This is a genomic window from Allobosea sp. 10L417 (genome assembly GCF_056395485.1).
Window position 1 is genome coordinate 166,977 of sequence record NZ_JBFTJP010000005.1, and the last position, 55,602, is coordinate 222,578.

At 64.9% G+C, this 55,602-nt stretch carries 52 protein-coding genes and 2 pseudogenes (1 of these 54 cut by a window edge); 22 read left to right on the forward strand and 32 right to left on the reverse strand.

Annotation, left to right across the window (positions count from 1 at the left end; all coding sequences use genetic code 11):
- The 4 genes from AC1DE3_RS14915 to AC1DE3_RS14930 form a co-directional block, all read right to left on the reverse strand.
- Positions 1 to 170, reverse strand: the beginning of a protein-coding gene (locus tag AC1DE3_RS14915) for an efflux RND transporter periplasmic adaptor subunit (protein WP_476852506.1). It extends 931 nt beyond the left edge of the window; only the first 170 of its 1,101 coding nucleotides appear in the window; its start codon is at positions 168 to 170; the stop codon falls past the left edge of the window.
- 235 nt (positions 171 to 405) lie between these two features.
- Positions 406 to 1,671, reverse strand: a complete 1,266-nt coding sequence (locus AC1DE3_RS14920; RefSeq protein WP_476778397.1) for an MFS transporter — start codon at positions 1,669 to 1,671, stop codon at positions 406 to 408.
- Between the two features lie 3 nt (positions 1,672 to 1,674).
- Entirely contained in the window at positions 1,675 to 2,559 is an 885-nt protein-coding gene (locus AC1DE3_RS14925; RefSeq protein ID WP_476778398.1) for a helix-turn-helix transcriptional regulator, read from the reverse strand.
- Positions 2,560 to 2,845: 286 nt separating this feature from the next.
- Positions 2,846 to 3,976 (reverse strand): alpha/beta hydrolase, encoded by a 1,131-nt coding sequence (locus AC1DE3_RS14930; protein WP_476778399.1) that lies wholly within the window; start codon positions 3,974 to 3,976, stop codon positions 2,846 to 2,848.
- Between the two features lie 384 nt (positions 3,977 to 4,360).
- Here AC1DE3_RS14930 and AC1DE3_RS14935 point away from each other — a divergent pair, with 384 nt between their 5' ends.
- From AC1DE3_RS14935 to AC1DE3_RS14955, 5 genes are all read left to right on the forward strand, one after another.
- Entirely contained in the window at positions 4,361 to 5,911 is a 1,551-nt protein-coding gene (locus AC1DE3_RS14935; RefSeq protein ID WP_476778400.1) for an AbgT family transporter, read from the forward strand.
- Between the two features lie 52 nt (positions 5,912 to 5,963).
- Positions 5,964 to 7,169, forward strand: coding sequence for a M20/M25/M40 family metallo-hydrolase (locus AC1DE3_RS14940; RefSeq protein WP_441513228.1), 1,206 nt, complete (start codon positions 5,964 to 5,966; stop codon positions 7,167 to 7,169).
- A 52-nt stretch (positions 7,170 to 7,221) separates the two neighbouring features.
- Entirely contained in the window at positions 7,222 to 9,051 is a 1,830-nt protein-coding gene (locus AC1DE3_RS14945; protein ID WP_476778401.1) for an SLC13 family permease, read from the forward strand.
- A gap of 12 nt (positions 9,052 to 9,063) precedes the next feature.
- On the forward strand, positions 9,064 to 9,330 hold the full coding sequence (locus AC1DE3_RS14950) for a YMGG-like glycine zipper-containing protein (protein WP_441513226.1): 267 nt from the start codon (positions 9,064 to 9,066) through the stop codon (positions 9,328 to 9,330).
- 125 nt (positions 9,331 to 9,455) lie between these two features.
- On the forward strand, positions 9,456 to 10,898 hold the full coding sequence (locus AC1DE3_RS14955; protein WP_476852507.1) for a metal-dependent hydrolase family protein: 1,443 nt from the start codon (positions 9,456 to 9,458) through the stop codon (positions 10,896 to 10,898).
- 128 nt (positions 10,899 to 11,026) lie between these two features.
- On the opposite strand, the gene AC1DE3_RS14960 is transcribed toward AC1DE3_RS14955, so the two are convergent.
- On the reverse strand, positions 11,027 to 11,236 hold the full coding sequence (locus AC1DE3_RS14960; RefSeq protein ID WP_476778403.1) for a hypothetical protein: 210 nt from the start codon (positions 11,234 to 11,236) through the stop codon (positions 11,027 to 11,029).
- 702 nt (positions 11,237 to 11,938) lie between these two features.
- Here AC1DE3_RS14960 and AC1DE3_RS14965 point away from each other — a divergent pair.
- The 3 genes and pseudogenes from AC1DE3_RS14965 to AC1DE3_RS14975 form a co-directional block, all read left to right on the forward strand.
- Entirely contained in the window at positions 11,939 to 12,085 is a 147-nt protein-coding gene (locus AC1DE3_RS14965) for a hypothetical protein (protein ID WP_476778404.1), read from the forward strand.
- Positions 12,086 to 12,148: 63 nt separating this feature from the next.
- Positions 12,149 to 12,607, forward strand: coding sequence for a DoxX family protein (locus tag AC1DE3_RS14970; RefSeq protein WP_476852508.1), 459 nt, complete (start codon positions 12,149 to 12,151; stop codon positions 12,605 to 12,607).
- Positions 12,608 to 12,782: 175 nt separating this feature from the next.
- Positions 12,783 to 12,893: pseudogene (locus AC1DE3_RS14975) on the forward strand (IS6 family transposase); the annotation flags it as partial.
- 14 nt (positions 12,894 to 12,907) lie between these two features.
- Here AC1DE3_RS14975 and AC1DE3_RS14980 read toward each other — a convergent pair.
- The 17 genes and pseudogenes from AC1DE3_RS14980 to AC1DE3_RS15060 form a co-directional block, all read right to left on the reverse strand.
- Complete coding sequence (locus AC1DE3_RS14980) at positions 12,908 to 13,630, reverse strand: trimeric intracellular cation channel family protein (RefSeq protein ID WP_476852509.1); 723 nt, start codon at positions 13,628 to 13,630, stop codon at positions 12,908 to 12,910.
- A gap of 40 nt (positions 13,631 to 13,670) precedes the next feature.
- Positions 13,671 to 14,903 (reverse strand): M20 family metallopeptidase, encoded by a 1,233-nt coding sequence (locus tag AC1DE3_RS14985; protein WP_476852510.1) that lies wholly within the window; start codon positions 14,901 to 14,903, stop codon positions 13,671 to 13,673.
- A 312-nt stretch (positions 14,904 to 15,215) separates the two neighbouring features.
- Entirely contained in the window at positions 15,216 to 16,625 is a 1,410-nt protein-coding gene (locus AC1DE3_RS14990; RefSeq protein ID WP_476778408.1) for a c-type cytochrome, read from the reverse strand.
- Positions 16,622 to 18,256: a GMC family oxidoreductase gene (locus tag AC1DE3_RS14995; RefSeq protein ID WP_476778409.1), complete on the reverse strand. Its 1,635-nt coding sequence runs from the start codon at positions 18,254 to 18,256 to the stop codon at positions 16,622 to 16,624. The genes AC1DE3_RS14990 and AC1DE3_RS14995 overlap by 4 nt, the downstream gene beginning before the upstream one ends.
- A 10-nt stretch (positions 18,257 to 18,266) precedes the next feature.
- Complete coding sequence (locus AC1DE3_RS15000; RefSeq protein WP_441513217.1) at positions 18,267 to 18,767, reverse strand: sugar dehydrogenase complex small subunit; 501 nt, start codon at positions 18,765 to 18,767, stop codon at positions 18,267 to 18,269.
- A gap of 75 nt (positions 18,768 to 18,842) precedes the next feature.
- Complete coding sequence (locus AC1DE3_RS15005; protein ID WP_476778410.1) at positions 18,843 to 19,415, reverse strand: NADPH-dependent FMN reductase; 573 nt, start codon at positions 19,413 to 19,415, stop codon at positions 18,843 to 18,845.
- Positions 19,416 to 19,457: 42 nt separating this feature from the next.
- Positions 19,458 to 19,672 (reverse strand): annotated as a pseudogene (locus AC1DE3_RS15010) (hydrolase); the annotation flags it as partial.
- Positions 19,673 to 19,716: 44 nt separating this feature from the next.
- Positions 19,717 to 20,160 carry a hypothetical protein gene (locus AC1DE3_RS15015; protein ID WP_476778411.1) on the reverse strand — a complete coding sequence of 148 codons (444 nt, stop codon included), beginning with the start codon at positions 20,158 to 20,160 and terminating at the stop codon, positions 19,717 to 19,719.
- A 325-nt stretch (positions 20,161 to 20,485) separates the two neighbouring features.
- Complete coding sequence (gene proX / locus AC1DE3_RS15020; protein WP_476852511.1) at positions 20,486 to 21,520, reverse strand: glycine betaine/L-proline ABC transporter substrate-binding protein ProX; 1,035 nt, start codon at positions 21,518 to 21,520, stop codon at positions 20,486 to 20,488.
- Positions 21,521 to 21,669: 149 nt separating this feature from the next.
- A complete protein-coding gene (locus AC1DE3_RS15025) occupies positions 21,670 to 22,623 on the reverse strand; it encodes an ABC transporter permease (protein WP_441513213.1) in 954 nt (317 codons plus the stop codon).
- Positions 22,616 to 23,803, reverse strand: coding sequence for a quaternary amine ABC transporter ATP-binding protein (locus AC1DE3_RS15030; RefSeq protein ID WP_476778412.1), 1,188 nt, complete (start codon positions 23,801 to 23,803; stop codon positions 22,616 to 22,618). The genes AC1DE3_RS15025 and AC1DE3_RS15030 overlap by 8 nt, the downstream gene beginning before the upstream one ends.
- Before the next feature lie 156 nt (positions 23,804 to 23,959).
- The gene (locus tag AC1DE3_RS15035) at positions 23,960 to 24,274 is read right to left on the reverse strand and encodes an NIPSNAP family protein (protein WP_476778413.1); all 315 of its coding nucleotides are present in this window, start codon (positions 24,272 to 24,274) and stop codon (positions 23,960 to 23,962) included.
- The gene (locus AC1DE3_RS15040) at positions 24,271 to 25,122 is read right to left on the reverse strand and encodes an alpha/beta fold hydrolase (RefSeq protein WP_476852512.1); all 852 of its coding nucleotides are present in this window, start codon (positions 25,120 to 25,122) and stop codon (positions 24,271 to 24,273) included. Before AC1DE3_RS15040 ends, AC1DE3_RS15035 begins: the two co-directional genes overlap by 4 nt.
- A gap of 4 nt (positions 25,123 to 25,126) precedes the next feature.
- Entirely contained in the window at positions 25,127 to 26,227 is a 1,101-nt protein-coding gene (locus AC1DE3_RS15045) for an LLM class flavin-dependent oxidoreductase (protein ID WP_476778414.1), read from the reverse strand.
- 38 nt (positions 26,228 to 26,265) lie between these two features.
- Positions 26,266 to 27,777 carry an aldehyde dehydrogenase gene (locus AC1DE3_RS15050; RefSeq protein WP_476778415.1) on the reverse strand — a complete coding sequence of 504 codons (1,512 nt, stop codon included), beginning with the start codon at positions 27,775 to 27,777 and terminating at the stop codon, positions 26,266 to 26,268.
- Positions 27,778 to 27,792: 15 nt separating this feature from the next.
- Positions 27,793 to 28,773: a flavin reductase gene (locus tag AC1DE3_RS15055; protein WP_476778416.1), complete on the reverse strand. Its 981-nt coding sequence runs from the start codon at positions 28,771 to 28,773 to the stop codon at positions 27,793 to 27,795.
- 126 nt (positions 28,774 to 28,899) lie between these two features.
- Complete coding sequence (locus AC1DE3_RS15060; protein WP_476778417.1) at positions 28,900 to 30,711, reverse strand: helix-turn-helix domain-containing protein; 1,812 nt, start codon at positions 30,709 to 30,711, stop codon at positions 28,900 to 28,902.
- 146 nt (positions 30,712 to 30,857) lie between these two features.
- Between AC1DE3_RS15060 and AC1DE3_RS15065 the strand changes: the two genes are divergently transcribed.
- Entirely contained in the window at positions 30,858 to 31,448 is a 591-nt protein-coding gene (locus AC1DE3_RS15065) for an amino acid synthesis family protein (protein WP_476778418.1), read from the forward strand.
- Positions 31,449 to 31,539: 91 nt separating this feature from the next.
- On the opposite strand, the gene AC1DE3_RS15070 is transcribed toward AC1DE3_RS15065, so the two are convergent.
- Both AC1DE3_RS15070 and AC1DE3_RS15075 read right to left on the reverse strand, forming a co-directional pair.
- Complete coding sequence (locus tag AC1DE3_RS15070; protein WP_476852513.1) at positions 31,540 to 32,946, reverse strand: aminotransferase; 1,407 nt, start codon at positions 32,944 to 32,946, stop codon at positions 31,540 to 31,542.
- A 16-nt stretch (positions 32,947 to 32,962) separates the two neighbouring features.
- Entirely contained in the window at positions 32,963 to 34,441 is a 1,479-nt protein-coding gene (locus AC1DE3_RS15075; RefSeq protein ID WP_476852514.1) for an NAD-dependent succinate-semialdehyde dehydrogenase, read from the reverse strand.
- Between the two features lie 126 nt (positions 34,442 to 34,567).
- Here AC1DE3_RS15075 and AC1DE3_RS15080 point away from each other — a divergent pair, with 126 nt between their 5' ends.
- Together AC1DE3_RS15080 and AC1DE3_RS15085 are read left to right on the forward strand one after the other, a co-directional pair.
- On the forward strand, positions 34,568 to 35,035 hold the full coding sequence (locus tag AC1DE3_RS15080; RefSeq protein WP_476778421.1) for an Lrp/AsnC family transcriptional regulator: 468 nt from the start codon (positions 34,568 to 34,570) through the stop codon (positions 35,033 to 35,035).
- Positions 35,036 to 35,404: 369 nt separating this feature from the next.
- Positions 35,405 to 35,659, forward strand: a complete 255-nt coding sequence (locus AC1DE3_RS15085; RefSeq protein WP_476778422.1) for a hypothetical protein — start codon at positions 35,405 to 35,407, stop codon at positions 35,657 to 35,659.
- Between the two features lie 62 nt (positions 35,660 to 35,721).
- Here AC1DE3_RS15085 and AC1DE3_RS15090 read toward each other — a convergent pair whose 3' ends face one another.
- The 6 genes from AC1DE3_RS15090 to speB form a co-directional block, all read right to left on the reverse strand.
- Positions 35,722 to 36,492: a creatininase gene (locus AC1DE3_RS15090; protein WP_476778423.1), complete on the reverse strand. Its 771-nt coding sequence runs from the start codon at positions 36,490 to 36,492 to the stop codon at positions 35,722 to 35,724.
- Positions 36,493 to 36,519: 27 nt separating this feature from the next.
- Positions 36,520 to 37,596 carry an ABC transporter ATP-binding protein gene (locus AC1DE3_RS15095; protein WP_476778424.1) on the reverse strand — a complete coding sequence of 359 codons (1,077 nt, stop codon included), beginning with the start codon at positions 37,594 to 37,596 and terminating at the stop codon, positions 36,520 to 36,522.
- Entirely contained in the window at positions 37,596 to 38,426 is an 831-nt protein-coding gene (locus AC1DE3_RS15100; RefSeq protein ID WP_476778425.1) for an ABC transporter permease, read from the reverse strand. Before AC1DE3_RS15100 ends, AC1DE3_RS15095 begins: the two co-directional genes overlap by 1 nt.
- Positions 38,423 to 39,250: an ABC transporter permease gene (locus AC1DE3_RS15105; RefSeq protein WP_441513197.1), complete on the reverse strand. Its 828-nt coding sequence runs from the start codon at positions 39,248 to 39,250 to the stop codon at positions 38,423 to 38,425. The genes AC1DE3_RS15100 and AC1DE3_RS15105 overlap by 4 nt, the downstream gene beginning before the upstream one ends.
- A gap of 122 nt (positions 39,251 to 39,372) precedes the next feature.
- Complete coding sequence (locus AC1DE3_RS15110) at positions 39,373 to 40,518, reverse strand: ABC transporter substrate-binding protein (protein ID WP_476778426.1); 1,146 nt, start codon at positions 40,516 to 40,518, stop codon at positions 39,373 to 39,375.
- A 32-nt stretch (positions 40,519 to 40,550) separates the two neighbouring features.
- The gene (gene speB / locus AC1DE3_RS15115) at positions 40,551 to 41,606 is read right to left on the reverse strand and encodes an agmatinase (RefSeq protein WP_476778427.1); all 1,056 of its coding nucleotides are present in this window, start codon (positions 41,604 to 41,606) and stop codon (positions 40,551 to 40,553) included.
- A 255-nt stretch (positions 41,607 to 41,861) separates the two neighbouring features.
- Between speB and AC1DE3_RS15120 the strand changes: the two genes are divergently transcribed.
- Positions 41,862 to 42,716, forward strand: a complete 855-nt coding sequence (locus tag AC1DE3_RS15120) for a LysR family transcriptional regulator (RefSeq protein ID WP_441513194.1) — start codon at positions 41,862 to 41,864, stop codon at positions 42,714 to 42,716.
- A gap of 222 nt (positions 42,717 to 42,938) precedes the next feature.
- Here AC1DE3_RS15120 and AC1DE3_RS15125 read toward each other — a convergent pair whose 3' ends face one another.
- Together AC1DE3_RS15125 and AC1DE3_RS15130 are read right to left on the reverse strand one after the other, a co-directional pair.
- Positions 42,939 to 43,334: a hypothetical protein gene (locus AC1DE3_RS15125; protein WP_441513193.1), complete on the reverse strand. Its 396-nt coding sequence runs from the start codon at positions 43,332 to 43,334 to the stop codon at positions 42,939 to 42,941.
- A complete protein-coding gene (locus AC1DE3_RS15130) occupies positions 43,316 to 44,323 on the reverse strand; it encodes a sugar-binding transcriptional regulator (RefSeq protein WP_476852515.1) in 1,008 nt (335 codons plus the stop codon). The genes AC1DE3_RS15125 and AC1DE3_RS15130 overlap by 19 nt, the downstream gene beginning before the upstream one ends.
- A 155-nt stretch (positions 44,324 to 44,478) precedes the next feature.
- Between AC1DE3_RS15130 and AC1DE3_RS15135 the strand changes: the two genes are divergently transcribed.
- From AC1DE3_RS15135 to AC1DE3_RS15180, 10 genes are all read left to right on the forward strand, one after another.
- Positions 44,479 to 45,840 (forward strand): NAD(P)H-dependent oxidoreductase, encoded by a 1,362-nt coding sequence (locus AC1DE3_RS15135; RefSeq protein WP_476778429.1) that lies wholly within the window; start codon positions 44,479 to 44,481, stop codon positions 45,838 to 45,840.
- Positions 45,837 to 46,865, forward strand: coding sequence for a thiamine pyrophosphate-dependent dehydrogenase E1 component subunit alpha (locus tag AC1DE3_RS15140; protein WP_476778430.1), 1,029 nt, complete (start codon positions 45,837 to 45,839; stop codon positions 46,863 to 46,865). The genes AC1DE3_RS15135 and AC1DE3_RS15140 overlap by 4 nt, the downstream gene beginning before the upstream one ends.
- Positions 46,855 to 47,877: an alpha-ketoacid dehydrogenase subunit beta gene (locus AC1DE3_RS15145; RefSeq protein ID WP_441513510.1), complete on the forward strand. Its 1,023-nt coding sequence runs from the start codon at positions 46,855 to 46,857 to the stop codon at positions 47,875 to 47,877. The genes AC1DE3_RS15140 and AC1DE3_RS15145 overlap by 11 nt, the downstream gene beginning before the upstream one ends.
- A complete protein-coding gene (locus AC1DE3_RS15150; RefSeq protein WP_476778431.1) occupies positions 47,877 to 49,112 on the forward strand; it encodes a dihydrolipoamide acetyltransferase family protein in 1,236 nt (411 codons plus the stop codon). Before AC1DE3_RS15145 ends, AC1DE3_RS15150 begins: the two co-directional genes overlap by 1 nt.
- Positions 49,113 to 49,225: 113 nt before the next feature.
- Complete coding sequence (locus tag AC1DE3_RS15155; protein ID WP_441513188.1) at positions 49,226 to 50,221, forward strand: ABC transporter substrate-binding protein; 996 nt, start codon at positions 49,226 to 49,228, stop codon at positions 50,219 to 50,221.
- Between the two features lie 15 nt (positions 50,222 to 50,236).
- The gene (locus tag AC1DE3_RS15160) at positions 50,237 to 51,943 is read left to right on the forward strand and encodes an ABC transporter permease (RefSeq protein ID WP_476778432.1); all 1,707 of its coding nucleotides are present in this window, start codon (positions 50,237 to 50,239) and stop codon (positions 51,941 to 51,943) included.
- On the forward strand, positions 51,931 to 53,022 hold the full coding sequence (locus AC1DE3_RS15165) for an ABC transporter ATP-binding protein (RefSeq protein WP_476778433.1): 1,092 nt from the start codon (positions 51,931 to 51,933) through the stop codon (positions 53,020 to 53,022). Before AC1DE3_RS15160 ends, AC1DE3_RS15165 begins: the two co-directional genes overlap by 13 nt.
- Positions 53,023 to 53,045: 23 nt before the next feature.
- Positions 53,046 to 54,194, forward strand: coding sequence for an MBL fold metallo-hydrolase (locus tag AC1DE3_RS15170; RefSeq protein ID WP_476778434.1), 1,149 nt, complete (start codon positions 53,046 to 53,048; stop codon positions 54,192 to 54,194).
- Positions 54,195 to 54,197: 3 nt separating this feature from the next.
- Positions 54,198 to 54,977, forward strand: coding sequence for a 5'/3'-nucleotidase SurE (gene surE / locus AC1DE3_RS15175; protein ID WP_476778435.1), 780 nt, complete (start codon positions 54,198 to 54,200; stop codon positions 54,975 to 54,977).
- A 76-nt stretch (positions 54,978 to 55,053) separates the two neighbouring features.
- Complete coding sequence (locus AC1DE3_RS15180) at positions 55,054 to 55,482, forward strand: NUDIX hydrolase (RefSeq protein WP_476778436.1); 429 nt, start codon at positions 55,054 to 55,056, stop codon at positions 55,480 to 55,482.
- The last annotated feature ends 120 nt before the right edge of the window (positions 55,483 to 55,602 follow it).

The following is a 55,602-nucleotide window of genomic DNA, read 5'->3' on the forward strand; positions in this document are numbered from 1 at the left end:
GTGAAGGCGAGATCGGGCGCCTGGCGCGGCGCCTCGACCGTCACGGTACGGACATAGCGCACCGGAGGCGGAGCCTCCTTCTCCTCCCGATTGCAGGAGGCGACGCCGAGCGCGACGACGGCCGCGGCCGCGACGCAGCCCAGGCGCGATGAAGCTTCGCTGCGCCTCATGCCCGCTCCGCGGAAGCCCCCCGGTGCCCTGTCGGCCCCGGACGCCGTAAGCCTCGCCTCTGCATCGAACTGTTCCTCTGACGGCTGCCGCGTCGCGCATCCGCAAGCGCGTTTGCGCCCAGCAAAGCTCTTCGGGACCCTGGATCGACGCTAGCAACAGCCGAGGAGACGTGGATTAGCTCAGAATCCCAACTCTGGGCTGCTCATCCCATTGTTGGGAAAGGTCACTCTCCCGCTAGGTCGCGCTCAACGGTTCCCGCGTCGAGACACGGCGCAGACCGAGGGCAACCGCCAGCAACAGGGAGAGCCCGGCCGCGGCGACCGCGGCCATGACGAGGTAGATCTGCTCTCCCCACGTCTCGTAGAGCAGGCCGCAAAGGGTCGTCAGGACGGCCATGGCGCCGGCCCAGCTGCCCGCGAGCCAGGCCTGGGCACGGGCTTGCATTCCACCCGGCGCCAGCCGCGCGAGGAGGAAGATGCCGGCAAGATGCGTAGCGCCGAATGTCACCCCGTGCGTCAACTGGAGAAACACCAGCGTGGAAAGGCTCGGATCCTGCGACATCGCTCCCCAGCGCAGGATGGTGGCGACCGCCGCGCCGACCAGCAGGCCGGCTGCGCTCGAGACGCCTTTGACGCGGTAGCCAAGGAAGGAAAACAACACGACCTCGGACAGGACACCGAGCGCCCAGAGCCCGCCCATCGCTGCGCCGGGAACCCCGGCTGCCTGCCAATGGAGCGTACCGAAGCCATAGTATGCGGCGTGGCTTGCCTGCACCAAGGCCGCGCCGGCAATTGTGCCGATGAGCAGCAATGGGCGCACCGCCCGCGCTTCGCTCGCTTCGGCAGCGCGCGGGCCGTTCGATCGGGGGGCCATGCAGCTGGTAGCGGCCGCCGCCGTGAGGACGGACGAGAGCAGCAGCATTGGGACGATCGAAGAGGTCGAAAACCATTCGAGCGACCAGCCGGCTGCGAGATTGGCTGCCGCGAAACCGAGCGATCCCCACAGCCGGATGCGCCCGTAAGTCAGCTCGGATCGCGGCGTTTCGGCGAGACGGCCGAGCGTCATCGCGTCGGCCAAGGCAATCAATGGGCCCTGCGCCAGAGCAATGGCGACGACGACGGCGAGGATCGGCCAGAAGCCGCGCGCGACGGTCAGGAGGCCGGTGCCGGCAGCAACCAGCGCCGCGCAGATCGCAAGCGTCGCCGAGATGCGTCCGCTCCGGTCCGCGAACGCCCCGACCGTGGGATTCGCGATAATTCGGATCAGCAACGGCGCCGCCAGAACGATGCCGATGGCGTCGGCGTCGAGAGACTGGGCTTGCAGCCAGAGCGGGAAGAACGGGAGATTGACCCCAAGTTCGAAGAACAGACATGCGTAGAGAAGCGAAAGCCGCCCCCTGGGCAGGCCAGCGGCCGGGCTCGCTAGCGGGACCTGCCGAACAGCGGAATCCGAGGCCCACCGGCCGAAACGCGGCGTTCTGGCACGTGCTCGAAGCCGCATCGTTCAGCCTTCGATCGCCTCGCCCCGCTCATCGGTGAAGGCGCGCACGATCCCCTGCTCACGCGCTTCGGTCGGGCTGTAGCCGAACTCGCGGCGAAAGGCCCGGCTGAAGGTGGAATGATCGACGAAGCCGACCTCGCTTCCGATCGCGTGGATCGAAAGCGTTTCACGCTGCGAGCTCAACCGGAGATGGGCTTCGCGCAGCCGCTCCCTGTTGATGAAATGAGCCACCCCGCCACAGTTCTCGAAAAGCCGGTAGAGCTTCGAGCGGGACATCGCCAGCAGGCGGGCCAGCCGTTCAGGGCCGAAATCCGGCGAGGCCATGTTCTGGCGCACGATGTTGCGGGCCCTGTCGACGAGAACCGACCCAAGAGGCGCCCTCGCCGCCTCTTGGTAAACCGATTGCGGGATGATGCAGGCCGCAACGAGCGCCCTGGTAGGCATTTCGAGGCTTGCTGCATGCTCCGCGGTGACGTGCGGCAACTGTCGCACCAGACTGTCCAAGTAGCCGATGAGCAGGGGCGCGAAATCCTGGCTCACGGCCAGATCATGCGCCCAATCGAAGCGCTGCTCGTCGGCAACGCGCTGGTCGCGCGGGAGATACAGGGTGATAACCTCGCTGTCCCGGGCTCTCCCCTCATAAGGGAGCGCCAGCGAACGGAAGCTCAGCTCTTCGTGCAGCACGCCATTCGCAGCCTTCGTCCGCGCCAGCACGACGCACCAATGATCGAGATAGGATCTGGGGCGGTGCCGCCATTGCCTGTCCGGCGCGCCGGAATAGACGACATGCGTCAGGGCAAGCTCGCCCACGCGCCATGAGGAGAATTCGGCGGCGAATCCCGCCAGGGATTCGCGTGTCGGGAAAAGCTCGATGGTGTTTCCGTGCAAGGACCGCCAAGCGTCAAACTGATCCTTCGCGCGAAGCTCTGCAGTGCAAAAATGCGCTACGGAAAACACGCTGGTGTCCTTCCTCACCCCGCCATGAGAGAAAGCCGGCATCGGACACTCCGATCATTCGACGCTCGTCAGAAGTAAGGTGAAATTCCAGCACAAACCGAAGTCGATTGAAATTGATCGAAGTCAATAAACTGAAACAAGATCAATATTGCTTATTCAGTATTTCAAGTTTAGTATATCAGTCAAATATTGGCACCATCGACCTAGGCCGTCAACCCTATGGCGTCGCTGCGGCATCGAACACTCTGATCGGCGCGGTGACGAGGAGTGTCGCCGCCGAGCCGATCGCCCCGGCAGCAGCCAGCGGTGCCGGAACGTCGACATCGGTGATCACCTGGCCTTGCAGCAACCTGTCGCCGATCAGGCGAACGGCGTCCGGGCTGGCCGCGAACAGATCATGGTTGATCCTGTCCCCCGCATTGATCGCGGACAGATCGATCACGGTGATCCCGGACAGCCCCGCGAACTGGGTGCGGTACTCCTCCTGCGTCGGGTCGATGCCGCCGAGCCGGGTCCCCCCGCGCGAAATAAAGCGGGACAGCTGCAGTGCCCGGTCGTGCTGTGCCGTGAACAGGGTGATCTGCGGTCGTTTCGGACCCATATCCTCGATCTGACGGCGGAAGACCCCGACATCGAGATCTGGCGATGCCAGGATGAGGTTGCTGATCTTGCGCGGGACGCCGCCATCCCTGAGGGCGATCTGCCTGACCGCTTCGACCGCGGGCCAGCTCCCCATCGAATGGGCCAGGATCACGATTTCCCGAACCGAGGGGCTCGCAGCCGCCACCTTCAGCAGATCCGCCAGATCCGAGCGCGAGTAGGAGGCGTTGTCGAAGTCGCGGCTGTAGTCGAGCAGATAGCCGCGCGATGGCCAGGAGAACAGCACGGGCGCCGCATCGGCATCCGCATCATGCGCCAGCTGCGCGAAACGGAAGACTGCGCGGTCGAACGGCGTGTTGAACCCGTGGACGAAGACGAAGACGCGCTTCGACCGCCCGCTCGTCGAACGAAACCAGTCGACGAGCTTGGCTTTCGGCAGCGGCGTCGCGCTTGTGACGACGAAATCCGTGGCGGGATTGCCGGGAACCGAGCGCGGCAACTGGATTGTGCCGGCCTCGCGCTCGCGCGGGATCGAGACGATGATATTGCTGAACGAAACATGCTCGCCCCGGTCGCCGGTGAAGAGGATACCGGGATCGGGCGAGGCTGCGCGCGTCGTTGCAGCCAGCATATCGACCCGGTCGGTTCCGGGCGCCGCGGCGACGGGCTGCAGCAGCCCCTGCGGCGTCGAGGCGCAAGCGCCGAGACCGACGGCAAATACCAGGAGAGCAAGACGGCATCGAACCATCCGGCCGATATGCGCGCGCAGCTCAGGCTGAATCCTGCCGTCGGTCGCGCAGCGGGCCCCCGCCCAGCTTGCGCGGCCATTATCTTTGCCCCGAGCTGGCATCGCTTCGACTCGTTAGGTTACCGGAAGGCGGCATTTCGCATGCGCAGCAGACCCTAGGAAACCCCCTGGCCCACGGCAAGCGAAAGCATCTCCTGCCGCCGTGACCGGTCGAACTTTGGGACAGGGGGCCCAAAGTTTGGGATTCTCTGCCGATGCTCTCCCCGTACCCGGATTTATGGTTCTCTTTCGAGACTCGGAGTCTTGTCGGCGCCCATCATCGGGTCGTGCGGGCCTGCCGCTGATCTTGCGTCGAGGGCCTTGGCTCAAGGGGGATTAAGAGCGATGACGACTGACGCCGCCGCGCCGAAGACAACCATGCAGAGGTTCCTCGACACCGTCGAGAAGGTCGGGAACATGGTTCCCCACCCCGTCATCATCTTCCTGATCCTCATCGGCATCGTGATCGTCCTGTCGGCCGTACTCGGGCTCTTCGGCGCCGCCGTCACCTTCGAGCGGATCAATCCCGACACGCACAAGATCGAGACGGCGAGCACGGCGATCCAAAGCCTGCTGACGATCGACGGCATCCGCTTCATGTATTCGTCGCTGATCCCGAACTTCATGAGCTTCACGGCGGTGGGGCTGATGATCGTCGCGATGATCGGCGCCGGCGTCGCCGAGGAATCGGGGCTCGTCACCGCGCTGATCCGCAAGCTGGTCATCGTCTCCCCGCACTGGGCGCTGACCTATATCCTGGCCTTTGTCGGCATCCTCGCCAGCATCGCGGCCGACGCCGGCTATCTCGTGCTGATTCCGCTGGCCGGCATCGCCTATCTCGCTGTCGGGCGCCATCCGGTTGCCGGTCTGGCGCTGGGTTTCGCTGCAGTGGCCGGAGCCTTCACCGTCAACATGCTGATCAAGCCGCTCGACGCGGTTCTGGTAGAGTTCACCAATGATGCGGCGCGCCTCGTCGACCCCAACCGCACGATTGGCCTGGCTTCCAATCTCTGGTTCTCGATCGCCTCGGTGCTGTTCCTGACCGTCATCATCGCCTTCATCACCGACAAGATGATCTCGCCGCGCCTTGGAGCCTACGATCCGAAGCTGGCGGCCGAGGGAACCGTCACCGAGCAGGGCGCCGTGCTGTCCGAGGCGGAGTCGAGCGGGCTTCGCTTTGCCGGCTTCGGCCTGCTCGCGCTGATCGCGGTGTTCTGCCTGCTGACGCTCCCCGCGGGCGCGCCGCTGCGCAACCCGACGACCGGCGAGCTCATCGGCAACTCGCCCTTCATGAACGGCCTGATCGCCCTGATCATGCTGATGTTCCTGATCACCGGCTGGGCCTACGGCATCGGCGCCGGGACACTGAGGACGCTGTCGGAGGTCATCGCCGCGATCGAGAAATCGATCAAGAACATGGGCGGCACGATCTTCCTCTTCTTCGTGCTCAGCCAATTCGTCGCCTATTTCACCTACACCAATATCGGCACGGTGATGGCGCTGAGCCTTTCCGGGATGCTGCAGGCAGCCAATATCGGCGCCCTGCCGCTGCTGCTCGGCTTCATCGTCGTGGTCGCGCTCATCGACCTCCTGCTGACCGGCGCGATCGCGAAATGGGCGATCTTCGCTCCGGTCTTCGTGCCGCTGCTGATGAAGCTCGGCGTCGAGCCCGAGGCCGTGCTCGCCGCCTATCGCATCGGCGATTCCCCGATGAACGCGATCACGCCGCTTAACGCCTATTTCGCTCTCGTGGTCGGCTTCATCCAGAGATACGACAGGAACGCCGGCGTCGGCACCGTGGTCTCGCTGATGCTGCCCTATGTCGTGTGGATGTTCGTGCTGTGGACGGCGCTCTTCGCCGTCTGGAAGATGCTCGGCCTGCCCTGGGGGCTGTGAGCCTCTTCGCCGGCCYCCCCCGTCGCCAACTCAACCCGACCGGATGCAGATCATGACGACACCATCCATCCCGCTCGATGTCGAAGCCGCCATCGCCCATCTCATGCGCTTCCTCTCGGTCGAGGGCGTGACCGGCAAGGAGGCGAATATCGGCGCCGCGGTCAGCGACGCGCTCAAGGCCGTCGGCGTGCCCGCCTCGGCCATCCGCTTCGACGACGCCAACAAGCGCATTCCCCTGCCGACCGAGACGGGAAACCTGATCGTGGACCTGCCGGGCACCAAGGCCGGCCCGCGCCTGCTGTTCTCGACCCATCTCGACACTGTGCCGCTCTGCGCCGGCGCCAAGCCGAAGCGCGAGGGTGACCGTATCGTCTCCGACGGCACCACGGCGCTGGGCGGCGACGCCCGCACCGGCGTCGCCCTGCTCGTCGTGCTCGCGGAGACGCTGATCAAGCATAAGCTGCCGCATCCGCCGATCACGCTGCTGTTCACGGTGCGCGAGGAAAGCGGCCTGCACGGCGCGCGCGAGCTCAACCCGAAGGACCTCGGCGGCGCCGTCATGTGCGTCAATGTCGATGGGCAGCTCGCTTCCGAGTTGCTGATCGGCGCGGTCGGCCAGGAGAACTGGGAGGTCGAAATCACCGGCAAGGCCTCCCATGCCGGCGTCGCACCGGAAAAGGGCATCTCGGCCACGCTCGTCGGCTCGATCGCCATAGCGGAGGCCCGCCGCGAGGGCTGGTTCGGCAAGATCGTCAAGCCGGACGGGCGCGGAACCAGCAATGTCGGCATCTTCGGCGGCAAGGGCGGCACGGTCGCGGCCGGCGACGCCACCAATGTCGTGACGGATTACGCCTATATCCGCGGCGAAGCGCGCAGCCCCGAGGCCGCCTTTGCCACGAAGATCGCCGAGGCCTTCAAGGCCGCCTTCGCCAAGGCGCAAGCCGAGGTCAAGGACGATGGCGGCGAGACCGCAAAGGTGACCTTCACCCATAAGCCGGCCTATCCGCCTTTCGAGCTCGACAAGAATTCGCCGGTGGTGAAGCGCGCCGCCAAGGCCCTCGGCATTCTCGGCATCGAGCCGAACTACCTGTTCTCCAATGGCGGCCTCGACGCGAACTGGCTCGACAAGCATGGCGTGCCGACGATCACGATCGGCGCCGGCCAGGCCGAGATCCACACGATCAAGGAATATGTGAACCTGACCGAGTACGAGAAGGGCTGCCGGCTCGGCATCCTGATGGCGACGCTCGAGGACTGAGACCCTTCCAAGCAGGGTCTGCGATCGAGCAGGACCCACAAGGAGCTGATGCGTGAGTCCGATCGCCTATACCGGCATCATCATCGCGATTGCCGTCGTCCTGTTCGTCACGAACAAGGTGCCCGTCGTGCTCGTCGCGATGGGCACGGCGCTCGGCTTGTGGGCGACCGGCGTCCTCACCTTGCCGCAAGCGCTGAGCGGCCTGGGCGATCCCGCCGTCATCTTTATTGCCTCGCTCTTCGTCGTCAGCTCCGGCCTCGAGGTGACGGGCGTCACTGCCTGGGCGGGCCAGCTCCTGATCAAGGGCGCGGGTGAGGAAAGCCGAACACGTCTGCTGCTGATGATGATGGCGCTGGTCGCGCTTCTCGTCGCGCTGATCAGCCTCAATGGCGCGGTCGCCGCGCTGCTGCCGGTCGTCGTCGTCATCGCGGTCCGGCTCAAGCGCAACTCGTCGCAGCTCCTGATGCCGCTGGTCTTCGCCGGTCATGCCGGCTCCATGCTTGCGCTCACCGGCACGCCGGTGAACGTGCTGGTCTCCGAAGCCGGGCTCGACGCCGGCGTCGGCGGCTTCGGCTTCTTCGAATTCGCTTTGGCCGGCATCCCGCTGCTCGCCGGCACGATGGCGATCATCATCCTCTTCGGCGAACGCCTGCTGCCGCAGCGCAATGGCGCGACCATGCCGGCTGATTTCAGCCGCCATGCCCGCACGCTGGTCGAGCAATACGGGTTGGCAAGCGGCCTCCATCAATTGCGTGTCCGCGCGAGCTGCCCCTATGTCGGAGCGTCATCCGGCGCGATCGTGCTGGACGAATGGCCCGGGCTTCAACTGGTGGCGGTCCAGGACGGCAACACGGCCGGCCCACTGCGTCGGACAACCATCGCCGAGGGCGATTATCTGCTGCTGCGCGGCGACGCCGAGGCGGCTGCCAATTTCTCGGCCAAGATGCATCTCGCCTTCCGTGAAGAAGGGGCCGGCGACAGCGAGGAAACCCTGTTCAACCGCCGCTCGGGCTTGGCCGAGGTGGTGATCCCGCCGCGCTCCGGCTTGATCGGCCAGTCCGTGTTTCCGGGCATGGTCACCGAAAGCGGCGACCTGATCATCCTCGCCGTGCAGCGCGGCGCGAGCGCGGCTCCGACCGTCGGCGCAACAAAGGCCGCCGGCGTCATGCTGCAAGCCGGCGACACCATGCTGCTTCAGGGCACGTGGAAAGCGCTCGACACCCATCTCGACGACCCGGACGTGCTGGTCGTCAGCTCACCGGAGCTGGTGCGGCGGCAGGCCGTGCCGATGGGGCCGGGAGCCAAGCAAGCGATCATCATCCTGTTCGCGATGGTGCTGATGCTGGCGACCGGTGTGGTGCCCTCCGCCGTGGCGGGCCTGCTGGCGGCCGGCGCCATCATCCTCTGCGGCATCATGACCGTCGAACAATCCTACCGCGCGATCAGCTGGACGACCGTGATCCTGGTCGGCGCGATGATGCCGCTCTCGACCGCGATGATCGAGACGGGCGCGGCGAAGATGCTCGCGGACCGACTCGTCGGCCTGGTCGGCGACGCCGGACCTACCGCGCTGCTCGCCGGCCTGTTCGTGCTGACCGCGATCATGGGGCAGCTCATCAGCAACACAGCGACCGCGCTGATCGTCATCCCGATCGGCGTCGCCGCCGCCGCCAGCATGGGCATCTCGCCGCGCCCCGTGCTGATGAGCACCGCCGTCGCCGCCGCCGGCGCCTTCCTGACGCCGATCGCCACTCCGACCAATCTGATGGTGATGGGCCCCGGCGGCTACATCTTCAGCGACTATTGGAAGCTCGGGCTGCCGCTCCTGATCTGGTTCTTCGTCGTCGCGGTTTTCATCGTGCCATTGATCTGGCGCTTCTGAGGGAGGAATACGATGCGTTGGAAGTTTGCTCTACTTGCGGCTGGCCTGGTCCTCGCGGGCTGCAATGCCGACTCGGCCGATCAGCGGACGCTGGGCGGCGGACTCATCGGCGCCGGCACTGGAGCCGCGATCGGCGGCATTGCGGGCGGCGGGCGTGGCGCGGCTGTCGGTGCCGCGATCGGCGGCATCACGGGTGCAGTGATCGGGCGCGCGACCACCCCCAACAACTGCATCTATCGCGACCGCTACGGCCGCACCTTCGAGGCGCGCTGCCCCTGACGGTCGCCGATCATTCGGCCCGGAGGTCATGGGACCGCCGTGACGTCGGCGGATGATGGTCTTCGAAGCCTGATCCGCGCGGCGCGCTCCACGCGCCTCGCATCCTGCTGCCCAGGAGGAAAAGCATGATCCGCGTGGGCAAGAAATATCAGCACCTGATCCACGGCGCAGCCTGCGGCTGCTCCAATCCGATGCTCGTCCAGGCCTCGCAGCGTCTCGATGCCTTCACGCGCCGAGGCCTCCTGACAGGGGCGGCCTTGCTGGCCGGCGCAGCGGTCGCGCCGACTCAGGCGCAGAGCACGCGTCCTCCGACGAAGACCTTGTTCCGGCAGGTCAGCCTGTTCGACGGCAAGTCCAGCAACCTGCAACAGGGCGCGCAGGTGCTGGTCGAGGGCAATCGGATAGCCGCGGTCGAAACCAGCAACAATCCGCCCCAGGCAGACTGGACGGTGATCGACTGCGGCGGCCGCATGTTGATGCCGGGCCTGATCGATGCCCATTGGCATACGCTGTTCGCGGCGGTTCCCGCGCCGACCCTGATGACGGGTGAGCCCGGCTCGATCTTCACGGCCTCGACCGCAGAAGCCAATCGCACCCTGCTGCGCGGCTTTACCACGGTCCGTGACGTAGGCGGACCGGTCTTCGCCTTCAAGCAGGCTATCGACGCGGGCATCATCCCTGGGCCGCGCATCTTTCCTTCGGGCGCGATGATCACGACGACAGGCGGGCATGGCGACCTGCGCATGCTGAGCGACATCCCGCGCGATCCGGCGCGCCTCAGCCTGATCGAAAGCATGGGGGCTGCCGCGATCGCGGACGATGTCGGCGACCTCAGAATGAGAATCCGCGAGCAGTTGATGCAGGGCGCCTCGCAGATCAAGCTCGTGGGCGGCGGCGGCGTCTCCTCACCGCGCAGTCCGCTCGACATGACGACATTCAGCGAGAGCGATCTCCGCGCGGCTGTCGCCATCGCCAGCGACTGGAACACCTATGTCACCGTCCATGCCTACGCGCCGCGCACGGTCCAGCGCGCGGTGGCGGCGGGCGCCGCCTGCATCGAGCACGCCCATCTGATGGATGAGGAAACCGCTGGCCTGCTCGCTCAGAAGGGCATCTGGCTGAGCATCCAACCCTTCCTGACCGAGGCGGATTCCGTGCCGCTGACGGGGCCGAGCCGCGAGCGGATGCTGCAGGTCTTCGCCAGCACGCCGCGGGCCTACGAACTCGTCCGGAAGCACGGCATCAAGACGGCCTGGGGATCCGACCTGCTGTTCTCGCCCGAGATGACGCCCCGCCAGGGCGTGATGCTCACTCATCTCGGCCAATGGTACAGCAACGCCGAAGCGCTGCGCATGGCGACCGCAGGCAATGCCGATCTCCTGGCATTGTCCGGCCCGCGCAACCCCTACCCCGGCAAGCTCGGTGTCATCGAACCGGGAGCGTTGGCGGACATCCTTGTCGTCAACGGAAACCTGCTCGACGATCTCAAGCTCATCGAACAGCCTGATCGGAGCCTCGCCGTCATCATGAAGGACGGGACGCTCTACAGGAATTCGCTGGCCTCGTAGCGGGCTATGCGGATGTCTCAAACGCAGCAGAGGCCGGAACGCGCGCCCGGGCTGCAAGGCCGGCGAATCCGTGCCGGTAAAGGGAGCACAACGATATGATGGACAGGCGCCTGTTCCTGTTGGGCCTTTTAGGCGGCGTCGGCCTGGCGCCGAAAAGTGCCGCTGCCGAGACAGGCCTTCTCCCCGGCGATGATCGGCCCGTCACGGTAGAGATCGCTCGCGCGCTGGACGAGGCCGACGCCGCCTTCAGCCAGCAGCGGCCGCAATTGCACTACAACCGCCAGCGCCAGCACGGACAGCCGCCGCGGCATCGTCGTCAGCGCCGGCGTCCGCCGCATTGGCGCCATCGCTGATCGTCAGCAGGCCCTGCTCTGCGCAAGAACGGCCGCCGGGCGGGAGGCTCTTGGCAAGCCTCCCGGACATGAAAGAAAATGGCCAATTCAGGCCCCGAACTCCGTCGGGCGCCGCCCTAGAAGGTTTTTATGCGGCACATTTTGTCCACTGTGTGTGTCAGTCCCCGGAATTGATCGAGTCCTCACCATTTAGAAAGCTTGTCCAGCCACCCCTTTAGTGACGCGCGCTTGTTTTGGTTCAGAAAGGCGTCGTGCATGCGATTGTGCGCGTTGGCTTGGAAGCCATTCACTGCGTCGCCGTCCACTTCCCTGTCCCCTCCCCGCTGACAACCGCTATCCTTTTTTTGGCTGGAGAGGCCAAGCGGATCAAGTTTGGCTACCCACGGAGCTTCCGCTGATGGCCGATACCCGGCATTCGGAATGTCCGCTTTCGAGCGGTTCAGTTTGACCAGATATCGCGTAGCCGAGTTGCCCCGTGGCTGACATCAGGAAAGCCCGCTCCCGGGACAGATCGTGATTCCGCTTTTGGCGCGACCCGGTGGTTGACCTTGGCCTTGGTCGTGCTGAAAGCATTGCAAAGCGCGGCGCTGACCATCGGCCCCAAGTTCCCCTGGCGGCGGCCGCGGGCTTCGCGTGGGGTTAAGGACCCTTGCGGAACGCTTCGAATACCAGTGCACGGAGCCAGCGATGGCCGGCATCGGCATCTATCCGCGGGTGGCAGATCTGCGACACGACGAGCTCGGGCATCTGGATCGGCCAATCGCAGAAGAAGTCATCGAGGCGTTCAGTTTCGAAGGCGCAATTAGCCCTACTCCGGAATCCAAAAGGGAGTAAAATCAGAGTGGTTGAGGGCACCCGGCAGAGATCGCAACCCACCGATGAACATGGAGGCGGATCATGACCGACTTCGGCGCCAAGAGGATCAAGGATGAGGTCATTCTGATTGCTCGAATCCTGCTTGCTCTGCTGTTCCTGATATTCGGTTGGAGCAAGCTCACCGATTACTCCGGGACCGTTGCCTACATGACGCAGATCGGCGTTCCCCTGCCGATGATTGCCACCCTCGTGGCGATCGTGGTCGAATTTTTCGTGTCCATTGCAGTCATTCTTGGTGTCTGGACACGGCCCCTGGCGGTGGTGCTGGCACTCTACACCATTGCCAGCGCGTTCATCGGTCATCCCTTCTGGACCATGGCGGGGGCCGAGGACTATGAGAACATGATCAACTTCTACAAGAACGTCAGCATCATGGGTGGCCTCTTCCTGCTCTACGTCACGGGAGCAGGCAAATACTCGATCGATGCGAGGCTGGGGGGCTTGGCCGGTGCACCGCCGCTGCGGCCTCGGGCTCCCTGAACGCGACCGGATTTGGCGGGCGGTGTCGATGCGCCGGCCGGCGGTATGCGCGCGCCGCCTCGGACCGGGGGATCAGACAGGGGTTTGGTTGCAACGAAATTAGCAAGCCCGATGGCATGGCCGGCGCGGCGCGCCATCGCGACGACATCGACCTCCTCATTGGTCGAGTAACCGTATAGGTCTTCCGCCCATCATCTACACGGGCCATCGTTCCCCGCCGGCGATCATCGCCCATGCGGTGCAGCTGTATTTTCGCTTCCCCCTGAACGTTCGCCTAGTAGAGGAAGCAAATTGGGGCGTTCATCGCCGTCGCTCCTCGTCCGAATTATCTCTTTCGGCACGCCGCTGCGCGCAGAGATGCGCAATCGGAAGATGCCAACCACGCCTGATCGCCATGAAGCGAAGGCCGAAGCACACGGCGGCTCCAGCCAGCGCTGAAACGCCATAGGAAAGGCCGAGCATATGGCCGATAACAACGAAAGACGCGGCGGTCAGCGCTGCGACGGCGTATAAATCGGAACGCAACACGTGTGGAATCTCCGCAAGCAGAACATCGCGCGTCATGCCTCCGCCGATTCCGGTCATCATGCCCAGAAGCGCTGACATCACCGGGTTCAGTCCGAACTCGAGCGCCTTCTGTGCACCGACCACTGCGAAAAACGAAAGGCCCACCGCGTCGAACAGGAGGACGGGGCTACGCAGCTTGTCGACGCCGGCATACCAGAAGAAGGTGATGAGCCCGGCCAGGACTGAGACCAGCAGATACCGCCAATCCGTCAGAGCGGCAGGCGGGATGGCGCCGATGAGGACGTCACGAGTGATGCCGCCAAAATTGCCGGTGACGAACGATAGGACGAGGATACCGAAGATATCGAGGCGGCGATTGACTGCGGCAACCGCCCCGCTGATCGCGAAAACGAAGGTACCTCCCAGGTCGAGAATTCGCACAAAGGTTTCGATCGCGATCATGACGAATCCGCCCGCGAAATCCTGGCGCATCCGGACGAAAGCACCGAACAGCATTCAAATGAGACTGATCTCCGGTGCAATCGGGTAGAGCGGTTCATGTTGTTTTTGCGCCCAGCCAAGCGAGCGCTCCGACAACCAGTGCCTCGACGCCCGTTTCCAGCGTAGGATGCAGAACCGGCGCGAATTGCGGGCTGTGATTGACCGGCAATTCGTTCAGCTTGCCGGCCGCCTTGGCCTCGGCATAGACCTTGGGATCGTTGCCACCCACGAACCAGAATACCGAAGGCACCTGCCATGCGGTGCCGAAGCAACCAAAGTCCTCGCTCGCAGGGGCGGGACCAGTATGCTTCACCCGATCGGGCGAAAAATACCCGCGAAACGCTGCGGCGATGCGGTTGCTGGCGGCTTCGTCATTGACGTTCAGAGGGTAGCGATCGAGCGGCGTGATCTCCGGTTTGCGCGGCGCGCCGGAGGCTTCGGCCTCAGCGTTGACGATCCGCTCGATGGCGGCGAGCACATGCTTGCGCACGCCTTCGTCGAACGTACGCACATTGAGCTTGATGACGGCGTCGTCGGGGATGACGTTTTCCTTGGTGCCTGCCTGTAGCACGCCCACAGTGACCACTGCCGCGTCGTTTGCGGCAACCTCGCGGGACACGATAGCCTGGAGCCGCAGGACCACGGATGCCGCCATGACGACGGGATCGATGCTGGCCTGCGGCATAGACCCGTGTGCGCCGCGCCCGAACAGGCGGATTTGCAGGCTGTCCGCAGCGGACGTGATCGGTCCAGCGCTTCCGGCAACGCTGCCGGCGGGGCCGACCATGACATGCTGGCCAAGCACGACATCGGGCGTTGGGAAACGTTGAAGCAGACCGTCATCGATCATCGCCCGAGCGCCTTGCGCGGTTTCCTCGCCGGGCTGGAAGACGGCCATCAACGTGCCCTTCCAGGCACCGCGCGCCTGTGACAGCAACGTCGCCGCACCAACCAGCCAGGCGACGTGCATGTCATGGCCGCACATATGGCCCACCGGGACGGTGCTGCCTTCGGCATCCGTCGCTGTGACCTTGCTGGCATAGTCCAGGCCAGTGTTCTCGGCGATCGGCAACGCGTCCATGTCGGCCCGGAGCATGACCGTCGGCCCCTCGCCGTTGCGAAGCAATCCGACCACGCCCGTCTTACCCACGCCAGTTTTCACCTCGAAGCCGGCTTTCCTGAGCTTGTCCGCGGCGAGGCTCGCGGTTCGCGTCTCCTGCATCGACAGTTCGGGATGGGCGTGAACGTCCTTGTAGAGCGCCTCGAGATCGGGCAGCAGCTTGGCCATGTCCGCCAGGACTGCAGATGCACTTCGGGAGGAGTCATGCCCAGCCATCATAATCTCCTTCTGACGCTGCCCTTGGCTAGTATCCGCCGGTGAAGCGATTGCGGCTGTTGGCAGGAGGCTCGAGCTCATCGACCATCGCGATCGCGAAATCTTCGATTGTTTCGAGGTGCCAGTTGACCTGAATCTAACCGCATTCCGTCAGCGTAACGCCGGCATCCTATCTCGCGGTCGCGATCCCGGAGTCACGTCGCCATCACCTTCCTAATCTTCCAAATGCTGCCAGTGCTGCATGCGCAACAGTCAAAAATGAGATTATCCTCGGATCTGCGCTGTGCGCCTGCTTTTATTCCGCCGCACAAGGAACCAACTGATAAGGCCAATCACGACAAGCCCCCCCGCCGCCATGGCCGTCTGCGCGAGAGTGACGAGGACGGTGCTTGTTGTTCCGCTCCGAACCGAGGCTGTTTGTTCGACAGAGACCTTGGCCGCCGGGTTGCCGAAATGCTGGATCAGATAGTTGCTCAGGGTTGCAACCTGCGTATCCGAAAGCTCCTTGGCGAAGCCCGGCATAAAAACATCCGGCTGGCGGCGCAGCCCATCCAGGATGACCATCACCAGATTGTTGGTATTGGTCCTGCCCAACGCGGTATTGTGCAGCAGCGACGGCAGGCCGCCCTTAAAGCTGCCCTGTCCCTGCGCCTGGTGGCAGGTTGCGCAATAAGCATCGTAAATCTGCGGACCGCTCATGGCGTCCGGGTTCGACGGCAGCGCCACGCCGCGGATGCTAGCCAGCTCATCTGACGGTACGCCCCAGTCAAAGACCGGCTTCGTGTCGGCCGGGTCACGAATAGGCGAAACCGTTTTAAGGTAAACCGCGATCGCCTTCAGGTCCTCCTCGGTCAAAAACCGCAAGCTGTAGTCGATTGCTTCTGCCATCGGGCCAGCGGCCTGGCTTTTTCCTGAAGCGTGGCCGTCGCGCATATAGGTGACCAGTTCTTCGACGGTCCATCCACCAATCCCGCTGTTGGGGTCGGATGTGATGTTGGGCGCATGCCAGAAGCCAACCTCGCCCCCGGCCATTTCGCTCGACGTCCTTTCCGCCATGAACAGATTGCGCGGTGTATGGCAGCTTCCGCAATGCGCCGGCCCACGCACGAGATAGGCGCCCCGGTTCCATTCGGCGTTATGCGCGGGATCGGGCTTGAACGGGCCTTTGTCGAGGAACAGCAGGTTCCAGGCGGCCATCGACAGGCGGATGTTGAACGGGAACGGCAATTTCGTTTCAGCAGGGCGGGTTTCGACCGGCACCACGTCATTCATGAAATAGGCGTAGAGCGCGGCGACGTCGTCGTCGGACAGCTGCACATAAGAGGTATAGGGCATCGCTGGGTAGAGCTGCCTGCCGTCCGCCCGCACGCCTTTGCGCAACGCGGCGTCGAACTGTTCAAGCGTGTAATTGCCGATGCCGTTTGCCTTCGACGGCGTGATGTTGGTGGCAACGATCGGGCCGATGGGCGTGGCAATGGAAAGGCCGCCGGCCATGGCCGCGCCGCCGGGCGCCGTATGGCAGGCCATGCAATCGGATGCCGTGGCGAGGTATTTTCCATGCGCGATCTGATCGACCGCGGCCCCGGTGGACTGCTGCGCGTCTGACGTGCCGGGCACGGACAACGCCAGGGCAAGCGCGAAACCGGAAAACAGGCGATGCATCGCGCGGCTCATGTCTTCGCTTCGCTCATCGGAGCGGCAAGCGAGGCGCTCTTCCGCCCCAGAATATGCGCGACCGAGCGCAGGGCGACGGCCAGGCCGTTCTCCGTCGAGTTGCAGGTCGCGGAAGTCGGCAGCACGCCGGTGCTCGCCAGGAAGAGGTTCTCGTGGTCGTGCGCACGTCCCCATTGATCGCAGACTGAGGTTTTGGGGTCGCTGCCCATGCTGAGCGTGCCGCAAATGTGCTGGTTGTTGGCGAAGTCGCCGTCCCTGCTGAAGCGCAGGTTGGTCCCACCCATCCGTTCGGCGATGCGGCGGAAGTCCTGCTGGGAGCGCTCATGACCACGCTTCGTGTAGTCGGCGATCGCATAATGCGCTTCGGGCTTCGGAATGCCCATCGCATCCTTCTCGGAGCTCAGGGTTATACGGTGCTTGGGGTCCGGTAGCACCTCGAGCACGTTCTTCACGTTCATCTCGCGGGCCGCACTGTAGCGCAGGCGCTTCTCCAGTTCCGTACCATAAACGCCGGCCGCGATTAGACTTTTCGTGGCACCATCGACACGCGAGATGTTGGTGAAATCCAGCCGGTAGGGAGCGTGCTCGGAGCGGAACGCGCCGTCGCGCATCGTATTGATCGAACTCGGGCTTTGCGGTCCCCGTCCCAGCCATACCTCCTCGTCGGCGTCGAAGGTCAGCGAGGTGCTCGGATGATCCATCAGATTGCGGCCGACCATGTCGGAGCTGTTGGCGAGGCCCTTCGGGAACTTGCCGCTGGCCGACAGCAGCAGCAGGCGCGGGCTTTCGATGCCGTTGGCAGCGACTATGAAGGTCTTGCCGGTGACCCGGTGCGAGACCTTGTCGGGATCGTAGTAAAGCGCCGCCGCGATGCGGCCCTTCTCGTCATGTTCGAGCTTGTAGACATTGGCGTTGGGAACCAGCTTTGCCCCGGCCGTCTCGGCGGCGGCCGCCGCGAGCCCACCATGGTACTGGGCATCGATGGGGCAGATTGGCTGGCAGGAGTTGTTGCCGCAGCAGGCCGGCCGGCCGTCATAGGGCCGGCTGTTGCGCGCCGTGGTGTTGGTCACGACCGGGTAGTCGGAGGCGAGCCGCTCTCGCAGGCGGCGCATGGCAAAAGGCTCGGCGACCGGCTCCATCGGGAAAGGCTTGTTGCGCGGCGAGCCGGTGTCGGGCGCGCCCGAAACGCCCATGATCTCCTCGGCCTCCTGGTAGAAGGGCTCGATGTCGTCATAACTCATCGGCCAGTCGACGCCGACGCCATACAGGGTTTTGATCTTGAAATCGTTGGGCAGATTGCGCCAGGCTTGGGCCGCCCAATGCCATGTCGTGCCGCCGACCTGCCGAACATACTCGGCGGCGTAGGGGTAGGGTCCGGCCTGTACGAGATAGTTGTTCGGCTCCGGCTGATAGATCGGATGCGGTGCCCAGGCCGCGGGCGGGTAAGGCGACATCCAGTCGCTGCGGCGCGGCGAATTGCGGAAGCGTGCCACCAGCTCGCCGCGCGTGACGCGTGGGCCGGCTTCGAGAATGAGAACCGACGCGCCGGCGAGCGCAAGCTTGCGAGCGACCAGCGAACCGATGATCCCCGATCCGATGACGACGAAGTCCGCTGACAGCGTATCGGCCATCGTGTTTTCCTCAGATCGGGCTTCGCGCCCAACTGCCATAGGCGCCGTAGGCATAGGTCGGCGGCTTCAAAACGTCGGCGACGGTCTGCGCATTAAGCGCCGTCTCGAAGGCGAGGCAGCGCGCCTTGGTCCCGTCCCCAACGATGCCCATGTACCAGGCCGTCACGATCCGGGTCGGCAACGGCGCCAGTGACGACTTTTCGTCGTCCAAAGTTTTCTGCAACTGCATGGGATCGATCTTGCGCTGCTCGATCATGTCGAGCAGCGCCTTCGTTGCAGCAGGAAAACCGGGATCGTCGGCCACAAGGGCGCCGAACAGACGCAGGGACTGTGCCGCGTCGAGCGACGGGCGCCCTGCCAGGATGGCCGACAGCGCCAGGAACGCGCCATGGTCTGCGTCCGTCGCTTCCTGAGCCAGCGCCCACGGGATCAAGGATGCCGTGTAGGCCGAAACAAGTCCGAAAAGCAGAAGCCGGCGGCCAGGATCAGGATGCGCTTTTGAAGCCTGCATGACACATGTCCGATGTTGCAGTCGCGACGCCGGCGGATTTGAGCCGACAGCGTCGGCGTCGGAATAGTCCGCCCCCTACGCGTCCGGAGGCAGGACTGAAAGAACCCTTGCGATGAAGGTATGGAATTCGGTCATATAGTTTCGCAAGAAATCTTCGGTTTCTTCATTGCTCACCTCACCATCATCGGAAATCAGGCCCGGAGTGAAGCGAATATAGGCTTCAGGAGCGTTCATCTGCGGCGAATTACAGAAACTGAGCACACTGCGTAGACTCTGCTGGGCGACGGCCGTTCCGATCGCGCCGGGCGACGTGCCGATGACTGCAGATGGCTTGCGCGTGAACGAATTCTTGCCATAGGGGCGGCTGGCCCAGTCGATTGCGTTTTTCAACCCGCCGGGGATCGAACGATTATACTCCGGCGTGATGAAGAGGACGGCCTCTACGGCAGCGAGGGCATCCTTGAAGGCGCGTGCAGAAGGCGGAAAATCAGCATCGTAGTCGTAGCTGTAGAGCGGCAGATCCTTGAAGGACACCTCCGACATTTCTAACTCCGGGGGCGCAAGTTGGACCAACGCCTTCGCGAGTTTGCGATTGATCGATCCCTTGGCGAGGCTGCCGATAAGGTAGCCAACTTTATGTACGGTCATCGAAACCTCCATTTAGGCGCGGCGGTTTGAGGCCGCTCAGTCCGCGGCCGAAACGAGCTTCTCGCGGCCGGTTGCTTCGACAGCCTTGCGGAATTCGACATCTTCCCAAGAATTGATAGTGGTGCGATCAGCAACGGGCGGTCCATCGAGGCGACGGATTTCACCTGCACCGGCTGGTCGTCGATGATGATGAAGGCCGCATTCTCTGGCGTCAGCAGATGGTCCTTGACGGGATCGCGGATCGGTTCGCTGGACATCGCTTTCCTCCTCCGATCATCGCGCGGGGAGACCCGGCACCCCGTCAGATTCTGTCGAAGCCTCCGCCGGCGGCAACCAAGCCGCCGCTCACGCGCAGGGATTCGATCGCGCCATGTTGTTCGACGGGAGCTACGCCGGCTCCGTTAGTCTTGATGCCGCCGGCGAACTCGATCTCGAACGCGCCGGTGATGACATAGACGCCATATCCGTGCGGGCGTTCTGTCTCGCTCCGAGCATCGGCCGCGATGATATCGAGCCCGTTCACATCGACATGGCCTGCGCGAACCTTGTCGCGGGCGAGGATCCGAACGCAGCCAGTCGTCGTGACGCCGCGCAATTCGATCCGTCCGAGGCTCTGCCCGGGAGACAGACGGATCGACGGCACGTTCGCCAGACTGCCGTGAACGACGATTCGCTGGATACCCGGGTCCTTGGTGACCGCTACCAAAGCATCGACGGTCGAGACGGCGCATTCCACAGTCTGCATGAGGCGATCCTAAGCCGATGCCCATAACGCCCAGACCGACATAGGGACACTGCGTTTAGATCAATTCAAGGCGACGTTTCGGGGAAAGCAATCGATCAACTGAATGTGAATTCGCGGAGCCTAGGTTCAGGCAAATGAAACAGGGCGCTGCACTTATCAACTTTGGTCGCACGATGTTGCCGTGGATCTATTCTCGTGTGAGGGCAGCCTCGCCGCAGCAGTTTCTGCGGAGGCTTATGGCTGCTGCTCAACAGTCCGAGTTCGAAAAAATGGGCGAGGCCGAAACCGGCCCCGCCCTTCCAAAGCGTTGAAATATCGCCTTCGCTTACTTCGCAGCGCGTCCGGCCGCGACCCAGCTGTCGAACTGGGTCTTGTGCGCACCGACCCATTCTTCGGCCATCTTCGTGATGAGGGCGTTGCTGCCGCCGTTCTTGTTGATATTGAACTCCCAGTGGGACCAGTCCTCGAGCGGGAACTTCATGTTCTCGACGAGCGCCTTCACAGCCGGATTCGCGGCGATAAACTTCTTGTTGGCGACCGAACCCCAGTTCCAGGAGGCCATCGCCATGCGGCAGGGATCGGCGCCGCCGGCGCAGCCCTTGACACCCTTGACCAGGGCCGAACCCTTGTTCGGGACGGAGGGCGGCAGCGCGTCCTCCGGCGTCGGCAGCCAGACGACATCCTTGCCAGGAACCAGCGCGTTGTTCACCCAGGACGGGCTCCAGGCATAGAAGAAGGCCGGCTCGCCGCGCTTCACGCGGGCCACGGCCTCGACCATCAGCGCCTCGTACTTGCCGCGGATCGACTTGACGTTGTCCTTCAGGCCGAACTTGTCGAGCTGGAAATCGACGACGTCGCCGCAGGACCAGCCGGGATCGCAGTTGATCAGGTCGGCCTTGCCGTCCTTGCCGAACAGCGCCGCGATCTTGGGGTCCTTCATCTGGATCAGAGAGGTGATGTTGTGGGCGTCGGCGGTCTTCTTGTCGATCRGGTAGCCGTTGATGCCGCCGCCGACGATCATGCCGCCTCCGACGATCTCGGCATCCTTCTCCACCGCGCGGAAGCCCGGCTCGCGTTGCGGGAAGTTGACGTCGGTCGCAAGGTCGAGATCGCCCTGCCCCGCCGCCTGGAAGAACAGCGTCGTGTTCACGGTGCTGAGCTTGACGTCGTAGCCGAGCTCCTTCAGCGCTTTCATCACGATCTGGGCGGTGACGTAGTTGGCGCCGAGGCTGTCGCTCTGGGCGTAGCGCACGGTCTTGCCCTTGCCGGGCAGTTCCTGCGCCTGAGCAGGCGCCGCCGCAAAGGCGAGCGCGCCAGCGGCCATTGCCACCGTCAGCATCTTCAATCTGGTCATGGTCATCAACTGTTCTCCTCGTCGTCGACCGTGCCGGCCGTGGTTGCTTTCCCCTGCCCGCCCTTGCGACGGGTCTTAAAAACCGGAACGCTGCGCTGTCCCGGCCATTCCTTGAGTGCGAGCACCTCCCGCGGCGTGGAGGCTCCGCAACGCGTTCAGAGCGCCTGCTTCACCGGTGCCACGGCCTGGACGGTCTCGTCCGGCCGACCGCCCTTGAACAGCCGCGCGACCGCGCCGAGCAACGAGGCGCGTGCAGCTGCCCTGCCACCGGCCTTGGGAGCGGCGAGCTTCTGCGTGATCCGGTCGAGCACCATGGCGAGGAGCACGATGGCGATGCCGCCCACGGCAGCACGGCCGACATCGAGGCGGCCAAGGCCCTGCAGCACGACGAGGCCGAGGCCCTCCGCACCGATCATGGCGACGACCACCGAGAGCACCATCGCCGTCAGGACGGTCTGGTTCAGGCCGCCGAGGATGGTCGGGATAGCCAGCGGCAGCTGGATCTCGAAGAGGAGCTGGCGCTTGTCCGCACCGAAGGCGAGACCGGCCTCGACGATCTCGTGCTCCACCATGCGGATGCCGAGATTGGTGAAGCGGATCAGCGGGGGCGCCGCCGCCGTCACGACCGCGACCTCGCCGGGCACGGTGCCGACGCCGAACAGCATCACCACCGGCACGAGATAAACGAAGCTCGGCGTGGTCTGCATGATGTCGAGGATCGGGCGGACGACGTTCCAGACCCGGTCGCTGCGCGCGCACCAGATGCCGATCGGAATGCCGATGACGGCGCAGAAGACGATGGCGGTCGAGATCAGCGAGAGCGTCGTCATCGCCTCGTTCCACACGCCGAGCATGGCGATCACGATCAGCGAGACCGCACTGAAGATCGCGATGCCGGGCGTGGAGAGCCGCCAGGCCAGCAGGAAGAAGCCGACCACGAAGAGCGGGAACGGAATGGCGTGGAGGAGCCAGTCGTTTAGGCTCAGCAGGTTCTCGACCGGCCATTTGATGGCGAGGAAGATCGGCCGCAGATTGAGCGCGACCCAGCTGACGCCCTGCTGGATCCAGGCGTCGATCGGGAAAACGGCGAGATCGTCGGCTTTAAGCATGATGCTCTCCGACCGAAGCGGGCTTGGGAGTGGTGGATGAGATGCGGGCGAGGATGTCGTCGGCGCCGAGCGACCCCATGAACTTGCCGTCATCGTCGACGACCGCGATCGGGCGGCCGTCGCGATAGCTGCGGGCCACGTCGAGGAGCTTCGCGCCGGGCGGGACGCTGACATAGTCGCCGCTCGGGGCCGCGATCTCGCCGCCCGCACGGGCTTGCCCGCAAGCTTCGGCGTCGAGCGTCCCGAGCACCTTGCCCTCGCGGTCGAGCACGAAGCCGGCGCCGCCGGCCTCGCCGATCAGCGCTCCGCGCTCCGACTGCAGGATCGGCTCGCCCGGCCGCATCACGGAACGCGCATCGAACAGCCGCGCGCGGTCGACCTCGCGGGTGAAGGCGGCGACATAGTCGCTGCCCGGCTCCAGCACGATCGACTGAGGCGTGCCTTCGCGCACCAGCTCGCCATCGGACATGATGGCGATGCGGGTGCCGAGCTTCAGCGCCTCCTGGAAATCATGGGTGATGAACAGGATCGTCTTGTTCAGCGTGCGCTGCAGGCGCAGCAATTCGTCCTGCATCTCGGTACGGATCAGTGGGTCGAGCGCGCTGAAGGCTTCGTCCATGATCAGAATGTCGGCGTCGGTCGCCAGCGCGCGGGCGAGGCCGACGCGCTGGCGCATGCCGCCCGACAGCTCATGCGGGAAGTGGTAGCCCCAGCGGCCGAGGCCAACGACGCTCAGCACCTCCTCGGCGCGGCGGCGCCGCTCGCCCGGCGCAATGCCGCGCAGCTTCAGGCCGAATTCGACATTCTCGATGACGCGCTTGTTGGGCAGCAGTGCGAAATGCTGGAAAACCATGGAGATGCGGGTGCGGCGCACCTCGCGTAGCTCCTCCTCGCCCAGCGGAACGATGTCGCGCCCGTCGAGCAGGATCTTGCCGCCGCTCGGCTCGTTCAGCCGGTTGATGCAGCGGGCCAGCGTCGACTTGCCCGAGCCCGACAGGCCCATGACCATGTACATGGCACCCTCGGGCACGCTCAGCGAGACGTTGTTGAGCCCGACCACCGCGCCGAGCTTCTCGAAGACCTCGTTCTTGTTGCCGCCCTTCGCGAGCATCTCCAGCGCCGGGCGCGGCGTGCTCGAAAATATCTTGTACAGATTCTGGATTTGCAGTCGCTCGGTCATGTCCGGCCCCCTCTTCTCGGCGCCCGATTGATCGGGCTTGTTCGACCTGCCTGCCGACACCATTAAGTGCCGGCGGGGATGACGCGTCTTCCTGCGATCCGATGGAGGAACGTTCCTCTCCCTCGTCCCCCTGGAGGAAAACGCAGGCGGCCGCTGCTAGCGGAGCGGCGAAAAATCCGTCGGCAGCAGGATCCGGTTCTCGGCCTGCTCGATGTTCTCCGACAGCCTGGGCAGGAAGGCCTGCCAGCGCGGGTCGTCCGCGAGCTGCCGGCGCCGGCGCGTCCTGTCCTCGAAATCGGCATAGGCCCAAAGATGGGTCACATGGCTGAGCGCCCCGATCTCGGTGGTGAAATAGCCGACCAGATGGCCGAGGATGGGTTGCTGGATCGCCAGCCCTTCCTCGCGGACCAACTGGAGATAGCGGCCCATCCGGCCGTTGCGGATCCGGTAGATGCGTTCTTCGACGATCATGGCTGCCGCTCCTCCCTGCCGTCCCCGAGGAAGCCGCGCATCAGCCCGGCGACCTGCTCGGGCGCCTCGGTCAGGATCGAGTGGCGCAGGCCCGGCAGGATGTGCAGCTTCGAGCCGGAAATGCGCTCGTGCATGTAGCGCGCCATGCGCGGATTGGAGCCGGCGTCCTCTTCCCCGGTCGCGATCAGGACGGGCACGCGGATCTGGTCGAGCAGCCCGCCGAAATCCGTTTGGGCCAGCACGCGATAGGCCGCAGCATAGCACTCCGGGTCGTTCTCCGCATTGCGCTGGCGCAGCTTGGCGATGAGTTCCGGGTTCTTCGCCTGGAAGTCTTCGGTCAGCCAGCGCGAGAGCGAGGCGTCGTAATGCGAGCCGCGATCGCCCGCCTGCAGGGCGGTAAGTCGGGCGGCGACACGTTCCCGCTCTTCTTCGGTGCGCCCGGCGACGGTTGCCAGCAGAATGAGGCGGCGGATGCGCTGTTGATGCGTCAGCGCCAGGCGCTGTGCGATCAGCCCACCAAGCGAGAAGCCGGCGAGGTTGAAGCTGCCGAACCCGGTATGATCGGCCAGTGCCAGCACGTCGCCGACGAAATCGTCGATCTCGTAGCGGCCGCGCGGCTTGCTCGAGCGGCCATGGCCGCGCAGGTCGAAGCTCAGGATGCGGAAACGGTCTGAGAGGCGCTCGACCACGCCCTCCCAGGCCTCGAGATAGGAGCCGACGCCGTGGATGCAGATCAGCGGCTCGCCCTCCCCCTCGATCCGGTAATTCAGCGTGACGCCGCCGACGGTCAGGCTTTGCGGTCCCCGCGCCGGCTCGGCACGCCGGGCAGGCAATGTCGCGCCAGCCATCGCCTTAGTGCCCGACCGCGGCCAGGCGCGGAGCCTGCGCCGCCGCCTTGGTCTTCTCGCGCTCGCGGGCGGCGAAATGCGGCATCACCTCGTCGATGAAGAGCCGCAGCGTCTTCATCTGCAATGCGAAAGGCAGGTTGAAGGAGAGGCCCAGCGCGAACTGGTCGACGCCGGCATCCTCGTAGACCTGCAGCTTGCGGATGATCTCGTCCGGCGTGCCGAACATCAGATTGTCGCGCACCGCCTGCGGATTGTAGTTGTCGCGGTTGGCGATGGTCTCGAACGGAATGGCCTCGGGGAAACCGTTCCTTACCGCACCGCTGTTCTGCATCAGATTCTCGAAATAGCCGCCATAGTCGACCGAGTGCCGCACGGCGAGCTCCCAATCCGCCTGCCGGTCGTAGACGCAGGTGCGCCGCTGCATCATCAGGCGCGGACGCGGGCGCTCCGGGTGATCGGCCACCGCCTTGCGGAATTTCTCGCCGAGCACCCCGACCTCGGCCGGCGGCGCCGAGAGCGGCGTCGAGAGGATATTGGCGCCGATGCCCACCGCCCAGTCGAAGGTGCCGGGGTCGCGTGCCGCCACCCAGATCGCCGGGTGCGGCTGCTGCAAGGGCTTGGGCACCGAGGTGGCGAGCGGGAATTTCCAGTACTGGCCGTCATGCTCGTAGTCACCGGCCCAGAGCTTCCGCACCGCCGGGACCAGCTCCTTCATGAAGGCGACGCCTTCCTGCTGGGGAATGCCGCCGGCCATACGGTCGAACTCGTATTGATAGGCGCCGCGCGCGATGCCGAATTCCAGGCGCCCGCCCGTCAGGTGGTCGCAGAGCGCCGCCTCGCCGGCGAGGCGGATCGGCGACCAGTAGGGCGCCACCAGCGTCGCGGTGCCCAACCGGATGCGGTCGGTATGCTGGGCGAGCCAGGTCAGCGTCTGAAAGGGGTTCGGCGAGATCGTGCACTCGATGGTGTGGTGTTCAGCGGTCCATAGCGTCTCGAAACCGCCCTCGTCGGCGACTTTCGCCAGCGCACGGAAGTTCCTGACGGCGTCCTGCATGGACTCCCCCGGCGAGAAGCGCTCCATGCTGATGGAAACGGCGAATTTCATGGCTTTCCTCCGTCGTTCTGGCTCATGCCGTGGGCCGCTCAGCGCAGGCGGATCACGAACGGGTCCTGCATGGCGCCCGAGTAGTCGATGAGAACGTTCTTCAGGCGCGAGAACTCGCGCATGACCTCGAAGCCGCCGCGGCGGCCATAGCCGCTGTTCTTCATGCCGCCATTGGCGGACATGTAGGCGGCAGAGCGGTAGGTGTTGATCCAGACGGTGCCGGCATCGATCTCGCGGGCGAAACGCATCGCCCGATCGATATCCTTGGTCCAGATGCCCGAGGCGAGGCCGTATTCGGTGTCGTTGGCGAGCTGGATCATCTCGGCCTCGGTCTCGAACGGCACGATGCCGACGACCGGCCCGAAGATCTCCTCGCGCATGAAGCGCATGTCGTTGCGGGCCTCGACCATGACGGTCGGCTCGAAATACCAGCCGCGGGCCAGCTCGCCGTCCTGCGGCTTCCGCCCGCCGACCGCGACCTTCGCACCCTCGCGCACGCCGGCCCCGACATAGTCCTCGACCTTGGCGAGCTGCGAGGCGAGCGCGACCGGGCCGATATCGGTGTCTTCGCTCTGCGGATGGCCGACCTTGATGCGGCGCGTGCGCTCGACCAGCGCCTCCACGAAACGGTCATAGATCGGCCGCTCGACGAAGCAGCGGGAGCCCGCGACGCAGGTCTGGCCCGCGGCGGCAAAGACGCCGGAGACGACGCCGTTCACCGCGCGATCGATATCGACATCGGAGAAGATGACGTGAGGTGACTTGCCGCCGAGCTCCATCTGGCAGGGAGCGAGGTGGTGCGCGGCATTGGCCGCTATCTTGCGGCCGGTGAAGGTCGAGCCGGTGAAGACGTATTTGGCGATGCCGGGGTGGCGCGTCAGCGCCTCGCCGGTGGTGGCGCCGTCGCCGGTGACGACATTGATCACGCCGGGCGGAATTCCGGCCTCGATCGCGAGTTCGGCCAGCGCGAGGCTGGAGGCGGTCGCGTGCTCGGAAGGCTTCACGACGATGGTGTTGCCGATGGCGAGGCAAGGCGCCAGCGTGCCCGTCAGCATCATCAACGGCGAGTTCCAGGGAATGATCATGCCGATCACGCCAAGAGGCTCGCGCAGGTTGAAATTCAGCGAGTCGAGCTTGTTGACCGGAATCGTATCGCCCTGAAGCTTGTCGGCCATGCCGGCGAAGTAGAAATAGGAGTCCGGGATCGCGCGCATCTGGGCGCGCATCTCCTTGAGCAGCTTGCCGTTGTCGCGGCACTCGATCATCGCGAGCTCATCGGCGTTCGCGAGCACAAGCTCGCCGAGACGGCGCACCAGCTTGCCGCGCTCGGTCTGCGTCATCCGGCGCCAGGCCGGGTTGACGAAGGCGGCCCTGGCCGAGCGCACGGCGGCGTCGACATCATGGGCGTCGCCCTGGGCGAATTCGTACCAGGGCACGGCCGTGGTCGGATCGTATGACGCCACGTAGGCGCCGCTCCTGGGCGCGACGAAGGCGCCATCGATGAACAGGCCCTGGCGCGAACCTTCGAGAGATTTGACGGTCGTCTTCATGGTCGCTCTGCCAGCTCAGATTTGCGGAAGGTTGGCCCAGGGCTGCGCATCGCCGACCATGGCGAGGCGGCCGCCATCATCGGAATCCATGTAGATTCCGAAGCGCTTGCTGGCGCTCTCGCGGACGTAGCGGCGCAGCATCGAAGAGATTTCCCGGGTCGGAATCTCGTCATAGGGAAGCTGGTCGATCGGGAAGAAGCGCAAGCCGGCGGAAAGCGGTTGCGAGGCCGCTGCCTGTGCGAGGCGGGCGCGGTAGATCAGGTAGCCCGGATCGCCGTCGGTGACGTCGAAGACGGAGTAGAGGAAGGTGTCGTCGGGCAGGAGCGTCAGCGCCTCGCCACCATCGAGCTTCAGCTCGCTATCGGCGATGCGGCGCTTCGCGCTCGGCAGCACCCAGCCGCCCTTGCCGTCCGACCGCAGCAAAAGCCTGCCGTCGGACTCGATCAGATAACCGACGATCATACCCTGGGATTCAAGCCAGCCCGGCGGCAGCGGATCCTTCACATTCGCATAGCGGCCGCGGCAGAAGCCGAGCGGCGCGGAAGGGCTCGTACCGAAGGCCTGCACCTCGCCGATCAGCACCAGGTGATCGCCGGCATCGACGCGGCTATGCACGGTGCAGTCGAACCAGGTCAGGCAATCGGTGAGCACCGGCGCGCCGGTATGGACGTGGTCATGATTGATCGTGTCGAACTTGTTCGCGGCCTTTGAGGCAAACAGGTTCGAGATATCGGTCTGCGCCTCGTGCAGGAGATTGACCGCGAAGGCGCCGGAACTGTTGAAGGCGCCGTAGCTATGGGCGCTCTTGCCGACGCAGACCAGAAGCAGGGGCGGATCGAGCGAAACCGAGGTGAAGGAGTTCGCGGTCATGCCGCGGGGTGCCCCCTCGGCATCGCGCGTCGTGATCACGGTGACGCCGGTGACGAAGGTTCCGAAAGCGCGTCGCAGCGCGACCGGATCGATTGCCGTTGCTGTCTTTTCCGCGGGAGCGAGCATCCGCCTCACCTCGATCAATGCGGGATCGTGGTAAGAGGCTAGGCGCCGAGGCTGCCGTTCGCTTCCTAGGAATAGCTGGACAAATTCCGGAAATGTTTCGCCGGATCGGTGGAAGCGAGTTTCGCCTCAGGCCACCGTCGCTTCGGTGTTCTCGATGACACCGTGCAGCCGGATGGCAAGCTCGATCGCAAAGCGCTTGTCGGCGGTCTCCGGGTCGATGCCGAAAAGATCCTGGATCCGCGAGAGCCGGTAGCGCAACGTCGTGACGTGGAGCCCCATCGCATCGGCGCAGGCCTGGGCGCGGCAGCCCTCGCGCAGATAAGCCGCAAGCGTCGCCAGATAGGGCGTGTCGTGCTTACGGTCATGCGCGATCACCGCACCGATCGCGCCGTCGACGAAGCTGCGTACATCCACCGATTCCGCGGCGCCGATCAGCATCGGCATCGGGCCAAAATCGAAGGCTGACAACGTTCCACTGCGCCCGAAGGAACGCGCGATGCGGATCATCCGCCAGCAGCGATCCCATTCCTTGGGATAGCTCTCGAGCCCGTCACAGATGCCACCGAGCACGGCGATCGGCTCGCGGCTGAAACTGTGGCGGAGCACCTCGACCATGCGGCGCGCCAGCTTTCCGGCGCGCTCCGTCTCGCCGCTCTTCTCCTCGGGAACGAGGCAGACGAGCCCGCCGCCGACAGCGATGACGTTGACTGGCAGGTTCATCTGGCGCGCGAGCCTGGTCACGGCGTGATGGCAGTCGACGCTGATATCGGCCGGCAGAGACGGGCCGTCGGGAAAATCCACCACGATCATCCGGGCCCGAGCGCCCAGCGCCAGCCCGAGCCGGCGGCCGCGCTGGACGATGTCGTCGGCATCCCGCCAGCGCCGTTCGACGATCTCGAAGAAGAGCTCCGTCAGCGTGCGCGTCTCGAAGCGGAAGCGGATGACGCTGCGCATCATCTGCACGCTCAAGGCGAATTTCACGCTGTCGAGCAGCAGGCGCCGGAGATCGCCGGCGCCCTCCCCGGCTTCCGGAAAGATCACCAGCGCGCCGACAGCCTGCCCATCGACATCGAGCGCCTCGATCCGCGCCGTGATCTGCAGCCGCTGAGCTCCAACGTCGAGGCGCAGAACCAGAGGCTCGGTGCGGCCCACTGCCACGGCGTCGCGTGCGGCGGCCGTGATCTGGGCGCCGATCGCGCCGTCGAGCGCCCGCTGCCAGGCGGCATCGTCGAAATGCAGCGGCGCCGGCGAGCGGCTGGACGCGAGTGCGTTTCCGGCGAAATCCACCACCAGGATCGCTTCCGGCAGCAGTTCGGCCAGCAATGTCGAGAGCGCCGCGGTCGAGCCGCCCGACAGAACCGCTTGCAGCAGCGTGGTCTGGGTCTGCAATGCGTTCTGCAACTGCTCGGCCGCTTGGCGCTCTGCGCGCAGGCGATGCTCGCGCTCGACGGCGATGCCGCCGAGATGGACGATCATGCTCATGAAGGCGAGGTCGTCGGCCGAGACGTCCTGAATGTCGCGGGAGACGACGTTCAGCACCATGGCCCGCCCCTGCGCGTCTGCGCAGCTCATCGGCAGCACCAGCACGGTGCGGTAGTCGCGTTCGAAGGCTTCCCGGCGATAGCCCGGAAACTCCTCCGAGGCGCGCGCGTCCCGGATGTAGACGGGCTCATTGCGCTGGAGCGCGATCAGGGCGGGGCTGGTGGCCAGCTCCCAACGATCCTCCAGACGCCGGCGCAGCAAGGTCGGATCATGGCGGACGACGACATGAGCGTCGCCATGCGGAGCGTCGATCGCCATGATCGACCCCAGCGCCCAGCCGCCATGCTCGCAGGCCGCGCGGATGAGATCGCGGAGCACCGTGTCGAGATCGCCGCCCGAATTGATCCGGCTTGCGACATCGCGCAACGAACGCATCTGCGAGGCCTGATCCGCCATGGGTCTCTCCCTACCGACCGCAGATGATCTTACGCCGCATCGCAGGTCGATCCATGAGTTTCTTCCCGCGTTCCGATGGAAGACGATCCGGGAATGGCATCGTTAGGCTGCTCCATCCATTCACGATCGCAACAGGTGGACACGCCATGGATTACGGCCTTCGCAAGATCTCGACCTTCGTCGAGGAAACCTTCATCGAGGGTGGCAAGGCCGCCGACAAGCCGGTGCGCTTCGTCGTCGTGGCCGCCGTGCTGCACAACCCCTGGGCGGGCAAGGGATTCGTCGAGAATTTGCGCCCCGAGATCCTGCGCATCGCGCCCCGGCTCGGCGAAGAGCTGACGAAACGCCTCGTCGCCGTGATGCCGGCCGAGCAGGTCGAGGCCTATGGCAAGGCTGCCGCCGTCGGTACCAACGGCGAGATCGAGCACGCCTCGGCGCTGATCCACACGCTGCGCTTCGGCAACATGTTCCGCGACGCGGTGAAGGGCACGGCCTTCCTGAGCTTCACCAACACGCGTAACGCACCGGGCGCGCTCATCTCCCTGCCGATGATCCATAAGACCGAGACCGGCAAGCGCTCCCACTTCCTCACCGCCCAGTTCCTGATTCCGGATGCCCCGGCCGCCGACGAGGTGCTGGTCGCGATCGGCGCCGCCGACAACAGCCGCGCCCATCCCCGCCTCGCCGATCGCTTCCAGGACATGGAAGAGATGAAGCGGGAGCTGGTGAACGCCTGACGCCGCTGGGCCGGACGACTCTCCCCGCCTCGCAGGGCCCGCCTGATCGGCGGGCCCTTTTTTCATGGCCTGAGCGCATGGGAGCGCCATCTCAGGCGAGCGCGGCCTTGTCGCGAGCAAGCTCGTCCATCACCTGCCGCACCGCCTTCTCGGCGATGGCGACGATCTCGTCGATCTCGTCGGGGGTCGTGACCAGCGGCGGCGCGAAGCCGAGGATCTCGCCATGGGGCATGGCCCTGGCGATCAGCCCGCGATCGCGCGCCGCCTTGGAGATGCGGGCGCCGACCTTGAGAGCGGGATCGAAGCGCGTCTTCGACTCGCGGTTGGCGACGAATTCCAGCGCACCGAGCATGCCGACGCCGCGGACCTCGCCGACGATCGGGAGCTGCGCGAAGACCGCCTTCAGCCGCTCCTGGAAATAGCCGCCGACATCGCGCGCCTTGCCCGCCAGATCCTCCGTCTCGACAATGTCGAGCACCGCATTCGCCGCTGCCGCGCCGATCGGATGGCCGGAATAGGTGTAGCCATGCGAGAAGGCGCCGACGCGGTCCGCGCCCTCCTCCATCACCTTGTAGACCTTCTCGCCGACGATCGCGGCGGAGAGCGGGAAATAGGCTGAGGTCAAACCCTTGGCGACCGTGATCAGGTCCGGCTCGATACCGTAGAGATGCGAGCCGAAGGGCGTGCCGATGCGGCAGAAACCGGTGACGACCTCGTCGGCGATCAGCAGCACATCGTATTTGCGCAAAACCGCCTGGATCGCAGACCAGTAGCCTTCCGGTGGCGGCGTGATGCCGCCCGTGCCGAGCACGGGCTCGCCGATGAAGGCACCGACCGTCTCGGGCCCCTCGCGCAGGATCAGCTCCTCAAGCTCGGAGGCGAGGCGCAGCGAGAATTCGGCTTCGGTCTCGCCGGGCTGCGCGCCCCAGTAATGATGCGGCGCACCGGTGTGGAGGATGCCGGAAAACGGTAGATCCATATGGTCGTGATAGAAGCTCATCCCGGTCATCGAGCCGGAAACGACCGAGCAGCCGTGATAGCCGCGCAGCCGCGAGATGATCTTCTTCTTGCGGGGCTGGCCGCGCAGGTTGTTGTAGTACCAGACGAGCTTGGCCTGGGTCTCGTTGGCGTCGGAGCCCGACATCCCGTAGAAGACCTTGCTCATCCTGCCCGGCGCCATCCTGACGAGGCGATCGGATAGGATGGCGAGCTCGTCGGTCGTGTGGGCGGCATAGGAATGGTAATAGGCCAGCCGATAGGCCTGCCGGGAGATCGCCTCGGCGACTTCGGTGCGGCCATAGCCGATATTGACGCAGTAGAGCCCGGCGAAGCCGTCGATATAGCTGCGGCCGGTCGCATCCTGGATACGGATGCCCTTGCCGGTCTCGACGATGGTGGGCTCGCCGAGCTTGCCGGTGGCGAAGTCCTTGAGCTGGGTGAAGGGGTGCAGGGTGCTGGCGCGATCCAGCGCGCCGATCGCCGCGACGTCAATCGTCATTGTCTCATCTCCTTGATTACGCTGCCAGATTGCCGAAGCAGACATATTTCGCTTCGAGATATTCGCTGAGGCCGTGGCGCGAGCCCTCGCGGCCGAGACCGGACTGCTTCCAGCCGCCGAAGGGGATCGGCGCGCCGGTGAATTTCGGCGTGTTGACCGCGACCATGCCGTATTCGAGCTGGTCGGTCAGGCGCATCGCCCGGCGCAGATCCTCGGTGTAGAGGTAGGCCGCGAGCCCCATCTCGGTCGCATTGGCGCGGGCGACGACCTCCTCCTCCGTATCGAAGGGCAGGATCGCGGCGACCGGCCCGAAGGTCTCCTCGCGGGCAATCAGCATCTCGTCGGTAACGTCGGCCAACACCGCAGGCTGGACGAAACTGCCGCCGAGCGGGCTGTCCTGCCCGCCCGCGACGAGGCGGGCACCCGCGGCGAGCGCCTGCGCGATTTGCTCGCGGCATTTCGCGGCGACGGAGGGGCGCGTCATCGGGCCGATATCGATGCCCTGCTCCAGCCCATGACCGACCTTGAGCCGGGCCGTCGCCGCGGCATAGGCCGCGACGAAGCGCTCATAGGCGCAGCGCTGGACATAGATCCGGTTGGCGGCAAGACAATCCTGTCCCGAGGTCGCGAACTTCGCCGCGATGCCGCCGATGACCGCCTTGTCCAGCGGCGCGTCGTCGAAGACGATGAAGGGCGCGTGGCCGCCGAGCTCCAGCGAAGTGCGTTTGACTGTCTGCGCGGCATGGCCGAGCAGGAGGCGGCCGATTTCCGTCGAGCCGGTGAAGGAGAAGGCGCGGATCTCGGCATGCGCCAGCAGACGATGCGCCATCGGCGCGGCCTCGCCGGTGAGCACCTGGAATATGCCTTTCGGGAAGCCGACCTCCTCGGCGAGCTTCGCCAGCGCCAGCGCCGAGAGCGGCGTTTCGGGAGCGGGCTTCACCACCATCGCACAGCCGGCGGCCAGCGCCGCGCCGGCCTTGCGGGTGATCATCGCGCTCGGAAAGTTCCACGGCGTAACCGCGGCGGCAACCCCGATCGGCTGCATCTGCACCGAGAGTCGGCTGCCCGGCATATGGCTCGGGATGGTCTCGCCATAGCTGCGCTCGCCTTCGGCCGCGAACCAATCGAGGAAGGCCGCGGCATAGGCGATCTCGCCATGGGATTCCGCCAGCGGCTTGCCCTGCTCGGCGGTCATGATCACGGCGAGGTCGTCGACATTGCGCCGCATCGCCGCCGCCCAGTCGCGCAGCAAGCGGCCGCGCTCGACAGGCAGGGTCTCGCGCCAGAGCTTCTGAGCAGCGACGGCTGCAGCCACTGCCTCATCAACGGCTTCCAGCGGCAGCGAAGCAATGGTCGCGATGGTTTCCTGCGTCGCGGGATCGACGACCGGGATCTGCTCGTCCGCCGCGCGCCAGCTGCCATCGACGAAGGCCCGGCTCTCCAGCAGGTCGGAACGCTTCAGCTCTTTCAGCGCTTTCGCGGATAAACCCTGCATCACATCCTCCGCTTCGATGATTGAGTCGCGAGGACCCTAGTGCAGAGAATGCGTCCCATGCCGTCGAAGCACGCGCTTTCGCGATGATTTTCGGCTTAGGTCGACAAAACAACGCAGGTTTTCAGCATGATCGAACTCGACAGCCTGGATCGCAGACTTCTGGATGCGGTGCAGCAGAACAACCGGCTGACGACGGCCGAGCTCGGCGAGCGCGTCGGCCTCTCCGCCACCGCCTGCCAGCGTCGCCTCAAGCGCCTGCGCGATGCCGGCGTGATCGAGGCCGATGTCGCCATCGTCTCGCCGCGCGCCGTCGGGCGGCCGCTCTCGATGTTGGTGCTGGTGACGTTGGAGCGCGAGCGGGCCGACATCGTCGACCGCTTCAAGGCCTCGATCCGGGCGACCAGGGAGGTGATGATCGGCTTCTATGTCACCGGCGATGCGGATTTCGTGCTGCATGTCACGGCGCGGGACATGGAGGACTACGAGCGCTTCACTCGCCGGTTCTTCTACGAGAATCCCGACATCAAGGGCTTCAAGACTCTGGTGGTGATGGACCGGGTGAAGGCGAGTTTCGCCCTCCCCTTCGATCCGTAAGCTCAAGGCAGCTCATGGCCGGACATGACAAGCTCGATCGGATCGACATCAACATCCTGGGGCATATCAGGGCTATGGAGCAAGGCTCGACCTCGCGAAACTAACGAGCAGCGTGACCGTGTTCACGAAGTGACACCGGGTCACCACGGAATCGACGACATCACCAAGTTCGAGTCCGGCATTCGAGACGTCGACGGGCTCATGGAATGCCATCTGATAAGGGGCGGGTACAACTATCTGCCGCGTTCCTGGCGCAGAATATCGCGCGTTACCAGGAGCAAATAGAGAGCCTCCTCCGACGCAATATCGCGATCGAGAATACTTCAGCTATATCGCTGGCAGACCAACCTGCTCGTGCTGACGCCGCAGATGCTGAAGGTCGTTGTCGCACCTGCCGCCAGCTACATGATCGTGCTGTTCAAGACGACGCCCTATCTGGCGATCGTCGGCGTCAAGGAGATGCTGGGCACGGCTTTCGACCAGGCCCCGGAATCCTTCCGCTATCTCGAGCCGATGAGCGTCGTGGGAATTCCATTTCCAGCCTGCTGTCTAACCATCGCGCAGGCGGTGAAAAAGCTCGGAGCCGAGTCATCCGGCGTGCCGCTGGGCGTACCCGCATGGTGACACCGAGCGGGTACGCGACCACCGGAGAGCGCTCTGGCGCTCAAACTCCAAGCCAGACGGCTCTAAGTTTGATCGAACGCCTGCTTCAATGCCTGTGTCAGGCTGGAAACATAGGCATCGAGGAATTGCTTGCCCTTGTCCGCGGTCGCCGCAGTCGCGGTGTTGAGCACGCCATCCGATGGAACGGCTTCGACGTCGTATGGCCAAAGCTCGTAACCCGGCACGCGGGACGGCGCATGTTCGACCAGGCGCTCCATATGGACGAGGTCGGGCCGCAGATGCAGCATCATCGAGGTTTCCATGATGCCGGCGTGCTCAAGGTCCCAGTCGATCTGCGTCGTGCCGAAGATGGCAGTCGCGGTTTCCGCGGGCAGGAACTGCCAGTAGCCGACATTGAGAATGCGAAGGCCATCGGCGAGGCGTGCGTTCTCGCGGTAGGCGAGATCGCATCCTTCACTGACATGCCAGAGATTCTCGGTGTGGCCAACGATGAACGCGATGTTGCGCGCGCCATGCCGTACGAATTCGCGCGAGATGTCCTTGACCTGCGCGATCAGGCTCGCCGCATCGAGGCTCGTCGTGCCCGGAAAGTGCTGCCCTCCGCCGGAGCGCGGCATGGATTTGTAGCCATACGCCAGCGGCGGCGCGACGAGATAGCCGCCGCCCTCAGCTACGCCTTCGCACACTGCCGTCGGCAGGATGACGTCGACTGAAAGGGGCAGATGCGGGCCGTGCTGCTCGGTCGCGCCGACCGGAACCAGCAGGGTGGCGCCGCGCGCGATCGCATCGCGGTATTCGAGCCACGTCATTTCGGTCATTCGGAAGCTGGTCACGTCATTTCCCCGTATTCTCTCGGACGATCAGGTTTCGAGGACATAGGCATTGCCCGGCTGCCAACCGGCGAACAGTGCCTCGCCATGCGCCGGCGCAAGCTGCTCGAACTGGTGCAGGGGCAATTGAGCCCGAAGGCTGCGCTCATCGCCGGCGTCGAGATGAACCACCACGACCGAGCCGACAAACTGCTCGCCGAGGACGCGCACCGGCACGACGTTCGGCAGATCGGGACGCTCGCGCGACAGCGTCAGGAAATCGGCGCCGATCACCAATTCGACCTTGCGCCCCGGTGCCAGATCGCTGCTGCGCGGAAGCTGCAGGATGCCGAAGCCCGACTCGATCATCGAGCCACCGCCATCGGTGCGAACCTTGCCGGCGATGATGTTGTTGGTGCCGATGAACTCCGCCACGAAGCGGTTCGCCGGCTTGCGGAAGATCTCACGGGGAGCGCCGACCTGCTGGATCGTTCCGCCGTTCATGATCACCACGCGGTCTGCCATGGCGAAGGCTTCCGACTGGCTGTGGGTGACATAGCAGAAGGTGATGCCGAGCTGTTTCTGCAGCTGGATCAATTCGGCCTGCATCTTCACGACGAGATGGGCATCGAGCGCGCTCAGCGGCTCGTCCAGGAGCAGCAGTTCAGGTTCCAGGACGAGCGAGCGGGCCAATGCGACACGCTGGCGCTGACCACCGGACAATTGCGTGACCGGGCGCGTCGCGAAGGCTCCGAGACCGAGGCGTTCGAGCCAGCCATCGGCCTTTGCGCGCCGGGCCGAGGCATCGACCCCGCGCATCTTCAGGCCGAATTCGACGTTCTGACGAACGTTAAGGAAGGGAAAGAGGGCCAGGCTCTGCCAGACCAGCGGGGTTTGTCGCTGCCAGGGGTCGACATGGTTCAACACCTTGTCGCGCAGCCGGATCTCGCCGGCCGTCGGCACTTCGAGCCCGGCGATCATGCGCAGCGTCGTGGTCTTGCCGCAGCCGCTGGGCCCCATGATGGCGATGAACTCGCCGGATTCGACGACCAGATCGATCGATTTCACCGCAGTGAAACCGCCATAGTCCTTTTCAACCTTATTGAGAACGAGCAGGGGCGAGTTCATCACGCGTCGCTTTTGTTCGAAGAAATCGGGGAGCGCTCAGGACGGTCGCCGGTCCGGCGCCAGGAGAACAAGGCCAGCGCCACAAGCGCCAGGAGGATGGTCACGAAGAAGACGATGCTGCCGATCGCGTTGACCCGCGGGCTGACCTCCCGCTGCAGCAGCACCAGGATCCGCACGGGCAGCGTCTCGTTGAAGCCGGAGACGAACCAGGCCATCGCGAACTCGTCGAACGAAACGGCCATCGTCAGAAAGAAGGCGGCCAGGATCGACGGTAGCGCAAAGGGGAGGATGACATGTCGTAGCGCCTGTGTCTGGCCAGCCCCTAGATTCCAGGCGGCCGCCTCCAGATCGGGATCCATCTGCGACAGGCGCAGGCGAATCAGCGCCATGGCGAAGGGCGCACAATAGATCACATGGGCGATGATCACCGAATGCAGGGCGCCCGCGAGGGAAAGCTGGCTCTGGTAGACCAGCATGGCGAGGCCGAGGATCATCACCGGGACGTTTGGCGGCAGCATCGCCAGCGCCACATAGACCGCCTTACCCGTGAAATTGTAGCGATAGTCGGTATAGGCAGCGGTGAAGCCGAGGACGGTCGCGATCGCGGCCGAACACACGGCCACGATCAGGCTGTTGGCGAGCCCCGACCGGATGGCCGGCTCCGTCAGAACCGCGACATACCAATCCGTGCTGAATCCCTGCCAGGGCAGGCTCGGAAAGCGTCCGGCATTGAAGGAGAAAACGAAGCTCGAGACGATCGGCGCCAGAATGAAGGCGATCATGAGCACGACGTAGCCGAGCAGCGCCCAGCCGATCAGACGGTTGGTCATCGCGCTGCCGCTCCCTGCTTTCCGTAAGCGAGCTTGAGGGCGCCGAGGCCCGCCGCCAGCAGGGTCACGACCATGACCATGGCGATGACGGAGGCGCGGGGCCAATCCGAGCCCGAGCGCACCGTGTCGACCATAAGGATGCTCAGGACCGGCGGCTTGCTGCCACCCAGAAGGGTGGGACTGACGAAGTCGCCAAAGGCGAGGACGAAGGCAAATGTCCCGGCCAGGACGAGTCCGATCTTGGCCGAGGGGATGACGACCGCGAACACCGTGCGCAGGCGGCCGCACCCCAGATTATGGGCGGCCTCGATGAGGCGCCGGTCGACATTGGACAGGCTGATCAACTGGATCAGCAGGACCAGCGGAAAGCAGAGGGTGACATAGCCTACCATCGTTCCGAACAGGTTGTTGTACATCCGGAAGGGGCCGAGCCCGAGCCCGCCGAGAGCGAGATTGATCAGGCCCTGATCCGTGAGCAGGATCTTCCAGGAGTAGATGCGCACGAGATAGCTGGTGAAATACGGTGTGATCAGCAGGAAGACGACGATGCGGCGAACGCCGGCCGAAGCGCGGTAGGCGAGGTAAAATGCCCCCGGGAAGCTCACGAGGCTCGTGATGGCTGCGGCAAGGAGCGCATAGAGCAGCGTGCGCAGATAGATGTCCCAGAAATAGCCGGTCGAGAGCACCTTGTTCCAGTTGGCGAAGGTGAAATCGGGTGAAAGCGCGAAGTTTCGGACGCTCCAGAACGTCATCATGACGAGGAAGCCGAGTGGCACAACGAACAGCAGTATCTGGCAGACCAGCATCGGAGCGCCGAGGGCCACTCCGAACAGGCTCCTTCCACCGCTGGCGCGGCCTTCGCGGGTCGCGTCGCCTGGCATTGTCTTGAGTTCCCGTAAAGAAGGACAGCGAGCCGGTGGCAGCGAGCTGCCACCGGCCATGACGATCACGCGTTCTTGAATCGAGTCCAGACGTCGGTCCATTCCTCGATGGACTGCTGCGTCGGCAAACCGCGAATCTGGATCTTGCCCTCGGTGATTTCCGTCATGACGTTGCGCGTATCAAGGCGATGCTCCAGCAGATCGGCCATCTTCGGATCCGTCTTGTTGAGCAGTTCCCAGGCGGCCTTGTTGGGCATCGACGCGACATAGGACGATTTCGTCGCCGTCTTCACCTGCCCCTCGGGCGAGGCGCGGTACTGCAGGAACTTGACCGCGAGATCCTTCTTCCGCGACGAGGAGACGATCGAAAGCGACTCCGTCCATTGCACCGCGCCCTCGTCGGGAATGGTGGCCGTAATGGGCACGCCGTTCTTCTGCAGGAGAATGGCTGCCCAGGCGCCGACGCCCGGCATGACCCAGGCCTCGCCATTGGTCAGCGAGGAGAAGACAGACGACCACGGGCCGATGCCGGACATCTGCGGCGACAGCGACAGCAAGGTCTGGCTGAGCTTTTCGAACTGCGCCTTATTGAGGTCTGAGGGCGGCTTGTTGCCATTATACATGCTGAGGCACGACATATTGGGCAGATACCAATCGTACATGCCGACTTTCTTGGCGACTTTCTTGTCCCAGAGAATCTTGTAGGACTTGGCTTCTTCGGCCGAGATCTTCGTGTTGTTGTACACCAGCCCGAGATAGCCGAAGCTGTTCATCAGCGAGTAGAGCTTGCCGTCCTTCCAATGGGTCGGAAATTTCTGGAACTGCGGCCAGAAATCGTTCAGCGGATATTGGGCCGGATCGAGCGCGTCGATCTTTCCGGCCTGAGCGAGCATGGTGACGTATTCGGCGTCGGTCAGGACGACGTCGAAAGTGCCCGGCGGTGACGATTGCAGCAGCGCCAGCATCTCCTCGCCGCCGGTATATTCCTTGGCCTGGACTTTGACGTTGTACTTCTTCTCGAACTCGCCGACGACCTCCGGGCCCGCGTGCCCCGGCCAGCTCAGCAAGCTCAGAACCTGATCATCCGCGGCCAGGGCCGGCCGAAGCGATGCGGAGACAGATGTACCCAGACCGATCGCTGCACCCGTCTTGATGAAAGAGCGGCGCGAAACGTGACGGCTGAAGAAGCCGCGACCTTCGAATTTATCCATTATTGTAATCCCCTCTGATCGATTGCTGGTTATTATTGCGGTTTTTCACCGTTCTTCAGTGCTATGAGGCATAGGAGCTCGAACAGAACCTGCGCGGCAATCTGCGCGGTATTGCTGGTCGGATCGTATTGGGGAGCGACCTCGACGACATCCGCGCCGATGATATCGAGGCCGGCGAATCCACGCAGCAACTGCAAGACCTCTCGCGGCAGGAGGCCGCCCACCTCCGGCGTGCCGGTCCCCGGCGCAAATGCCGGATCGAGGCTGTCCACGTCGAAGGTGATGTAGGTGGGGCCATCGCCGACGACCTCGCGGGCCTTCGCGATCACGGCCGGAATGCCCTGTTCGACGAGTTCCTCGGCGTGGATGACGGTCATGCCCGAGGCGTAGGAAAACTCCCAAAGATATTCCGCGCCGCCGCGAATTCCGATCTGCACCGTCCGGCGCGGGTCCAGGGCGCCCGCCAGAACGGCCTCGCGAAACGGGCCGCCATGGTGGAACTTCGAGCCTTCATAGGGACCGGCGGTGTCGCAATGCGCGTCGATCTGGATCATTCCCACCGGCCGCCCTGCGCCCAGCGCCTTGAGGATCGAGCCGGTCATCGAATGGTCACCGCCGACCGAAAGCGGGACGGCCCGCGTCCCGGACACCATGCGGTAGCAGACTTCGATATCGGCATGGCATTCAGCCAGATCGAAGCGACTTCTCATCGGCACGTCACCGACATCGGCAACGGCGAGCGTGCCCATCGGCGCCAGCCGCAAGATATGTTCGTAAGGGCCGACCCGATCGATCGCCCTGACGGCTCGCGGCCCGAAGCGGGCGCCATTGCGATTGGTCACGCCGAGATCCATCGGAACCCCGATGAGCGCAACATCCAAGGTTTCCAGAACGTCCGGGTTCAATCCATTCGCGATGAAGGGCGCATCCAGCAGGGTGGCAGGATCGGCAAAGGGCCATTTGCGGCCGTCGGAATCGCGAAAGATCTGCCGCGCGACGTCCCGGAAATGCGGATCGAACATCTCGCCGCCGCCGGCGCTGCCATAGCGCGCCCGCAAATCTTCCAGGTCGAGAATATCAAATGGCATGATTGTCGCTTTACCGTCCGGGCTTCGTCGCCTTCCGGGTATCGGCCCTTGAGAAGCGACGCATTATCTGGCCTGGACGGTGGCACCCCGGCTCCGTCCCGGATAGCCTCAAAAGACTGGAGAGGGTATAAGGAAAACTGAATGCCGAGCCGGAAGGCACGCGAACGCGCCTGGCACTCCAGATCTTGTAATCATATGAGAAACAAGGGAACTTTAGGCGACTCTGCGCGCCTGCAATATAATGATATGTGAACGATGAATCTCGACCCCTACCTCCTGCGCGCCTTTTTGACTGCCGCCGAAATCGGCACGGTGAATGGCGCGGCGAACACCCTGAATCGCACCCAGGCTGCCGTCAGCATGCAGATTCGCAAGCTGGAGGACCTGGTCGGCAAGGAGTTGTTCGAGCGCTCCTCGCGCGGCTTGACGCTGACCGCAGACGGCCAGCTTTTCGCCACCTACGCGCGCGAGATGATCGCCCTGAACGAGGAGGTACGGCGGCGATTTCAGGGGGACGAGATCGAAGGACGGGTCAGGCTCGGCGTCGTCGAGGATTTCGCGGCGACGCGGCTGATCCAGATCCTCAAGGCATTCCGCGATCAGAATCCGAGGATCGACATCGATATCATCGTCGAGCCCAACCGCCGCCTCGCCTCGCTGTTCGAGGCCGACAAGCTCGATGTGACGATCTGCGACGTCTCTCAGATCGCTCGCAAGCCGATTTTGGTCTGGAACGAGGAACTGCACTGGATCGCGCGCTCGGACCTGGTTCTATCGACCGACGCGCCCTTGCCGATCATCATGTTCGCGGAATCCTGCCCGTGGCGCGCGCCGACGATGGCTGCCCTTGCGAGCCTCAAGCGCAGATGGAGCGTCGTCTGCGAAGCGTCGACATTGGTCGCCATGATCACCGCCGTGCGTGTCGGAATTGGCATCGGGCCGATGATCGCCGCGACGGTGCCAAGCGACTGTCGCATCTTGGATGGTTCGGGTTCCTTTCCCCGGTCTCCCTATATCGATGTCGGGCTGTACGCTCACTCCGCCGCGTCCAGCGAGGCTTCCTACCTCGCCGATTTCATCGCCCGGAACAGTCGCCTCAGGAAGTTTTGAAGAGAGGCGGCAGCCGATAAGCGCTCGGTGCGGACGATACCATGGCGAAGTCGTCCGCAACGACAGTTGCTAACTGGGTGGGTTCCCAATCGGAGCGGGCGGCGCACCTCAGCGGCAGGTATTATCGGCACCACTCAATCGTTTAGCGCGGAACTATCGAGAAACCGAGCAGGTCAGTGCGCTCAGCAGGCTCTCGCCAGCAGGCATCTCCGCTGCTCGCGTTCAGGGCAGCTGCTGGTCTTCGAAGAAGCCGTCCAGCGGGATTTGCGTGGTTTTCTCGAAGTCGTCCATCGCTGCGAGCAGACGCTGGCGATAATTCAAGAGAGCCAACAGCAATTGCGCAGCATCGCGCGAAAGGCCGTAGCGAGCCCAGCTCTCAGAGGTTCGCGGCTCAAGGCCGATCTTGTCCCCGAAGGCCTCGACCGTTGCGAAGCCCAATCTCTGGACGACTTCGAGCAGTTCCTCAGCCGACATGCGCGGCTTGACGACGTGAGAATGCACACGCTCCAACATGAGGCGAACGTCTGAAGGGCGGAACTGAAGCGAGTTTTGTGCGAACTGCCCTAAATTGCTGACCATAGAACCCTCCCGAATCTCTTCTATGCGCGTGCGCGCCATTCACTCTGTCGTGCTTCGGCGTTTCCGGCCAGCAGGCCTTCGGCGGCGCCTTCATCCGTAATCAGGACCTTGGCGCCGCTCGCACGCAGGGCTGCCCGGATCGCTCCCTCCTTATGCGCGCCGCCGGCGGCGATCGCGACCAGCCCGATACCCCGCAGGTCCGCAGGGCTGATCGCCATCACGCGCTGGTTGACGGGGTGATCGACCAATTGCCCTTCGGCATCGACGAAATGGCAGACGAGGTCGCCGACGGCACCCGCCTTCTTCAGCGAGACCAGATCGGCACGAGGCAGGATCGCTTCGCGGAACAGCGTCGAATCCGGGGCGAGATCGCCGACGCTGATCAGCGCGAGGTCCGCCGCACGCGCCCGATCGATCAGGTCCCGTAGCGTCGGCTCGCGCCAGAGCGCCTCCCGTAGCTCGGGGCTTGAAACGAAGACCGGCGCCGTGAGCTGAAAGCAATCCGCTCCGAACATGTCGGCGACGCGGCGCGCCACGGCGGACGGATTGATGCTGCGCGAATGGGTCAGTCCTCCGAGGAGCGACACGACCGACATCGCCTCGATCTGTCGCGGCTGGATGCCGCGTAGCGCCTGGTGCAGCGTCTGCCCCCAGCCGACTGCAAGCGACATGTTGTCTTGCAGCCGGTCCGAAAGCCACACGCCCGCGGCATGGCCGATCAGCGCCGAGATGTTGGCCGGATCGCGCGCCGTCGGTACGACCACCGCCTCCTGCAGTCCGAAGCTGGTGACCAGCCCGCGCTCCAACCCGACCTGCCGGGCCGAGCGCGCCTCGATCCTGATCTTGACCAGGCCTTCGCTGCGCGCCGCGGCCAGCATGCGGACCACCTTGATCCGGCTGAGGCCGAGAAGGTCTGCGATCTGCTCCTGCGTCAGCCCCTCGACATAATAGAGCCAGGCCGCACGAACTTTCGCATCCGCAACCGACTCCTCACGCGGGAAATGTCCAGAATCGAATGTGTCTTCCACCGTTTCGTCGCCAGGCTGCCCCGCACTCGTTGCCAACATCGCAGCATCGCAATGCGAAACGCAATAGGCCCGCACATATGGGCTATTGACAGAACAAAAGATACGATCTTTTGTTCCAGACAAAGAACATATGTCCTTAGGGAGATTCCGAAACGATGGCTGCGCTTCTGACGCAACTGCCTCCAGGCGCGCCGACAGCCGGCCTGTCTTTGGCCGAGGCCCTCGAGTTGCGGGAGGCCTCCGGCAAGCGCGTTCGTGTCGGCTTGATCGGCGCCGGCCAAATGGGAACAGACATCGTCGTCCAGATCTCCCAGATGACCGGCATCGAGATCGCCGCCGTCGCCGACATCGCGCCCGATCGCGTCGCGGAGGCGGCCGCACTGGCCGGGCGCAAGGGCGAAGTCGATAACGTCACCGACGAGGCCGGGCTCGATGCCAGCAGACGCAAGGGCCGCATCGCCGCCTCGACCTCGCTCGACCTGATCTGCCGTTCGCCCCATGTCGACGTCATCATCGACGCCACCGGCAATCCCGAGGCCGGCTCGCGCGTCGCGCTGACCGCGATCGCCGCGCGCAAGCATATCGTGATGATGAATGTCGAGGCCGACATCACCATCGGCTCCTATCTCGCGGTCGAAGCTGCCAAGGCCGGCGTGGTCTATACGCTCGGCGCCGGCGACGAGCCCGCCGCCGCGATGGAACTGATCAATTTCGTGCGCGCCATGGGTTATCCCGTCGTCGCCGCCGGCAAGGGCAAGAACAACCCCTTCCGCATCGACGCCGTGCCGGCCGACTATGTCGAGGAAGCCACGCGCCGGAACATGAACCCGCGCATGCTCGTCGAATTCGTCGACGGCTCGAAGACGATGGTCGAGATGGTCGCCATCGCCAACGCCTGCGGCTTCATCCCCGACATCCCCGGCATGCACGGCCCGGCCGCGCCGAAGGACGAATTGCAGAACTATTTCTGCCCTAAGGAGGAAGGCGGCCTGCTCTCGCACAAGGGCGTGGTCGATTTCTCCGTGGCCAAGGGCGTCGCGCCCGGCGTCTTCGCCGTCGCCGAGATGCGCCATCCCCGCGTCCGCGAACGGATGAGCGACCTGCATCTGGGCCCCGGGCCCTACTACTCCTTCTTCCGGCCCTATCACCTGACGAGCCTGGAAGTGCCGCTCTCGGCCGCCGCCGCCGTCATTTTCAACCAGAGTCATATGCGCCCGCTGCCGGTGCCGACCTCCGAGGTCGGCTGCATCGCCAAGCGCGATCTCGCGGCCGGCGAGACGCTCGATGCCATCGGCGAATACGGCTATCGCGGCTTCGCCCTCTCCCGCGCCGACGCGCAGGCCCGCAAGGCCCTGCCGATCGGCCTCGCGCAGGGCGCAACCATGACGCGGGCCGTCGCCAAGGGCGAATTGATCACGCTCGCCGACGCCACCCCCGACAAGCGCTTGAAGATCGTGGAGGTGCGCCGCGCTCAGGACGCGATGATCGCCGCGCTGACCTCCGGAGCCCAGGCATGAGCGCACGCAAGACGGACGAGATGGCGAGCGCCGCGCCGAGGCCCAACCAGCGACCCGAACTCGCCGCCCTCGACGACGAGACGGTGGCCCGCGCGCTGACCCGGATGCACCTGATCCGCAAGTTCGAGGAGGCGGCCGAGGCGAGCTATATGCGCGGCCTGATCCACGGCACGATGCACCTGTCGATCGGCCAGGAGGCGAGCGCTGTCGGCACGACGCTGCCGCTCGAAGCGCACGATTACATCCTCTCGACCCATCGCGGCCATGGCCACTGCATCGCGCGCGGCGCCGAGCCCAAGCTGATGTTCGCCGAGTTCTTCGGCAAGGAGACCGGCTACTGCAAGGGCCGCGGCGGCTCGATGCACATCGCCGATGTCGAGGGCGGCAATCTCGGCGCCAACGGCATCGTCGGCGGCGGCCTGCCGATCGCGGTCGGCGTCGGCATGAGCATCAAGGCCCAGAAGAACGGCCGCGTCTGCATGGTCTTCTTCGGCGACGGCGCCTCCAACGAGGGCGCCTTCCACGAAGCACTCAACATGGCCTCGATCTGGAAGCTGCCGGTCGTCTTCGTCTGCGAGAACAACAAATACGGCATGTCGATGGACATCTCGCGCGCCATGGCGGTGGCGAATGTCGCCGACCGTGCCGCCGCCTACGCCATGCCGGGCCACAGCCTCGACGGAAACGATCTCGCCGGCGTCGCGGCGGTGGCGCGCGAAGCGATTGCGCGGGCCCGCTCCGGCGAAGGCCCTTCGCTGATCGAGTGCAAGACCTATCGCTGGCGCGGCCATTCCAAGAGCGACCGCAATCTCTACCGGACCAAGGAGGAGATCGAGGAGTGGCGGGCGCAGGACCCGATCCGGCGCCTGGAGGACGAGCTCAAGGCGCATGACCGGTTCGACGCTACGGCACTGATGAAGCTGGAGGAGGATGCCCAGAGCGACATCGACGCTGCCGTCGAATTCGCCCGCGCCTGCCCGGACCCCGATCCGAAAGACCTGACCCGTGACGTCTATGCCCTCTGACACCCTCGAAGCCGTGAGCGAGATCCGCGAGCTATCCTATGCCGAGGCCGTGCGCGAGGCGCTCGGCCAGGCGATGGAAGCCGACGAACGCGTCTTCCTCTTCGGCGAGGACGTCGGAATCTATGGCGGCGCCTTCGGCGTCTCCGGCGATCTCGTCCACCGCTTCGGCAAGGAGCGCGTGATCGACACCCCGATCAGCGAGCTCGGTATTGCCGGAGCCGCCGTCGGCGCGGCGATAACCGGTATGCGGCCGGTGCTGGAGATCCAGTTCTCGGATTTCGTCACGCTTGCCATGGAGCAACTCGTCAACCAGGCGGCCAAGATCCGCTTCATGTTCGGCGGGAAGGCGAGCGTGCCGATGGTGGTGCGCCTCCCCGGCGGCTCGGGCACCGGCGCCGCCGCGCAGCACAGCCAGAGCCTGGAAGCCTGGTTCGCGCATGTGCCGGGTCTCAAGGTTCTGCAGCCAAGCACCCCGCATGACGCCAAGGGCATGCTGCTCGCGGCGATCGACGACCCCAACCCGGTGCTGATCTTCGAGCACAAGCTGCTCTACAAGACCAAGGGCCATGTCCCGGCCGAGGCCTATCGCGTGCCGATCGGCCAGGCGGCGATCCGCCGCGAGGGCACGGACGTCACCATCGTCGGCTCCTCGATCATGGCCCGCAAGGCGGAGGCCGCGGCCGAGCGCCTCGCCGCCGATGGCATCTCGGCGGAGGTGATCGACCTGCGCTCGATCCGCCCGATCGACTTCACGACCATTGCCGAGAGCGTGCGCAAGACGCATCGCCTCGTGGTGGTCTACGAGGGCGTGAAGACAATGGGTATCGGTGCCGAGATCTCGGCGATGATCGCCGAGAGCGAGGTCTTCGATTTCTTGGACGCGCCGATCATCCGGCTGGGCGGCGCCGATGCGCCGATCCCCTATAATCCGGTGCTGGAAAAGGCCGCCGTCCCGCAGGAGGACGACATCGTCGTCGCCGCAGCCAATCTCGTGCGTCGCGGGGAAGCCTGATGCCGGTAGAGGTCATCCTTCCCAAGGTCGACATGGACATGGAGACGGGCACGATCGAGGCCTGGCATGTCAAGGAAGGCGATCTTGTCCGCCAGGGCGACACGATCTTCGAAATCGGCACCAACAAGGCCGTGATGGAGGTCGAGGCGCCAGCCAGCGGCGCGATCCGCGGTATCAAGCTCGAGACCGGCGTGCCGATCACGGTTGGGACGCCCGTCGCCTGGATCTACCTCGACGGTGAGGCCGCCACCACGCCGTCCGAGCCGGCAGCCGCTGCGGCTTCCGTGGCGGCTGCCACCTCCAACCCTGAAGGCGCGGCCCCGACGTCAGGCGCCTCTGCGGCTCAATCCGCGGCGCCGGGCCTGCGCGCGACCCCCCTCGCCCGCCGCATCGCCCGCCAGAATGCGCTCGACCTCAAGATAGTGGCCGGCACGGGGCCGCGCGGGCGCATCGGCGAAGCGGATGTGAAGCGTCATTTGGAGCAGCGGCCTTGCTGCACTCCGACGCAGGAGGCTCGCCCGGCGCCGACGCCTGCCACCAGCGCTTCCGAAGGCCGCCTGCAACCTTTCTCCGCCATCCGACGCATCGTCGCGAACCGGCTCTCCGAGAGCATGCGCACGGCGCCGCATTTCTATCTCACCTCCGAGATCGAGATGAGCACAGCGCGCGAACTGCTGCGCCGTCTCACGGCTCGGCATGAGCGGATCGGCGCACCCAAGCCCAGCATCACCGTGCTGATCGCGCGTATCGCCGCCCGCATCCTGCGTGACCACCCGGTCATCAACGCCTCGGCCGAGGGCGAGGCGACGCGCTTCCACGAGCGCGTCGACATCGGCATCGCCATGGAACGCGATGGCGACCTCGTCGTCCCTGTGTTGCGCGATGCCGCCGGCATGGACATGCCTGCCATGGCTCGCGAGTTCGCCAGGCTGCGCGACGGCATGGCGAAGCGCACGCTGACGCCGACAGAGCTCGGCGGCGGCACCTTCACCATTTCCAATCTTGGCATGTATGGCGTCGACAGCTTCACGGCGATCATCAACCCGCCGCAGGGAGCGATCCTCGCAATCGGGCGCACGCTCGACAAGCCGGTCGGGCGCGATGGGCAGATCGTGCTCAGGCCGATGGCGAACTTCACCCTTTCCTCGGATCACCGCATCGTAGACGGCGTGGCAGCCGCCCGTTTCATGGCCGACCTGCGGGAGGCGGTGGAGAACCCCGAAGTCATTTTGTGATTGAACGTCACCGTCGGCACTTCAACGGGCGCCGGCCATAGACCATCGATGATCGAGATCGACCGACGCGACAGGCGTAAAGGTCGGCGGCAAATAACGGAGGAGACAGAACGATGACCCCGACGAAACGCAGGTTCCTGATCGCCGCCGCCTTCGGCACCCTGCTCGCGGCTGCCCCGGCCTTCGCCCAGGCGCCCTCGGGCAAGCTGGTGCTCTATACCTCACAGCCCGAGAAGGATGCCGCCCAGACCACCGCAGCCTTCAAGAAGGCCTACCCCAATGTCGAGATCGACATTTTCCGCTCCGGCACGACCGAGGTGATGGGCAAGCTCGCGGCCGAGATTTCCGCCGGCCAGCCCGGCGCGGACGTGTTGCTGATCGCGGACGCGGCGAGCATGGAAATCCTGAAGGCACAGAACCAGCTTCTCGCCTATCCCGGCGCGAAGACCGAAGGCCTGCTGGAAGGGTCCTTTGACAAGGACAAGAGCTATTTCGGCTCCAAGCTGATTACGACCGGGATCGCCTACAATACCGCCGCGAAGGAGAAACCGGCTTCCTGGGCCGATCTCGACAAGCCGGGCTACAAGGGACAGATCTCGATGCCGAGCCCGCTCTATTCGGGCGCTGCGGCGATCATGCTGTCGACGATGACGGCGCGTCCCGATCTCGGCTGGAAGCTGTTCGAGGGGCTGAGGGCCAACGAGGCCGTGGCGGTGCGCGGCAATGGCGCGGTGCTGCGCTCGGTCGCCACCGGCGAGAAGGCCTATGGCGTGCTGGTCGATTTCATGGCCTACAACGCCAAGAAGCAGGGTTCGCCGATCGACTTCGTTTTCCCGAAGGAGGGCGCCCCCGCCGTAACCGAGCCCGTCGCCATCGTGAAGACGACCAAGAACGTGGCTGCCGCCAAGGCCTTCGTCGACTTCATCCTCTCCGATGACGGCCAGAAGCTGGCGCTCGCCATGGGCTACATTCCGGCCAAGCCCAGCGTCGGCTCGCCGTCTTGGCTGCCGGAGGGCACCAAGATCAATGTGATGGCCTCGGACATCCCGGCCGTGGTCAAGGCGACGGAGGCCGACAAGGCCCGCTTCGCCACCATGTTCGGCAACTGAGCCGGCTGGGTGCGCATGTCCCTCGCTGATACCGCGACGCTTCGTACGCGCGTCGAGGAGGCGGGCCTTCTCTGGGGTCTCGTCGGTCTCGTCGCCGTACTGTCGCTGCTACCGATCGGGCGACTGGTCGTCGAGGGCTTCGCCCCTGGCGGCCAGCTCTCGACGACCGCGCTCGGCAAGGTGCTCGCCAGCCCGGCGACCTGGACTGCGACCTGGAACAGCCTCGTCACGGCGATAGCAGGCACCGTGCTCGCGGTCCTGATCGGCGGCGCGGTCGCGCTGATCGCGACGCTGACCGACATCCGCGCCCGCAACGCCTTCACTTTCTGCTTCGTCCTGCCGCTGATGATCGCGCCGCAGGTCACGGCTCTCGCCTGGCTGCAGCTCTTCGGCCCGTCGAGCACCCTGCTCAAGGTGATCGGACTGGCTCCGCCGCTCGGCAGCCGCAACCCGCTCTATTCGCGCGAAGGCATCATACTGCTGCTCGGCATCCAATATGCGCCACTGGTCTTTCTGACCCTGCGTGCGGGGCTTCGCGCTCTGCCCAAGGAACTGATCGAGGCCGGGCTTGCCGCCGGCGCCGGCCCGCTCACGGTGCTGCGCACCGTCGTGCTGCCGCTGATGACGCCGCCCCTCGTCGCCGGCATAGCGCTCTGCTTCGTCTCCTGCCTCGGCAATTTCGGCATACCGGCCTTCCTCGGCATCCCCGGCAACTTTCTGGTGTTGCCGACGCTGATCTATCAGCGCCTGGCCGGCCTCGGCCCTGGCGTGCTCTCCGAAGTCGCGATCCTCTCCCTGCTGATCGGCGCCATCGCGATGGCGGGCATCCTGCTGCAGGATTTCATGATGCGCCGTCGCGATTTCCGCATCACCACGACCTCCACCGCCGCGCGGCCCTTCGAGCTCGGCCGTTGGCGGGCGCCGGTCGAGATCCTGCTCTGGACCTTCGCGGTCCTCGTCCTGGCGCTGCCCTTCCTCGGCCTGCTGACGACGTCGCTGATCCCGGCCTTCGGCGTGCCGCTCAATGCAGCGACGGCGACGCTCGCCAATTATGCCTATGTGCTGATCGAGCACGCCGCCTCGAAGCGCGCCTTCGTCAACAGCTTCCTGATGTCGGCCGGGGCGGCGCTCGCCATCGTGCTGATCTGCGTGCCGCTCGGCTATTTCCTCGTCTGGAAGAAATCCCGGACCCTGCGCCTGCTGAACCTTGCCGCCGAGCTGCCCTATGCGATGCCGGGCGTCGTGCTCGCAATCGCCGCCATTCTGCTCTTCCTCAGACCGATCTTCGGTATCTCGCTTTACAACACCGTCTGGATCATCGTTTTCGCTTATCTCGCCCGTTTCCTCGTGCTTGGCCTGAGACCGGTCGTCAGCGGATATCTTCAGGTCGATCGCACACTGGAGGAGGCTGCACAGATTGCGGGTGCCAGCCTGCCGCGCCGCCTCGTCACGGTCATCTTTCCGTTGGTCGCCCCTGCCGCGGTCGCCGGAGCGCTGTTGATCTTCCTGACCGCCTTCAACGAACTCACCGTCTCCGCACTGCTCTGGTCGTCGGGGGCCGAGACGCTGGGCGTCGTGGTCTTCTCGTTCGAGCAGGGCGGTGATTCCACCTATGCCTCGGCGCTGGCGACGATCACCGTGCTCGTCACCGTCGGGCTGATGGCTTCCACCACCCTCTTCGCCCAGAGATTGCCCCAGGGAGTCCTGCCGTGGCGCGACTAACCATCGACCGGGCGCAGAAGCGCTTCGGCTCCTTTATCGCACTCGACGACGTCTCGATCGATGTCGCGGACGGCGAATTCCTCGCCGTGCTCGGCGCCTCTGGCTGCGGCAAGACCACGCTGCTGCGTCAGATCGCCGGTTTCGACAAGCTCGACGGCGGCTCGATACGCATCGGCGACCGGCTGGTCTCGTCAGCGGAATCCCATGTTCCGCCCGAGCACCGCAAGCTCGGTATCGTCTTCCAGTCCTATGCGCTCTGGCCGCATATGACGGTGGCGGAGAACGTCGCCTATGGACTCACCGTCGCCGGCGTGCGCGATCCCGAGCGGGCGCGCCGCGTCGCTTCAGCGCTCGAGCTCGTCGGCCTGAACGGCTTTGCCGAGCGCCGCCCCGGCATGCTCTCCGGCGGCCAGCGCCAGCGCGTCGCGCTCGCCCGGTGCCTCGTGACCGAGCCCTCGCTGGTGCTGCTCGACGAGCCTCTCGCCAATCTCGACGTGCATTTGCGCGCTTCGATGGAGGACGAGTTCGCCCGCTTCCACGAGCGCACGGGAACGACCATGGTCTACATCACCCACGACCAGGCCGAGGCGATGGCGCTGGCCGACCGCATCGCCGTGATGGACCGTGGCCGGCTGCTCCAGCTCGCTACGCCTTCCATGCTTTACCGGGAACCCGCGAACGCCCTCGTCGCCGGCTTCATCGGCGAGGGCATGGTCCTGCCGGCGGCGGTGCTCTCCGCGCCGCAGGCCGGCCGCTGCAAGGTCAGCGTGCTCGGCGTGGAGGCGGTAGTGCGCTGCCGGCCCGACCAGACCGTCACCGAACGGGCGAAGCTCTGCCTGCGTGCACGCGACATCGGCATCGCGCCCGCAGGAGACAGCGGCCTTTCCGCCGATGTCGAGCGGCTGTCCTATCAGGGCGGGTACTTTCGGCTCGAGGCACGGCCGGCCGCGAACGAAGGTGTCATCCTGCATCTCGACGCCGCCGAGCCGGCCCCGGCCCAGGCAGGCGAGGCGATCCGCATCGCCATCAATGACGGCTGGGTGATTCCGGAGCACGGCGTCACGGACAAGGCCGCATGACATCGGCCGTATGAGATCTGCGTATGAAACTGACCATTCATGGCGGCGTCGGCGAGAAGGGCCGCACCTGCATCGGCGTTGAGGAAGGCGGGACGCGTCTTCTGCTCGATGCTGGTGTCGACACCAGCGTGCCGCGAGGCCCTGGCTACTACCCTGCGATCAGCCCGTCCGAGCTCGAGCGCCTTGATGCGATCATCGTCACTCATGCCCATGAGGACCATGTCGCGGCACTGGGCTGGTGCCTCGCGCATGGCTTTATGGGCCGGATCCTGATGACGACCGAGAGTGCGGCTGAAGCCGACGCCACACTCGCCGCCTATGCGACGCCGCAAGAGCATGCGCTCGTGCGGATGGCCGCTATCGAGACCATCGCGCCCGGCCGGGAATTCGCCATCGGTCCGCTGACCATTCATACGGGCCGCAGCGGCCATGTCGTGGGCGGCGTCTGGTGCCATCTTTCCGCGGGCGGGCGCGGGCTTGTTTACTGCGGCGATGTCGTGCCGGCCAGCCCCGTCTTCGCGATGGACCCGCTGCCAGCCAGCGACCTGTTGCTCGTCGATGCGTCCTATGGTGCCGACAATGTCCCCGCCGCCGAGCGTGGCGCTGCCATCACGCGCTGGCTGGACCGCCATCCGCAAGGGAGTGTCTTGCCGACCCCGCTATCCGGCCGTTCAATCGAACTGATCGGGCTGATCGGGGGGCCGATCGCAATCCACCCTTCGATGCGAAACGCCCTTGCCGCACAGATCGCCGCCAGCGGCTGGCTGAAGCCCGGCATCGCCGAGGTTTTGTCGCACCGCCTCGCCGCTGCACTCCTCTGGGAAGAGGGGCAGCCGCTGCCTCCGGCCGCCCTGCTCTGTGACGACGGAATGGGGCTCGCAGGTCCCTCCAAGGCTGCGCTCCACCAGGCGGAGCGCGCGGGGCATCCTGTGCTGCTGACCGGCCATATCCCGAAAGGCAGCCCGGCCGATGCTTTGCGCGCTGCCGGAAAAGCCGATTGGCTGCGGTTCCCAACCCATCCCACGCTGCCGGAGAATGCCGCCATCGCCGCGGCCAACGGCGCCGGTCGCGTGCTCGCCCATTCCTGCGACGCCACAACTGCCCGCCATCTCGCCGCCACCATCCCCCGCCTCGTGGCCGACTTGAAGCCCGGCGACAAGATCGAGATCTGAGCCATGCGCATCCTCATCGCCAATGACGACGGCATCAACGCGGCCGGGATCGCTCTGCTCCGTCAGGCCGCCTCCCGCGTGGCGTCCGATATCTGGGTCGTCGCCCCCGAGCGGAAATGGACGGCAGCAAGCCACCATCTCTCCTTCGATCGCGACCTGACGCTGACCCGTCGCGAGCAGCAGGTCTACGCGTTGGACGGCACCCCGGCCGATTGCGTCGTCGCCGCCATGACCGTGCTGTTCCGCGATGGAGGCCGTCCCGATCTCGTCCTGTCCGGTGTCAACGACGGTCGCAACGCCGCCGAAGACGCCGCCTATTCCGGCACGCTTTCAATTGCGCGCGAGGCGAGCTTCTGGGACGTTCCGGCGATTGGATTCTCGCGTACCAAGGGCGGCGCATCCGAGGAACGGGATATCACGGCACTCGCCGCCCTGATCGAGAATCTCTGGCAGCGTCGCGCGCTCTGGAGCCGCGAGGGCGCCTATCTCAGCGTCAACCTGCCGAAAGACCTGCCGGCAGAGGCAGGCCTCGCCACGATTGGCCGCGACAAGATCGCAGGAGCGGCCGATGTAAAGTCAGATGATGGCGAGCGCATCATCTGGCGCATCCGGCGCGGCCGGCCTCATACGAGCCGGCCCGGCGACGAAAACAGCCTGATCGATTCGGGCCGGATCGCCATCGTCCGCCATTGCTGGATCGATGGGGCGCCGCTGCCTGACGGCTTCGCCGCCGGGCTCAACGCCGCGCTGTCCCCTGCCCCGGTCGCGACAGCTGAGCAATAGCGTCTTGGCGAGATCGTCTCGCCGGGCTCCTGTGAGTCCGCCAGAAAGCGCGGCGTCTCGAAACCACACTGGTGCAATGAAAAAACCCCGGGAAAACGGCAAGGCTAATCTGCAAGTCGGAGCGTTACCGCTTCGACGGACAGCCGCCGGTTCTTGGGAGGTTCTGCTCGTCACTACGCGTTCGACAAAACGCTGGACCGTGCCAAAGGGGTGGCCGATCAAGAGACTGAAAGCTCATGACGCGGCAGCAAGAGAGGCGCGTGAAGAGGCTGGCGCGGTTGGGCTGATGAAAAAGAAGGCCGTCGGGCGGTATCTCTATTGGAAGCGAATGGAAGCCGAATTCAGGCTCTGCAAAGTTCGCCTCTATCCCTTGCTTGTTACAGAGCAGTTGTCCCAGTGGCCCGAACAGGCACAGCGCCTGCGACATTGGTTTAGCCTGAAGGACGCGGCCGACCTTGTGGAAGAGCCGGGACTTAGAAAGGTGCTGGCTACGCTGAAGCTCTGATGCCAACCTAGCCAATGTTGCATCCGTCGGGCGCTTGGCGAGGCCGAATGCCGCATTCGCATAGGATGCACCGATGCGCGGCACGACAGGGCTTGGCCCATATTTTCATTCGTTGTTACT

What these genes read in the sequence shown, in the direction of transcription:
- AC1DE3_RS14950 (WP_441513226.1), top strand. Translation starts at nt 9,064, where the DNA reads ATGCGTTGGAAGTTTGCTCTACTTGCGGCTGGCCTGGTCCTCGCGGGC.
- AC1DE3_RS15095 (WP_476778424.1), bottom strand. Translation starts at nt 37,596, where the DNA reads ATGAACTCGCCCCTGCTCGTTCTCAATAAGGTTGAAAAGGACTATGGC.
- AC1DE3_RS14920 (WP_476778397.1), bottom strand. Translation starts at nt 1,671, where the DNA reads ATGCGGCTTCGAGCACGTGCCAGAACGCCGCGTTTCGGCCGGTGGGCC.
- AC1DE3_RS14940 (WP_441513228.1), top strand. Translation starts at nt 5,964, where the DNA reads ATGACGACACCATCCATCCCGCTCGATGTCGAAGCCGCCATCGCCCAT.
- AC1DE3_RS15085 (WP_476778422.1), top strand. Translation starts at nt 35,405, where the DNA reads ATGCTGAAGGTCGTTGTCGCACCTGCCGCCAGCTACATGATCGTGCTG.
- AC1DE3_RS15065 (WP_476778418.1), top strand. Translation starts at nt 30,858, where the DNA reads ATGGATTACGGCCTTCGCAAGATCTCGACCTTCGTCGAGGAAACCTTC.
- AC1DE3_RS15015 (WP_476778411.1), bottom strand. Translation starts at nt 20,160, where the DNA reads ATGCAGACTGTGGAATGCGCCGTCTCGACCGTCGATGCTTTGGTAGCG.
- AC1DE3_RS14985 (WP_476852510.1), bottom strand. Translation starts at nt 14,903, where the DNA reads ATGGCCAAGCTGCTGCCCGATCTCGAGGCGCTCTACAAGGACGTTCAC.
- AC1DE3_RS15150 (WP_476778431.1), top strand. Translation starts at nt 47,877, where the DNA reads ATGCCGGTAGAGGTCATCCTTCCCAAGGTCGACATGGACATGGAGACG.
- AC1DE3_RS15180 (WP_476778436.1), top strand. Translation starts at nt 55,054, where the DNA reads ATGAAAAAACCCCGGGAAAACGGCAAGGCTAATCTGCAAGTCGGAGCG.
- AC1DE3_RS14935 (WP_476778400.1), top strand. Translation starts at nt 4,361, where the DNA reads ATGACGACTGACGCCGCCGCGCCGAAGACAACCATGCAGAGGTTCCTC.
- AC1DE3_RS15075 (WP_476852514.1), bottom strand. Translation starts at nt 34,441, where the DNA reads ATGCAGGGTTTATCCGCGAAAGCGCTGAAAGAGCTGAAGCGTTCCGAC.
- AC1DE3_RS15160 (WP_476778432.1), top strand. Translation starts at nt 50,237, where the DNA reads ATGTCCCTCGCTGATACCGCGACGCTTCGTACGCGCGTCGAGGAGGCG.
- AC1DE3_RS15055 (WP_476778416.1), bottom strand. Translation starts at nt 28,773, where the DNA reads ATGCTCGCTCCCGCGGAAAAGACAGCAACGGCAATCGATCCGGTCGCG.
- AC1DE3_RS14955 (WP_476852507.1), top strand. Translation starts at nt 9,456, where the DNA reads ATGATCCGCGTGGGCAAGAAATATCAGCACCTGATCCACGGCGCAGCC.
- AC1DE3_RS14970 (WP_476852508.1), top strand. Translation starts at nt 12,149, where the DNA reads ATGACCGACTTCGGCGCCAAGAGGATCAAGGATGAGGTCATTCTGATT.
- AC1DE3_RS15080 (WP_476778421.1), top strand. Translation starts at nt 34,568, where the DNA reads ATGATCGAACTCGACAGCCTGGATCGCAGACTTCTGGATGCGGTGCAG.
- AC1DE3_RS15145 (WP_441513510.1), top strand. Translation starts at nt 46,855, where the DNA reads ATGCCCTCTGACACCCTCGAAGCCGTGAGCGAGATCCGCGAGCTATCC.
- AC1DE3_RS14995 (WP_476778409.1), bottom strand. Translation starts at nt 18,256, where the DNA reads ATGGCCGATACGCTGTCAGCGGACTTCGTCGTCATCGGATCGGGGATC.
- AC1DE3_RS14930 (WP_476778399.1), bottom strand. Translation starts at nt 3,976, where the DNA reads ATGGTTCGATGCCGTCTTGCTCTCCTGGTATTTGCCGTCGGTCTCGGC.
- AC1DE3_RS15070 (WP_476852513.1), bottom strand. Translation starts at nt 32,946, where the DNA reads ATGACGATTGACGTCGCGGCGATCGGCGCGCTGGATCGCGCCAGCACC.
- AC1DE3_RS15035 (WP_476778413.1), bottom strand. Translation starts at nt 24,274, where the DNA reads ATGATCGTCGAAGAACGCATCTACCGGATCCGCAACGGCCGGATGGGC.
- AC1DE3_RS15110 (WP_476778426.1), bottom strand. Translation starts at nt 40,518, where the DNA reads ATGGATAAATTCGAAGGTCGCGGCTTCTTCAGCCGTCACGTTTCGCGC.
- AC1DE3_RS15030 (WP_476778412.1), bottom strand. Translation starts at nt 23,803, where the DNA reads ATGACCGAGCGACTGCAAATCCAGAATCTGTACAAGATATTTTCGAGC.
- AC1DE3_RS15140 (WP_476778430.1), top strand. Translation starts at nt 45,837, where the DNA reads ATGAGCGCACGCAAGACGGACGAGATGGCGAGCGCCGCGCCGAGGCCC.
- AC1DE3_RS14990 (WP_476778408.1), bottom strand. Translation starts at nt 16,625, where the DNA reads ATGAGCCGCGCGATGCATCGCCTGTTTTCCGGTTTCGCGCTTGCCCTG.
- AC1DE3_RS14965 (WP_476778404.1), top strand. Translation starts at nt 11,939, where the DNA reads ATGGCCGGCATCGGCATCTATCCGCGGGTGGCAGATCTGCGACACGAC.
- AC1DE3_RS15005 (WP_476778410.1), bottom strand. Translation starts at nt 19,415, where the DNA reads ATGACCGTACATAAAGTTGGCTACCTTATCGGCAGCCTCGCCAAGGGA.
- AC1DE3_RS15000 (WP_441513217.1), bottom strand. Translation starts at nt 18,767, where the DNA reads ATGCAGGCTTCAAAAGCGCATCCTGATCCTGGCCGCCGGCTTCTGCTT.
- AC1DE3_RS15040 (WP_476852512.1), bottom strand. Translation starts at nt 25,122, where the DNA reads ATGGCTGGCGCGACATTGCCTGCCCGGCGTGCCGAGCCGGCGCGGGGA.
- AC1DE3_RS15135 (WP_476778429.1), top strand. Translation starts at nt 44,479, where the DNA reads ATGGCTGCGCTTCTGACGCAACTGCCTCCAGGCGCGCCGACAGCCGGC.
- AC1DE3_RS15120 (WP_441513194.1), top strand. Translation starts at nt 41,862, where the DNA reads ATGAATCTCGACCCCTACCTCCTGCGCGCCTTTTTGACTGCCGCCGAA.
- AC1DE3_RS15025 (WP_441513213.1), bottom strand. Translation starts at nt 22,623, where the DNA reads ATGCTTAAAGCCGACGATCTCGCCGTTTTCCCGATCGACGCCTGGATC.
- AC1DE3_RS15100 (WP_476778425.1), bottom strand. Translation starts at nt 38,426, where the DNA reads ATGACCAACCGTCTGATCGGCTGGGCGCTGCTCGGCTACGTCGTGCTC.
- AC1DE3_RS15170 (WP_476778434.1), top strand. Translation starts at nt 53,046, where the DNA reads ATGAAACTGACCATTCATGGCGGCGTCGGCGAGAAGGGCCGCACCTGC.
- AC1DE3_RS15125 (WP_441513193.1), bottom strand. Translation starts at nt 43,334, where the DNA reads ATGGCGCGCACGCGCATAGAAGAGATTCGGGAGGGTTCTATGGTCAGC.
- speB (WP_476778427.1), bottom strand. Translation starts at nt 41,606, where the DNA reads ATGCCATTTGATATTCTCGACCTGGAAGATTTGCGGGCGCGCTATGGC.
- AC1DE3_RS15050 (WP_476778415.1), bottom strand. Translation starts at nt 27,777, where the DNA reads ATGAAGACGACCGTCAAATCTCTCGAAGGTTCGCGCCAGGGCCTGTTC.
- AC1DE3_RS15155 (WP_441513188.1), top strand. Translation starts at nt 49,226, where the DNA reads ATGACCCCGACGAAACGCAGGTTCCTGATCGCCGCCGCCTTCGGCACC.
- surE (WP_476778435.1), top strand. Translation starts at nt 54,198, where the DNA reads ATGCGCATCCTCATCGCCAATGACGACGGCATCAACGCGGCCGGGATC.
- AC1DE3_RS14980 (WP_476852509.1), bottom strand. Translation starts at nt 13,630, where the DNA reads ATGCTGTTCGGTGCTTTCGTCCGGATGCGCCAGGATTTCGCGGGCGGA.
- AC1DE3_RS15045 (WP_476778414.1), bottom strand. Translation starts at nt 26,227, where the DNA reads ATGAAATTCGCCGTTTCCATCAGCATGGAGCGCTTCTCGCCGGGGGAG.
- AC1DE3_RS14960 (WP_476778403.1), bottom strand. Translation starts at nt 11,236, where the DNA reads ATGCGGCGGACGCCGGCGCTGACGACGATGCCGCGGCGGCTGTCCGTG.
- AC1DE3_RS15060 (WP_476778417.1), bottom strand. Translation starts at nt 30,711, where the DNA reads ATGGCGGATCAGGCCTCGCAGATGCGTTCGTTGCGCGATGTCGCAAGC.